The sequence below is a fragment of the Pseudomonas sp. IT-P260 genome (assembly GCF_949768395.1).
In the GTDB taxonomy this organism is placed as follows: Bacteria; Pseudomonadota; Gammaproteobacteria; order Pseudomonadales; family Pseudomonadaceae; genus Aquipseudomonas; species Aquipseudomonas parakoreensis.
This window is the reverse complement of record NZ_CATKPO010000010.1, coordinates 1-55,970: the sequence shown is the minus strand read 5'-3', so window position 1 is coordinate 55,970 and position 55,970 is coordinate 1. Positions and strand designations below refer to the sequence as shown.

51 protein-coding genes and 1 pseudogene (1 of these 52 running past the window's edge) are annotated in these 55,970 nt (G+C 59.9%); 24 read left to right on the top strand and 28 right to left on the bottom strand.

All coding sequences use genetic code 11. From position 1 onward, the window contains the following. Positions 1-578 carry the 3' portion of a biotin-dependent carboxyltransferase family protein gene (locus tag ACM6HV_RS06825; protein ID WP_414903821.1) on the top strand. The gene continues 346 nt to the left of window position 1, outside the view, so only the last 578 of its 924 coding nucleotides appear in the window; its start codon lies beyond the left edge, outside the window; it ends in the stop codon at positions 576-578. Between the two features lie 92 nt (positions 579-670). Here ACM6HV_RS06825 and ACM6HV_RS06820 read toward each other — a convergent pair whose 3' ends face one another. After that, positions 671-1,849, bottom strand: a complete 1,179-nt coding sequence (locus ACM6HV_RS06820; RefSeq protein ID WP_027614532.1) for a vWA domain-containing protein — start codon at positions 1,847-1,849, stop codon at positions 671-673. A gap of 12 nt (positions 1,850-1,861) precedes the next feature. Beyond that, a complete protein-coding gene (locus ACM6HV_RS06815) occupies positions 1,862-2,707 on the bottom strand; it encodes an AAA family ATPase (protein ID WP_003222636.1) in 846 nt (281 codons plus the stop codon). 280 nt (positions 2,708-2,987) lie between these two features. Here ACM6HV_RS06815 and ACM6HV_RS06810 point away from each other — a divergent pair. Next, positions 2,988-3,254, top strand: a pseudogene (locus ACM6HV_RS06810) (DUF2442 domain-containing protein); the annotation flags it as partial. On the opposite strand, the gene ACM6HV_RS06805 reads toward ACM6HV_RS06810, so the two are convergent. Next, entirely contained in the window at positions 3,250-4,326 is a 1,077-nt protein-coding gene (locus tag ACM6HV_RS06805) for a DUF748 domain-containing protein (protein WP_145593322.1), read from the bottom strand. The pseudogene ACM6HV_RS06810 and the gene ACM6HV_RS06805 overlap by 5 nt on opposite strands. Before the next feature lie 127 nt (positions 4,327-4,453). Here ACM6HV_RS06805 and cysK point away from each other — a divergent pair, with 127 nt between their 5' ends. Then, complete coding sequence (gene cysK, locus ACM6HV_RS06800) at positions 4,454-5,428, top strand: cysteine synthase A (RefSeq protein WP_145593321.1); 975 nt, start codon at positions 4,454-4,456, stop codon at positions 5,426-5,428. A 184-nt stretch (positions 5,429-5,612) separates the two neighbouring features. Next, positions 5,613-6,551 (top strand): aspartyl/asparaginyl beta-hydroxylase domain-containing protein, encoded by a 939-nt coding sequence (locus tag ACM6HV_RS06795; protein WP_047292347.1) that lies wholly within the window; start codon positions 5,613-5,615, stop codon positions 6,549-6,551. Between the two features lie 57 nt (positions 6,552-6,608). On the opposite strand, the gene ACM6HV_RS06790 is transcribed toward ACM6HV_RS06795, so the two are convergent. Together ACM6HV_RS06790 and ACM6HV_RS06785 are read right to left on the bottom strand one after the other, a co-directional pair. Continuing rightward, positions 6,609-6,767, bottom strand: a complete 159-nt coding sequence (locus ACM6HV_RS06790) for a hypothetical protein (protein ID WP_329699363.1) — start codon at positions 6,765-6,767, stop codon at positions 6,609-6,611. A gap of 35 nt (positions 6,768-6,802) precedes the next feature. Then, a complete protein-coding gene (locus ACM6HV_RS06785; protein ID WP_371921067.1) occupies positions 6,803-7,225 on the bottom strand; it encodes a hypothetical protein in 423 nt (140 codons plus the stop codon). A 556-nt stretch (positions 7,226-7,781) separates the two neighbouring features. Between ACM6HV_RS06785 and ACM6HV_RS06780 the strand changes: the two genes are divergently transcribed. Next, a complete protein-coding gene (locus ACM6HV_RS06780) occupies positions 7,782-8,645 on the top strand; it encodes a DMT family transporter (protein WP_145593318.1) in 864 nt (287 codons plus the stop codon). Between the two features lie 130 nt (positions 8,646-8,775). Here ACM6HV_RS06780 and ACM6HV_RS06775 read toward each other — a convergent pair whose 3' ends face one another. Further along, the gene (locus ACM6HV_RS06775; RefSeq protein ID WP_414903820.1) at positions 8,776-9,684 is read right to left on the bottom strand and encodes a DMT family transporter; all 909 of its coding nucleotides are present in this window, start codon (positions 9,682-9,684) and stop codon (positions 8,776-8,778) included. Between the two features lie 219 nt (positions 9,685-9,903). Between ACM6HV_RS06775 and aceK the strand changes: the two genes are divergently transcribed. The 5 genes from aceK to ACM6HV_RS06750 all read left to right on the top strand — a co-directional run bounded on the left by aceK (position 9,904) and on the right by ACM6HV_RS06750 (position 18,201). Beyond that, the gene (aceK, locus tag ACM6HV_RS06770) at positions 9,904-11,625 is read left to right on the top strand and encodes a bifunctional isocitrate dehydrogenase kinase/phosphatase (protein WP_135295161.1); all 1,722 of its coding nucleotides are present in this window, start codon (positions 9,904-9,906) and stop codon (positions 11,623-11,625) included. A gap of 180 nt (positions 11,626-11,805) precedes the next feature. Continuing rightward, a complete protein-coding gene (gene hrpA, locus ACM6HV_RS06765) occupies positions 11,806-15,717 on the top strand; it encodes an ATP-dependent RNA helicase HrpA (RefSeq protein WP_414903819.1) in 3,912 nt (1,303 codons plus the stop codon). Positions 15,718-16,042: 325 nt separating this feature from the next. Next, positions 16,043-17,164, top strand: coding sequence for a beta-ketoacyl-ACP synthase III (locus ACM6HV_RS06760; RefSeq protein WP_095667230.1), 1,122 nt, complete (start codon positions 16,043-16,045; stop codon positions 17,162-17,164). A gap of 189 nt (positions 17,165-17,353) precedes the next feature. After that, complete coding sequence (locus ACM6HV_RS06755; RefSeq protein WP_414903818.1) at positions 17,354-17,968, top strand: RNA polymerase sigma factor; 615 nt, start codon at positions 17,354-17,356, stop codon at positions 17,966-17,968. Continuing rightward, positions 17,962-18,201 carry an anti-sigma factor family protein gene (locus tag ACM6HV_RS06750; RefSeq protein ID WP_414903817.1) on the top strand — a complete coding sequence of 80 codons (240 nt, stop codon included), beginning with the start codon at positions 17,962-17,964 and terminating at the stop codon, positions 18,199-18,201. Before ACM6HV_RS06755 ends, ACM6HV_RS06750 begins: the two co-directional genes overlap by 7 nt. A gap of 168 nt (positions 18,202-18,369) precedes the next feature. On the opposite strand, the gene ACM6HV_RS06745 is transcribed toward ACM6HV_RS06750, so the two are convergent. Beyond that, positions 18,370-19,692: a putative porin gene (locus ACM6HV_RS06745; protein ID WP_007966005.1), complete on the bottom strand. Its 1,323-nt coding sequence runs from the start codon at positions 19,690-19,692 to the stop codon at positions 18,370-18,372. Between the two features lie 278 nt (positions 19,693-19,970). Here ACM6HV_RS06745 and ACM6HV_RS06740 point away from each other — a divergent pair, with 278 nt between their 5' ends. Continuing rightward, positions 19,971-21,095: a GNAT family N-acetyltransferase gene (locus tag ACM6HV_RS06740; protein WP_414903816.1), complete on the top strand. Its 1,125-nt coding sequence runs from the start codon at positions 19,971-19,973 to the stop codon at positions 21,093-21,095. 94 nt (positions 21,096-21,189) lie between these two features. On the opposite strand, the gene aqpZ is transcribed toward ACM6HV_RS06740, so the two are convergent. The 5 genes from aqpZ to ACM6HV_RS06715 all read right to left on the bottom strand — a co-directional run bounded on the left by aqpZ (position 21,190) and on the right by ACM6HV_RS06715 (position 26,460). After that, complete coding sequence (aqpZ, locus tag ACM6HV_RS06735; RefSeq protein ID WP_047292367.1) at positions 21,190-21,885, bottom strand: aquaporin Z; 696 nt, start codon at positions 21,883-21,885, stop codon at positions 21,190-21,192. 351 nt (positions 21,886-22,236) lie between these two features. Beyond that, the gene (locus ACM6HV_RS06730) at positions 22,237-24,069 is read right to left on the bottom strand and encodes an ABC transporter ATP-binding protein (RefSeq protein ID WP_145593311.1); all 1,833 of its coding nucleotides are present in this window, start codon (positions 24,067-24,069) and stop codon (positions 22,237-22,239) included. An 88-nt stretch (positions 24,070-24,157) separates the two neighbouring features. Further along, entirely contained in the window at positions 24,158-24,715 is a 558-nt protein-coding gene (locus tag ACM6HV_RS06725; RefSeq protein ID WP_041070262.1) for a peptidylprolyl isomerase, read from the bottom strand. Between the two features lie 3 nt (positions 24,716-24,718). Beyond that, positions 24,719-25,522 (bottom strand): alpha/beta fold hydrolase, encoded by an 804-nt coding sequence (locus ACM6HV_RS06720; protein ID WP_414903815.1) that lies wholly within the window; start codon positions 25,520-25,522, stop codon positions 24,719-24,721. Between the two features lie 14 nt (positions 25,523-25,536). Next, complete coding sequence (locus ACM6HV_RS06715) at positions 25,537-26,460, bottom strand: LysR family transcriptional regulator (protein WP_011332960.1); 924 nt, start codon at positions 26,458-26,460, stop codon at positions 25,537-25,539. 49 nt (positions 26,461-26,509) lie between these two features. Here ACM6HV_RS06715 and ACM6HV_RS06710 point away from each other — a divergent pair, with 49 nt between their 5' ends. The 3 genes from ACM6HV_RS06710 to ACM6HV_RS06700 all read left to right on the top strand — a co-directional run bounded on the left by ACM6HV_RS06710 (position 26,510) and on the right by ACM6HV_RS06700 (position 28,855). Further along, a complete protein-coding gene (locus ACM6HV_RS06710; protein WP_086791968.1) occupies positions 26,510-26,824 on the top strand; it encodes a 3-phosphoglycerate kinase in 315 nt (104 codons plus the stop codon). A 228-nt stretch (positions 26,825-27,052) separates the two neighbouring features. Further along, positions 27,053-27,652 (top strand): FMN-dependent NADH-azoreductase, encoded by a 600-nt coding sequence (locus tag ACM6HV_RS06705; RefSeq protein ID WP_414903814.1) that lies wholly within the window; start codon positions 27,053-27,055, stop codon positions 27,650-27,652. 345 nt (positions 27,653-27,997) lie between these two features. After that, positions 27,998-28,855, top strand: a complete 858-nt coding sequence (locus tag ACM6HV_RS06700) for a carboxylate/amino acid/amine transporter (protein ID WP_145593308.1) — start codon at positions 27,998-28,000, stop codon at positions 28,853-28,855. A gap of 96 nt (positions 28,856-28,951) precedes the next feature. Here ACM6HV_RS06700 and ACM6HV_RS06695 read toward each other — a convergent pair whose 3' ends face one another. Next, positions 28,952-30,250: a mechanosensitive ion channel family protein gene (locus ACM6HV_RS06695; protein ID WP_095667225.1), complete on the bottom strand. Its 1,299-nt coding sequence runs from the start codon at positions 30,248-30,250 to the stop codon at positions 28,952-28,954. A gap of 191 nt (positions 30,251-30,441) precedes the next feature. Between ACM6HV_RS06695 and ACM6HV_RS06690 the strand changes: the two genes are divergently transcribed. Further along, positions 30,442-31,782, top strand: coding sequence for a DEAD/DEAH box helicase (locus tag ACM6HV_RS06690; RefSeq protein ID WP_041070247.1), 1,341 nt, complete (start codon positions 30,442-30,444; stop codon positions 31,780-31,782). Between the two features lie 63 nt (positions 31,783-31,845). On the opposite strand, the gene ACM6HV_RS06685 is transcribed toward ACM6HV_RS06690, so the two are convergent. From ACM6HV_RS06685 to ACM6HV_RS06675, 3 genes are all read right to left on the bottom strand, one after another. After that, complete coding sequence (locus ACM6HV_RS06685) at positions 31,846-32,445, bottom strand: hypothetical protein (RefSeq protein ID WP_414903813.1); 600 nt, start codon at positions 32,443-32,445, stop codon at positions 31,846-31,848. A 12-nt stretch (positions 32,446-32,457) separates the two neighbouring features. Continuing rightward, entirely contained in the window at positions 32,458-33,042 is a 585-nt protein-coding gene (locus ACM6HV_RS06680) for a papain-like cysteine protease family protein (protein ID WP_414903812.1), read from the bottom strand. Between the two features lie 262 nt (positions 33,043-33,304). Beyond that, positions 33,305-33,580 (bottom strand): hypothetical protein, encoded by a 276-nt coding sequence (locus tag ACM6HV_RS06675; RefSeq protein WP_097086740.1) that lies wholly within the window; start codon positions 33,578-33,580, stop codon positions 33,305-33,307. Positions 33,581-33,768: 188 nt separating this feature from the next. Here ACM6HV_RS06675 and ACM6HV_RS06670 point away from each other — a divergent pair, with 188 nt between their 5' ends. Next, positions 33,769-34,161, top strand: a complete 393-nt coding sequence (locus ACM6HV_RS06670) for a transcriptional regulator (protein ID WP_414903811.1) — start codon at positions 33,769-33,771, stop codon at positions 34,159-34,161. Positions 34,162-34,239: 78 nt separating this feature from the next. On the opposite strand, the gene ACM6HV_RS06665 is transcribed toward ACM6HV_RS06670, so the two are convergent. The 3 genes from ACM6HV_RS06665 to ACM6HV_RS06655 all read right to left on the bottom strand — a co-directional run bounded on the left by ACM6HV_RS06665 (position 34,240) and on the right by ACM6HV_RS06655 (position 36,295). After that, positions 34,240-35,109, bottom strand: coding sequence for a DUF6279 family lipoprotein (locus ACM6HV_RS06665; RefSeq protein ID WP_414903810.1), 870 nt, complete (start codon positions 35,107-35,109; stop codon positions 34,240-34,242). A 71-nt stretch (positions 35,110-35,180) separates the two neighbouring features. After that, entirely contained in the window at positions 35,181-35,900 is a 720-nt protein-coding gene (locus tag ACM6HV_RS06660) for a TorF family putative porin (RefSeq protein ID WP_414903809.1), read from the bottom strand. Positions 35,901-36,106: 206 nt separating this feature from the next. Further along, positions 36,107-36,295, bottom strand: coding sequence for a hypothetical protein (locus ACM6HV_RS06655; RefSeq protein WP_016985943.1), 189 nt, complete (start codon positions 36,293-36,295; stop codon positions 36,107-36,109). Between the two features lie 350 nt (positions 36,296-36,645). Here ACM6HV_RS06655 and ACM6HV_RS06650 point away from each other — a divergent pair, with 350 nt between their 5' ends. The 3 genes from ACM6HV_RS06650 (at position 36,646) to ACM6HV_RS06640 (ending at position 39,189) form a co-directional block, all read left to right on the top strand. After that, a complete protein-coding gene (locus tag ACM6HV_RS06650) occupies positions 36,646-37,482 on the top strand; it encodes a S1 RNA-binding domain-containing protein (protein WP_414903808.1) in 837 nt (278 codons plus the stop codon). 102 nt (positions 37,483-37,584) lie between these two features. Further along, positions 37,585-37,989: a DUF2177 family protein gene (locus ACM6HV_RS06645; RefSeq protein ID WP_414903807.1), complete on the top strand. Its 405-nt coding sequence runs from the start codon at positions 37,585-37,587 to the stop codon at positions 37,987-37,989. 267 nt (positions 37,990-38,256) lie between these two features. Beyond that, complete coding sequence (locus ACM6HV_RS06640; RefSeq protein WP_414903806.1) at positions 38,257-39,189, top strand: DMT family transporter; 933 nt, start codon at positions 38,257-38,259, stop codon at positions 39,187-39,189. Here ACM6HV_RS06640 and ACM6HV_RS06635 read toward each other — a convergent pair. After that, positions 39,134-40,315, bottom strand: a complete 1,182-nt coding sequence (locus ACM6HV_RS06635; protein ID WP_414903805.1) for an MFS transporter — start codon at positions 40,313-40,315, stop codon at positions 39,134-39,136. The genes ACM6HV_RS06640 and ACM6HV_RS06635 overlap by 56 nt on opposite strands. 104 nt (positions 40,316-40,419) lie before the next feature. On the opposite strand from ACM6HV_RS06635, the gene ptrR reads away from it, so the two are divergent. Together ptrR and ACM6HV_RS06625 are read left to right on the top strand one after the other, a co-directional pair. After that, positions 40,420-41,313, top strand: coding sequence for a putrescine utilization regulator PtrR (ptrR, locus tag ACM6HV_RS06630; protein WP_414903804.1), 894 nt, complete (start codon positions 40,420-40,422; stop codon positions 41,311-41,313). Between the two features lie 142 nt (positions 41,314-41,455). Beyond that, the gene (locus ACM6HV_RS06625) at positions 41,456-41,584 is read left to right on the top strand and encodes a PA1414 family protein (protein ID WP_003184145.1); all 129 of its coding nucleotides are present in this window, start codon (positions 41,456-41,458) and stop codon (positions 41,582-41,584) included. Between the two features lie 122 nt (positions 41,585-41,706). On the opposite strand, the gene ACM6HV_RS06620 is transcribed toward ACM6HV_RS06625, so the two are convergent. The 5 genes from ACM6HV_RS06620 to speB all read right to left on the bottom strand — a co-directional run bounded on the left by ACM6HV_RS06620 (position 41,707) and on the right by speB (position 47,002). Continuing rightward, positions 41,707-42,432 carry an MBL fold metallo-hydrolase gene (locus tag ACM6HV_RS06620; RefSeq protein ID WP_145593296.1) on the bottom strand — a complete coding sequence of 242 codons (726 nt, stop codon included), beginning with the start codon at positions 42,430-42,432 and terminating at the stop codon, positions 41,707-41,709. A gap of 86 nt (positions 42,433-42,518) precedes the next feature. Then, positions 42,519-43,898: a sodium:solute symporter gene (locus ACM6HV_RS06615; protein ID WP_041070225.1), complete on the bottom strand. Its 1,380-nt coding sequence runs from the start codon at positions 43,896-43,898 to the stop codon at positions 42,519-42,521. A 161-nt stretch (positions 43,899-44,059) separates the two neighbouring features. After that, the gene (locus ACM6HV_RS06610; protein ID WP_414903803.1) at positions 44,060-45,562 is read right to left on the bottom strand and encodes a purine-cytosine permease family protein; all 1,503 of its coding nucleotides are present in this window, start codon (positions 45,560-45,562) and stop codon (positions 44,060-44,062) included. Between the two features lie 56 nt (positions 45,563-45,618). Next, positions 45,619-46,041: a YybH family protein gene (locus ACM6HV_RS06605; protein ID WP_027614575.1), complete on the bottom strand. Its 423-nt coding sequence runs from the start codon at positions 46,039-46,041 to the stop codon at positions 45,619-45,621. A gap of 10 nt (positions 46,042-46,051) precedes the next feature. Next, a complete protein-coding gene (gene speB / locus ACM6HV_RS06600) occupies positions 46,052-47,002 on the bottom strand; it encodes an agmatinase (RefSeq protein WP_003222717.1) in 951 nt (316 codons plus the stop codon). A 323-nt stretch (positions 47,003-47,325) separates the two neighbouring features. On the opposite strand from speB, the gene ACM6HV_RS06595 reads away from it, so the two are divergent. Together ACM6HV_RS06595 and ACM6HV_RS06590 are read left to right on the top strand one after the other, a co-directional pair. Beyond that, positions 47,326-48,219, top strand: coding sequence for a LysR family transcriptional regulator (locus ACM6HV_RS06595; protein ID WP_007956593.1), 894 nt, complete (start codon positions 47,326-47,328; stop codon positions 48,217-48,219). A gap of 5 nt (positions 48,220-48,224) precedes the next feature. Beyond that, complete coding sequence (locus ACM6HV_RS06590; protein WP_414903802.1) at positions 48,225-48,818, top strand: tRNA-uridine aminocarboxypropyltransferase; 594 nt, start codon at positions 48,225-48,227, stop codon at positions 48,816-48,818. Positions 48,819-48,966: 148 nt separating this feature from the next. Here the strand turns inward: ACM6HV_RS06590 and ACM6HV_RS06585 are convergent, their stop codons facing one another. The 3 genes from ACM6HV_RS06585 to ACM6HV_RS06575 all read right to left on the bottom strand — a co-directional run bounded on the left by ACM6HV_RS06585 (position 48,967) and on the right by ACM6HV_RS06575 (position 54,157). Next, positions 48,967-50,325, bottom strand: coding sequence for an HlyD family type I secretion periplasmic adaptor subunit (locus tag ACM6HV_RS06585; protein ID WP_414903801.1), 1,359 nt, complete (start codon positions 50,323-50,325; stop codon positions 48,967-48,969). Between the two features lie 173 nt (positions 50,326-50,498). Next, positions 50,499-52,658, bottom strand: a complete 2,160-nt coding sequence (locus tag ACM6HV_RS06580) for a type I secretion system permease/ATPase (RefSeq protein ID WP_414903800.1) — start codon at positions 52,656-52,658, stop codon at positions 50,499-50,501. Between the two features lie 140 nt (positions 52,659-52,798). Further along, positions 52,799-54,157: a TolC family outer membrane protein gene (locus tag ACM6HV_RS06575; protein ID WP_145593291.1), complete on the bottom strand. Its 1,359-nt coding sequence runs from the start codon at positions 54,155-54,157 to the stop codon at positions 52,799-52,801. A 532-nt stretch (positions 54,158-54,689) separates the two neighbouring features. Between ACM6HV_RS06575 and ACM6HV_RS06570 the strand changes: the two genes are divergently transcribed. Continuing rightward, on the top strand, positions 54,690-55,970 hold a 1,281-nt coding region (locus ACM6HV_RS06570; RefSeq protein ID WP_414903799.1), incomplete at its 3' end, for a retention module-containing protein.

The following is a 55,970-nucleotide window of genomic DNA, read 5'->3' as shown; positions in this document are numbered from 1 at the left end:
CGGCGCCCGGTGGTTTCGATGCGCCGCAGGTGCTGGGCAGCAGTGCTACGGTGGTGCGCGAAGAACTCGGTGGATTGGATGGTATGGGGTTACCGCTGACCAAGGGCGCGACGTTGAGTTATCGCGGTGCGGTTCTGCAGGTGCGTGAAGTGCCGCTGGCGCATCGACCTGATTTACGGCTGCATACGCCGCTGGATCTGGTACTCGGCGCACAGATCGGCCAGTTCAGCGGGCAGAGTCTGTTTGATGTGTTCAACAGTCCGTGGGCACTGGACAGTCGCGCCGACCGCATGGGCATTCGGCTGTTGGGCACGGCGTTGCAGTATCAGGGCCGGCCGATGATTTCCGAAGGCATTCCGCTGGGTGCGGTGCAGGTGCCGCCGGATGGACAGCCGATTGTCTTGCTCAATGATCGGCAGACGATTGGCGGGTATCCCCGGTTGGGAGCGTTGACGCCGTTGGCGCTGGCGCGACTGGCGCAATGTCTGCCGGGGGCGCAGGTGCGATTGAGGCCGGTGGTGCAGGACGTCGCGCACCGCGAGCATGTCGAGTATTTGCAGCGTTTCAGAATTAGCTAAGGGCTTCGCGAGCAGGCTCGCTCCCACATTGGAATGCATTTCACCTGTGGGAGCGAGCCTGCTCGCGAAGAGGGCATCACTGACAACAAAGATTACTTGGACAAAAACCGCATCCCTTCTTCCAACCCACGCAACGTCAACGGATACATCTGATCCTCGATCAAATCGCGCACGATATTGGTCGACGAGGTATAGCCCCACGTGTCCTTCGGATACGGATTGATCCAGATGAGCTTCTTGTACTTTTCCATGAAACGCTGCATCCACAGGTAGCCCGGCTCTTCGTTCCAGTGCTCGACGCTGCCGCCGGCCTGGGTGATTTCGTAGGGCGCCATGGCGGCGTCACCGATGAAGATCACTTTGTAGTCGGCGCCGTACTTGTGCAGCAGATCCTGCGTCGAGAAGCGCTCGGACGTGCGGCGCATGTTGTTCTTCCACACCGATTCATAAATGAAGTTGTGGAAGTAGAAGTACTCCAGATGCTTGAACTCGGTCTTGCACGCCGAGAACAATTCCTCGCAGATCTTCACGTGGGCGTCCATCGAGCCGCCGATGTCGAACAGCAGCAACAGCTTCACCGTGTTGCGCCGTTCCGGGCGCATCTGGATATTCAGCAGGCCGGCGTCTTTGGCGGTGTGGTCGATGGTGCCGTCGATGTCCAGCTCTTCCGCCGCACCTTGCCGGGCGAATTTGCGCAGACGCCGCAGAGCAACCTTGATGTTGCGCGTGCCCAGTTCCACCGAATCGTCGAGGTTCTTGTACTCGCGCTGATCCCAGACCTTGACCGCTTTGCCCTGACGCTTGCCGGCATCGCCGACCCGAATGCCTTCCGGGTTGAAGCCGCCGGAGCCAAACGGGCTGGTGCCGCCGGTGCCAATCCATTTGTTGCCGCCGGCGTGGCGTTCCTTTTGTTCTTCGAGGCGCTTCTTGAACTCTTCGATCAGCTTGTCCAGGCCGCCGAGGGACTGGATCTGCGCGCGTTCCTCATCGGTCAACGAACGCTCGAATTCCTTGCGCAACCAATCTTCGGGAATCAGCGCCTGCAAGTGATCGTCGAGTTTTTCCAGACCATTGAAGTAGGCGCCGAACGCACGGTCGAACTTGTCGAAATGCCGTTCGTCCTTGACCAGAATCGCCCGCGACAAGTAGTAGAACTCGTCCATGTCGGCGAAGGTTACGCGCTGCTTCAGCGCGTTGATCAGGTCGAGCAACTCGCGCACCGACACCGGCACCTTGGCGGCACGCATTTCATTGAACAGGTTGAGCAACATGGCATCAGCCTCTTAGCGAGAACCGCGACGGCTCATGAACGCCAGGCGCTCAAGCAACTGCACGTCCTGCTCGTTCTTCACCAGCGCACCGGCCAGTGGCGGAATGGCTTTGGTCGGATCGCGCTCGCGCAGCACCGCTTCGCCGATGTTGTCAGCCATCAGCAGCTTCAGCCAATCGACCAGTTCCGAGGTCGACGGCTTCTTCTTCAGGCCCGGCACCTTGCGCACGTCGAAGAACACGTCCAGCGCCTCGCTGACCAGGTCCTTCTTGATGTCCGGGTAGTGCACGTCGACGATTTTCTGCAGGGTGCTGCGGTCGGGGAAGGCGATGTAGTGGAAGAAGCAGCGGCGCAGGAAGGCGTCCGGCAGCTCTTTCTCGTTGTTCGAGGTAATGATGATGATCGGGCGCTTCTTGGCCTTGATGGTCTCGTCGATCTCGTAAACGTAGAACTCCATCTTGTCGAGTTCTTGCAGCAGGTCATTCGGGAACTCGATGTCGGCCTTGTCGATTTCGTCGATCAGCAGGATCACCCGCTCTTCGGACTCGAACGCCTCCCAGAGCTTGCCTTTTTTCAGGTAGTTGCGCACGTCGTGGACTTTTTCGTTGCCCAGTTGCGAGTCGCGCAGACGGCTGACCGCATCGTACTCGTACAGGCCCTGATGGGCCTTGGTGGTGGACTTGATGTGCCAGGTGATCAGCTTGGCGCCGAACGATTCGGCCAGTTGCTCGGCGAGCATGGTCTTGCCGGTGCCCGGTTCGCCCTTGACCAGCAGCGGCCGCTCCAGAGTGATGGCGGCGTTGACCGCCAGCTTCAGGTCATCGGTGGCGACGTAGGCCTGGGTGCCTTCGAACTTCATCTGCTAATCCTCGAACGGTAACGCCGACCTGCACGGGCAGGGCGGGGGCGAAAAAATCGGATGCCCCGACTATAACGCGCAGCCCGGTCGACTGTGAACGCAGACGGCTTATTCAGTCTCTGAATGGGGCGTCACATGTTGACTCGGTTTCGGCTGATAGCCAGCATTCAGGGCTTGCTGATTTAGCGATAGCCTCCAGGATGCCCACTAAATCTGTGGCGAGGCAGCTCGCTCCCGCTGGGCTGCGAAGCAGCCCATCATCTGATGAAGGACTTGCATGATGTTACCGATGAAACGCCCCCGCCTGTCGGCGGTTCGTGTCTGGTCTGATTTTTGTCTGGAACTGACCTTTATCGATGATCAGCGATGGGTGGTCGATTTGAGTCAAGATCTTCAAGACGGTCCAAGACTCCAGCCATTGCTGGACCCTGAGATATTCGCCTCTGTAATCCTGGGCGATCACGGCTGGAGTGTGGAATGGCCGGAACCGGATATTCAGATCGGCGCAGATACACTCTATTTGGAAATGCTGGCGCAGCGCTCTAGCCCGCATCCGGCTTCGGCCGCTCATACCGCGCATTGAAAGCCTGAATGAAGCCATTACGCAAAATCTGCAAGAACGCTTCGAACGCGCTGATGTTTTGCTGATGCACGTTGCCACTGAGTTCGACCTTGGTGGCGAACTGGTTTTTGGCCTGGTTCTTCAGCACGGTTTCCGTGCCGCCGACGATGGCCTCCCAGACGGAGCGGAAGATGCTCTTGTCCTTGTTTTCCACGTCCTGCTGCCAGTTGAACACCTCGACGTCACGCAGCAAGGGTTTGATGTAGCCGCTGACCTGGGCTTTTTTCGCCTGAGCTTCGATGACGACATCGCCATGGCCGGCGTTGAAATCGAACTTGCCGTAGGCCGAGGCAAAGTCGTTCATGCTTTTGAGTTCGATGTCGCGGGCGCGCAGGCGGAACTGGAAGTCTTCGAAATTGCTCAGCGGATCGAAGGTGGCGCTGGTCTCCAGCGGTGCATGGCCGAGCAGCTTGGCCTTGCCTTCGAAGCGGGCATCGCGCTTGCCCTGTTTGTCGACCACGTTGGTCAGGTTGTAGATGCTCGCCTCGACGTTGCTGGCGTTCATGTTGACCGGCGGTTTGGAGTTGAAATTGCGGAAAGTGATCTTGCCGTCGTGGATCTGCACCTCGTCGAGAGTGATCGGTAGCAACTTGCCCAGTTGCGCCCGCCAGTCGGTGCCTTTACCAGTCTGCGAGTTCTGCTTGTTGGGGCCGCCATCGACGAAGTTGATCTCGGGATTGAAGAACTGCACCTGCGCCACCACGGCATGGTCGTACCACAGCGAATGCCAGCTGACTGCCAGATCAATCGCGGGCGCGTTGACGAACGGCACCGGTACTTTGCCGTCGACCTTGACGATTTTCAGGCCGTTGATCTTATAAGCGCCGCGCCAGAGGGCCAGATCGACATCGGTGATCTGACCGCGGTAATCGCCCATGTCGGCGAGCTTGCCGTTCAAGTAATCGCGTACCACGTAGGGCAGGGCGATGTGCAGGGCGATCAGCAGCACGACGATGATGGCGAAAATTCCGATGGGCCAGCTGTAGCGACGCTTCATGGCGGTAGTTCCCTAACGATGTAAGCGATTGACTATTGCGCGTCGCAGACGTTCGACCCGACTGGACTGCATCAGGCAACAGGCATACCTTGAAAGGCTGAATTCAACGCTGCATAAGGACCCAGCCATGAGCCGCATTTTCGCTGACAACGCCCATTCCATCGGCAATACGCCGCTGGTGCAGATCAACCGCATCGCGCCGCGTGGCGTGACCATTCTGGCCAAGATCGAGGGACGCAACCCCGGTTATTCGGTCAAATGCCGAATCGGCGCGAACATGATCTGGGACGCCGAGAGCAGCGGCAAACTCAAGCCGGGCATGACCATCGTCGAGCCGACGTCGGGCAATACCGGCATCGGTCTGGCCTTCGTTGCCGCCGCCCGTGGTTACAAATTGATGCTGACCATGCCGGCCTCGATGAGCATCGAGCGGCGCAAGGTGCTCAAGGCCCTCGGCGCAGAACTGGTCCTGACCGAACCGGCCAAAGGCATGAAAGGCGCAATCGAGAAGGCTGCCGAGATCGTTGCCAGTGATACCGGCAAATACTTCATGCCGTCGCAGTTCGATAATCCGGCCAACCCCGCGATCCACGAAAAAACCACCGGCCCGGAAATCTGGAACGACACTGACGGCGCTGTCGATGTACTGGTCGCAGGTGTCGGGACCGGCGGAACCATCACCGGCGTTTCGCGGTATATCAAGAATACCCAGGGCAAACCGATACTGTCGGTCGCGGTAGAACCCGTCTCTTCGCCGGTGATCAGCCAGGCCCTGGCAGGAGAAGAGATCAAGCCAAGCCCGCACAAGATTCAGGGGATTGGCGCCGGTTTCGTGCCGAAAAACCTCGATTTGTCGATGGTCGACCGGGTGGAGCTGGTCACCGATGACGAGTCCAAGGCCATGGCGCTGCGACTGATGCAGGAAGAAGGGATCCTGTGCGGGATCTCATGCGGCGCGGCCATGGCCGTGGCCGTGCGTCTTGCCGAGAAGCCGGAGATGCAGGGCAAGACCATCGTGGTGATTTTGCCGGACTCGGGTGAGCGGTATCTGTCGAGCATGTTGTTCAGCGATCTGTTCACCGAGCAGGAGAATCAGCAATAGTCGAATTGACTCAGATCAGCCGGGGTTCAGGATCGTTATGCTAATAAATGCTTTGTTGCGCAATTCTTAACACTGAATCTTGGGTTCAGCGGGTTTTTCCCGAGGCCGGTAGTGTTTATCATGGCCGGCTGCCATGCCGGCTAAAGGGCATTGCGCAGCGTTGTCTTTATTCAAGGAGTCGTTGATGACCTTTTCGTTAGCCGCCAAGGTGTTGGTGTTGCTGCTGTTTGTGGGCAGCATCCTCTATGTGCATTTGCGCGGCAAGGCGCGTCTGCCGGTCCTGCGTCAGTTCGTCAACCACTCGGCGCTGTTCGCTCCGTACAACGCGCTGATGTACCTGTTCTCCGGCGTTCCGTCCAAACCGTATCTGGATCGCAGCAAGTTTCCGGAACTGGATGTGCTGCGCGATAACTGGGAAACCATTCGCGACGAAGCCATGCACCTGTTCGACGAGGGCTATATCCGCGCCGCGGAGAAGAACAACGACGCTGGTTTCGGCTCGTTCTTCAAGAAGGGCTGGAAGCGTTTCTACCTCAAGTGGTACGACAAACCGCTGCCGTCGGCCGAAACCCTGTGCCCGAAAACCGTGGCGCTGGTCAGTGCGATCCCTAACGTCAAAGGCGCGATGTTCGCGCTGTTGCCCGGTGGCAGCCACCTGAACCCGCACCGTGATCCGTTTGCCGGCTCGCTGCGTTATCACCTGGGCCTGTCGACGCCTAACTCCGACGACTGCCGGATCTTCGTCGATGGTCAGGTCTACGCCTGGCGCGACGGTGAAGATGTGATGTTCGACGAGACCTACGTGCACTGGGTCAAGAACGAAACCGAACAGACCCGCGTCATCCTGTTCTGCGATGTCGAACGCCCGCTGAGCAACCGTCTGATGACCCGCATCAACCGCGCTATCAGCGCCTGGCTGGGACGCGCCACCGCGCCGCAGAACCTTGATGACGAGCGTGTCGGCGGCATTAACCAGGCTTATGCCTGGAGCAAGAGCTTCAGCGACAAGTTCAGTGGCGTGGTCAAACAGTGGAAACGCCGCAATCCCAAGGCATACCGCATCCTGCGTCCGGTATTGGCGGTGCTGGTGTTGACGTTGCTGGGGTATTGGCTGTTTGGTTGAGGCTGGGTGTTGAAATAAAAAACCGCTCCTTGTGAGCGGTTTTTTATTGTCTGTGAGTCAGCGGCGCCCGGCGAGAACGTTGGGTTCGTCTTCTATGCCTGTAATCAGTAGTTGCAGAAAACGCTGCTGATTGGCAGATAGCTTGGAGGAGACAATCGTTCCTTCCGTTTTGGTTGATCTTTTCCTGGTGGGGGATTTCTTGACTGATTTGCGCATGTTCCCTCCCTCATTGATCATTACTTGAGCTGTTTTCACCATACGTTACTCTCCACTGCGAGGACAAGACGACCTTCCAAATCAAATTTGAAGCCGAGCTTTGTATAAACAGGAATTGCTCCCTGCATCGGCTCCTGGACTTCTATGAAGTTGCTACCGATTATTTGGGCGAACTCATCAATGACCATCATCGCCAAGGTCCCGATACGATTTTTCAGCGGGTGAGAATCCCCGGGTCGCCCTTCCAATCGGACGATTCGAATACGTTGGCGGCTTTTGTTCGGATTGACGAAACACAGTCCGCAAAGCTGCTCTTCAAACCAGATCGCGATATCCAGGGACAGGGGTTCTCGTGACTTCCATGCGGCAACCTCTCGCCAGCAAAAAAGTGGATTCTCCCAAAGCTCGAACGCGCTCAGTGCTATGGCATCGATGGGTTCGAAGCGTACTTTCGACAAGTCTTGTCCTGCTGGAAGCTGTGATAGAGCTTTAGCGATGCTTGCCTGTTTTCTGGCCTGCGACTTGTACAACTGATACCGCAAATTCGTCCGTTCCCTTGGCATGTGATCCCGAGCATTCCCTGTCTCCCCATCAATGGGCCTATCCGTTGCTCATCAGCCTATTCACCTCGCCGCCAACTGTCCCTGCTGGCCCTTTGTCCAAATCGTTGCAATCCATGTCCCACGCTGGTTATAGTCGGCGCTCGTGAATCAGCTGATTCACTCTCCAAACCCTTCAAAAAAGATCAGCCCAATGCCTGCATCCCTCATCAACGCGGTAGTCGATTCAGCGGTCAACGCTGGCGTCGTGCCGTGCGGGAATCAGCAGCCTGGGCAGATCAGTCATTACCCTCCACCTGTCAGTAACACGCCGGTGTGCGTCGTCGTATCACCGCCGGGCGTTGGCGTTTCGGGCTGATCGGCATTCTCTGCTGACCCCCTGCGCCCGCCAGAAAAACCTACTGAATTTCAGCCTCGGCTGAGTTGGCTATTTGCCTGACTACAGGTGGTATTCATGTTTGTCCTTTCGAAAAAAACCGCGCTCGCGGCGATGTCCACGAGCCTGTTCGTTCTGCTGTGGAGCAGTGGTGCGATCTTCTCCAAATGGGGGCTGGCCCATGCCTCGCCCTTTGCCTTTCTGCTGATTCGCTTTGTGATCGCCCTGTGCGGGCTGCTGCTGTTGACGCCGCTGCTCAAGTTGAAGCTGCCCAAGGGCGGTCGGCCGATGCTGTTCGCGATTGCAACGGGCCTGGTGTTGTTGGGCGCGTATCAGATTTTTTATCTGTTGGCGCTCAACACTCAAGTCACGCCGGGGGTGATGGCGACCATCATGGGTGTACAGCCGATCCTCACCGTGGTGTTGATGGAGCGGCAGCGCTCGGCCAGCCGGATGTTCGGTCTGGCGCTGGGCCTGGTCGGGCTGATCATGGTGGTTTACCAGGGCATCGGTCTGGCGGGGATGTCCTGGGCCGGCATGCTGTTTGGCCTGCTTGCACTGGCGAGCATGACTCTGGGTTCGATCATGCAGAAACGCATCACCGACAATCCCCTCGGCACGCTGCCGGTGCAATACCTGGCCGGACTGTTGTTGTGCGGGATATTTGTGCCGTTTCAACCGTTCCACTTTGAGCACAGCACCGGTTTCATCGTGCCGGTGTTGTGGATGGGACTGGTGGTGTCGGTGCTGGCGACGCTGTTGCTGTACCGCCTGATCGCTCGGGGCAATCTGGTGAACGTCACCAGTCTGTTCTATCTGGTGCCAGCGGTGACGGCGCTGATGGACTATCTGATTTTCGGCAATCGTCTGGCGGCGCTGAGTGTGCTGGGGATGCTGTTGATCATTGTCGGTCTGGCGTTTGTGTTCCGTAAATCCAGCTGACCTGTAAACCGATGGCGGCTGTTCGGCCGCCATCGCGAGCAGGCTCGCTCCCACAGGAATTTATACTGTTGCCCAGATCCAGTGTGGGAGCGAGCCTGCTCGCGAATACGGCCTTATTAATGCAACAAAATCATCGGGCTGTAACGGCAGAAGGCTTCACCACCGCCGGCTTCAACACCAACCACAACGCCAGCGCAATCAACACCCCGCCATACAAGTGAGCCATCGACAGCGGCTCATCCAGCAGCAACGCACCCCACAACACGCCGAACGCCGGGATCATGAAGGTGACGGTCATCGATTTGACCGGGCCGATGGAACTGAGCAAGCGGAAATAGATGATGTAGGCGAACGCGGTGCAACCCAGCCCCAGGCCCAGCAGCGACAGCCAGACATTCCACCCACCCCAGCTTGCCGGAGGGGCGGTGATCACGCTGTAGCCGAACAGCGGCAACAGAAACAGCGAAGCGCCGAGCATGCTGCCCACCGCCGAGAGACGACTGTCGAGCCCGCCGCTGTGATCCAGCCAGCGTCGCGTGAGAAATCCGGCGAAACCGTAGCAGGTGGTGGCAAGCAGGCAGGCGAGGGCGCCCATGAGCAATGGCAGATCGAAAGCCACCGGCCCTGCACGCGTCAGCACACCGACACCGAACAAGCCGAGAAACACCCCGGTCAGCTTCGCGACAGTGAGTTTTTCACTGAAAAACAGCCCGCCGATCAATACGCCCATCAGCGGCGTGGTGGCGTTGAAGATTGCCGAGTAGCCGGCCGGCAACACTTGCGCCGCGACCGAATACAGCGTTGCCGGAATCCCCGAATTGATCACGCCCAGCAACATCACGGTTTTCAGCTTGCCTTTGAAGTCCCAACTGATGCGCATCAACCCGAGAATCACCAGCAGACCGACGGCCGCTATCGACACCCGAAAGAACGCAGTCGGAATGGTGCCGATGACCGGCGCAATAATGCGCATGAACAGGAAACTCGCGCCCCAGATGGCTGCCAGCGACAGCATGCGGAAAATATCGACAGCGCTCACGATGGCACTCCTTCCTTGATCGGGACGAGAGTGTTGCCGAGCGCCCCGGCGATGGCAACCGCTAATCGGGCATTTAATTCTCAGCAGTGGGTTGCCTGGTGAAAAATGCCAGCGATGTGCGCTGGCGTTCCGGTTTTGGCAGAAATTGCACTTCACCTGCACCCGGTTCCGTGGCTAAGCTCAGGCACAGATTTCCACTTGCACGCCGAGGTCTCATCTATGCCGCAGCAATGGCCAGCCACCGACATCGCCCGCATGATCCTCGATGGCTTTGACGATTACCGCGAGCATTTCCGGCGGATTACCGATGGCGCGCGCGAGCGCTTCGAGCAGGCGCGCTGGCAGGAAACGCAGACCGCCTCGGCAGCGCGGATCAATCTTTACGAGGAAAAGGTCGGCGAAACCATCGCCCGCCTGCGCGAGCATTTCGACGACGAGACGTTGATGAATGTCGGCAGCTGGCCGTTGGTGAAAAGCGCCTACATCAGCGTGATCGACCTGCGCTTCGATGATGAGCTGTCCGAGACCTGGTACAACTCGATCTTCTGCGGGCTGTTCAGCCACGACCTGATCAGCGACGGCTGCATGTTCATCCACACCACCCGGCCGAGCCTGCGCCGCGCCCGGGCTGCGCAAACCCGCACCTACAAGCCGCAAGGGCAGTTGTCGTCGATGCTCGCCAGCATCTTTGCCGACTACCGCTTCAGCGAGGATTACGCCGATCTGCCCGGCGATCTGCAGCGCCTCGAAGCGCAACTGCGCGAGAATTTGCCGGACTGGGTGTGCAAGGATCCGGAGCTGAGTGTCGAGCTGTTTTCCTCGGTGCTGTACCGCAACAAAGGCGCGTATCTGGTCGGGCGCATCTACACCCGCGACGAGCAGTGGCCGCTGGTGATTCCGCTGCTGCACCGTGAAGGCCGCGGGATTCAGATTGACGCGCTGATCACCGACGAAGCCGATGTGTCGATCATCTTCTCCTTCACCCGTTCGTATTTCATGGTCGATGTGCCGGTGCCGGCCGAGTTCATCGGTTTCCTGCGGCGCATTCTGCCGGGCAAGCACATCGCCGAGCTGTACACCTCGATCGGCTTCTACAAACACGGCAAGTCCGAGTTCTACCGCGCGCTGATCAATCACCTGGCCAACACCGACGATCAGTTCATCATGGCGCCGGGCGTGCGTGGCATGGTCATGAGCGTGTTCACCCTGCCGGGCTTCAACACCGTGTTCAAGATCATCAAGGACCGTTTCTCACCGTCGAAAAACGTCGACCGGGCGACGGTGATCGAAAAATATCGTCTGGTGAAAAGCGTCGACCGCGTCGGGCGCATGGCCGATACCCAGGAATTCGCCGACTTCCGTTTTCCACTGAGCAAGTTCGATCCGGCGTGTCTGGAAGAACTGCTGGAAGTCGCGCCGTCGACGGTCTCGGTCGAAGGCGACACGGTGCTGATCCGTCACTGCTGGACCGAGCGCCGCATGACCCCGCTCAACCTCTATCTGGACAATGCCAACGAAGCGCAGGTGCGCGAGGCGCTGGAGGATTACGGACTGGCGATCAAGCAACTGGCGGCGGCCAACATCTTCCCCGGCGACATGTTGCTGAAGAACTTCGGCGTCACCCGTCACGGGCGGGTGGTGTTTTACGATTACGACGAGATTTGTTTCCTGACCGAAGCCAACTTTCGCCACATCCCCGCGCCGCGCACCCCCGAGGACGAAATGGCTTCCGAGCCGTGGTATTCGATCGGGCCGCTGGACGTGTTCCCGGAAGAGTTTCCGCCGTTCCTGTTCGCTGATGCCGGGCAGCGCAAACTGTTCGATCAACTGCACGGCGAGTTGTACAACGCCGATTACTGGAAGGGTTTGCAGGAGGCGATTCGCGCCGGGAAAGTCATCGACGTGTTCCCATACCGTCGCAAAGGCCTCGACAACGAATAACCCGTTGTCACCTCAACCCTGTAGGAGCTGCCGCAGGCTGCGATCTTTTGACTTTGATTTTAAAAAACAAGATCAAAAGATCGCAGCCTGCGACAGCTCCTACAGGGGAAGCAGGTCAATCGAGAGCAAATCTGCGACAATCCGCCCCCTGCACATATAGACGACCGAATTGCGTACCCGATGACCGACGAATCGCCCTCCATCGACAAACTGCTGAAAAACCTTGATCACGCCATGCTCGCCGACCGTCATCGGCTGCGGCGGCAGTTGCTCGAGCTGCGCAAGAAACCCGACGAGGCCAAACTGGCCCAGTGGGTGACGCGCCTGCAGGCGTCCAGTGATCAGGTGCTGGCGCGCCGTGCCAGCCTGCCGGTGATTCGTTACGACGACAGCCTGCCAATCGCCGCCAAGCGCGATGAGATCAAGGCTGCGCTGGAGAAGCATCAGGTTCTGATCATCGCCGGCGAAACCGGTTCGGGTAAAACCACGCAGTTGCCGAAAATCTGTCTGGAAATCGGTCGCGGTCAGCATGGCTTGATCGGCCACACCCAGCCGCGTCGAATCGCGGCGCGCAGTGTGGCCAGCCGGGTCGCCGAAGAACTCGGTACGCCACTGGGCGCGCTGGTCGGTTATCAGGTGCGTTTCGAAGATCAGAGCGATGCCAACACCCTGATCAAACTGATGACCGACGGCATCCTGCTGGCGGAAACCCAGAATGACCGTTATCTGGAACGCTACGACACGATCATCGTCGACGAAGCCCACGAACGCAGCCTGAACATCGACTTCCTGCTCGGTTACCTGAAAACCCTGCTGCCGCGTCGTCCGGACCTGAAAGTCATCATCACCTCGGCGACCATCGATCTGGAGCGCTTCTCCAAGCATTTCGATGACGCGCCGATTGTCGAGGTGTCCGGCCGCACCTTCCCGGTTGAAACCTGGTATCGCCCGCTGACGCTTGAGCAGGATGAAGAAGGCAACCGCGTCGAAGACGACCTGACCGTCGATCAGGCGATCCTCGCCACCCTCGACGAGATCGCCGCCTACGAGCGCAGCGAACGCCGCAGTCCCGGCGATGTGCTGGTGTTCCTACCCGGCGAGCGCGAGATTCGCGACGCCGCCGACATGCTGCGCAAGGCCCAGCTCAAACACACGGAAATCCTGCCGCTGTACGCGCGTCTGTCGCCGGCTGAACAGCAGCGGATTTTCCAGTCGCATCCGGGACGCCGCGTGGTGCTGGCGACCAACGTCGCCGAGACCTCGTTGACCGTGCCGGGCATCCGGTACGTGATCGACAGCGGCACCGCGCGCATCAGTCGCTACAGCTATCGCGCCAAGGTGCAGCGCCTGCCGATCGAAGCGATTTCCCAGGCCAGCGCCAATCAGCGTAAGGGTCGTTGCGGCCGGGTTGAACCGGGGATTTGCGTGCGGCTTTACAGCGAGGAAGATTTCCTCGGTCGCCCGGAATTCACTGACCCGGAAATTCTGCGCACCAACCTTGCCGCCGTGATCTTGCAGATGCTGCACCTGCGCCTCGGTGAGATCACCGCGTTCCCGTTCATCGAGCCGCCGGACGGCAAGGCGATCAGCGACGGTTTCAACCTGCTGCAAGAACTCTCGGCGGTGGATCGCAACAGTCAGCTGACCCCGCTCGGGCGCCAGTTGGCGCGCCTGCCGGTGGACCCGCGCATGGGGCGTATGCTCTTGGAAGCGGCGAAACTCGGCAGCCTGCAGGAAGTGCTGATCGTCGCCAGTGCGATGTCGATTCAAGACCCGCGCGAGCGTCCGCCGGAGCGTCAGCAAGCGGCGGATCAGGCCCACGCGCAGTGGAAGGACAGCGATTCGGACTTCGCCGGCCTGGTCAATCTGTGGCGCGGTTTTGAAGAACAGCGCCAAGCGCTGACCGCCAGCCCGCTGCGTAACTGGTGCCGGAAGAATTTCCTCAATTATCTGCGTCTGCGCGAGTGGCGTGACTCTCATCGCCAGTTGAGCCTGATCTGCCGCGACATGCAGTTGAGCCTGAATAAAGAGCCGGCGGATTACCCGAAACTGCACAAAGCGGTGCTGGTCGGATTGCTCAGCCAGATCGGCCAGAAAACCGAAGACGGCGATTACCTCGGTGCCCGGCAACGGCGCTTCTGGATTCACCCGTCGTCGGGCATCGGCAAGAAGCGCCCGCAGTGGCTGATGACCGCCGAACTGGTGGAAACCACCAAGCTCTACGCGCGGATGGTCGCCAAGATCGACGCCGACTGGATCGAGCCGCTGGCCGGGCACCTGATCAAGAAAAACCATTTCGAACCGCACTGGGAGAAGAAGCGCGGCCAGGTCGTGGCCTACGAGCAGATCACCCTGTTCGGGCTGATCGTGGTCGGTCGCCGTCCTGTGCATTACGGCCCGGTGGATCCGGTGGTATCGCGTGAGCTGTTTATCCGCGAGGGCCTGGTGCGTGGCGAGATTCAGTCGAAAGCCAAATGCCTGAGCGCCAACAAACAGTTGCTCGAACAGCTCGACGAACTGGAAGCCAAGGCACGGCGCCGCGACATCCTCGCTGACGAAGAAACCCTGTACGCGTTCTACGATGCGCGCTTGCCGGCGGAGATTCACCAGACCGCGACCTTCGACAGTTGGTATCGGGTCAACAGCCAGAAGAACCCGCAGCTGCTGATCATGCGCGAAGAAGACGTGCTGGCCCGCGAGGCCAGCGAAGTCACCGCGCGCGACTACCCGGATACGCTGCACATCGGCGATCTGGAGCTGGCGCTCAGCTACCACTTCGAACCCAATCACCCGCGCGACGGCGTGACCCTGCGCGTGCCGGCACCGCTGCTGCCGATGCTGCCGCCGGAGCGTCTGGAATGGCTGGTGCCGGGGCTGATCGAGGCCAAGTGCATTGCGCTGGTGCGCAATCTGCCGAAAGCCCTGCGCAAAAACTTCGTGCCGGTGCCGGATTTCATCAAAGCGGCGTTGCAACGCATGAGCTTCGCAGAGGGCTCGTTGCCGCAATCGCTGGGTCGCGAACTGCTGCGCATGACCGGCGCCCGAGTCAGCGATGAGGCTTGGGCGGAAGCGGCGCAGCAGGTCGAAAGCCATCTGCGGATGAACCTGGAAATCGTCGACGGCCAAGGCAAGTTTCTTGGTGAGGGACGCGATCTGGCCGAGCTCACCGCGCGCTTCGCCGAAGCCAGTCAAGCGGCTTTGGCCGTGCCGCAAAGTGCGAAAAGTCAGCAACCGGTGGAGGCCAAAGTGTTTGCCCCGGTGGCGGAAAAGACTCAGCAGAAGATTGCCGGCCTGTCGATGACGGTCTATCCGGCGCTGGTGGAAGAGGGCGGCACGGTCAAGGAAGGGCGGTTTTCGACCCCGGCCGAAGCCGAATTCCAGCATCGCCGCGCCTTGCAGCGGCTGCTGATGCAGCAACTGGTGGAACCGGCGAAGTTCCTGCGCAGCAAACTGCCGGGCATCACCGAGTTGGGCCTGCTATATCGCGAGTTGGGCCGAGTGGATGCACTGGTCGAAGACATTCTGCTGGCCAGTCTCGACAGTTGCATCCTTGAAGGCGAAGACCCGTTGCCGCGTGACGGTGCCGGGCTGGCGGCATTGGCCGAACGCAAACGCGGCAGCTGGACCGAACACGCCGAGCGCGTGGCGCGGCTGACGCTGGAGATTCTCAAACTGTGGCACGGCCTGCAAAAACGCTTCAAGGGCAAGATCGATCTGGCGCAGGCTGTGGCGCTGAATGACATCAAGCAGCAAATCAGCCATCTGGTGTATCCGGGGTTTGTCCGGGAAACACCGATGCAATGGCTCAAGGAGCTGCCGCGCTATCTGAAGGCGGTCGAGCAGCGTTTCGAGAAACTCGGTGCGCAAGTACAGAAGGATCGCGTCTGGAGCGGTGAACTGGCCGGCCTCTGGGCGCAATACCAGACCCGCGCGGCGAAACATGCCCAGGAAGGCAAGCGCGATCCGCAGCTGGAGTTGTACCGCTGGTGGCTGGAGGAATACCGGGTGTCGCTGTTCGCCCAGCAGTTGGGAACGAAAGTGCCGATCTCGGACAAGCGGCTGAGCAAGCAGTGGAGTCAGGTCGAGGCCTGATCTTGAGTCGTACACGATCCCGTGTGGGAGCGAGCCTGCTCGCGAAAGCGGTATATCAGACACCATCCTCGTGACTGACACACTGCCTTCGCGAGCAGGCTCGCTCCCACATTGGATCTGGGTGGTGCTTGAGAAAGGCGCCAAAACCTTGGGTTTATGGCAAACTTCGCGACCATAAACGCCGTTTTCGCGACCCAGAGCCTTCAGTGAGGCCGCGATCGGAATAAAGCGATGCCAGGTCAGCGTCCCCGGACGGGAACAGACCCTTTGTGTGTTGGTACGTCGGTGCCAGCGCTTTCTGCCTGAACAGATTAGAGAAACGACCATGCATAACGTCGTCATCAGCGGCACCGGCCTGTACACCCCGGCCAACAGCATTTCCAACGAAGAGCTGGTGCAGTCTTTCAATACCTACGTCGCGCAGTTCAACGCCGACAACGCCGATGCCATCGCCCGCGGTGAAGTCCAGGCGCTGACCGAATCCAGCGCCGCGTTCATCGAAAAGGCCTCCGGTATCAAGAGCCGCTTTGTCATGGACAAGGATGGCATTCTCGATCCGCAACGCATGGCCCCGCGTCTGCCGGAACGCTCCAACGACGAATGGTCGGTCCTCTGCCAGATGGCCATCGGCGCCGCCGAACAGGCGTTGCAACGTGCCGGCAAGACCGCCGCCGACATCGACGGCGTGATCGTCGCCTGCTCCAATCTGCAGCGCGCCTACCCGGCCATCGCCATCGAAGTCCAGGAAGCACTGGGCATTCAGGGCTTCGGTTTCGACATGAACGTGGCCTGCTCCTCGGCGACTTTCGGCATTCAGGCTGCGGCCAACAGCGTGCAACTGGGTCAGGCCCGGGCGATCCTGATGGTCAACCCGGAAGTCTGCACCGGTCACCTGAACTTCCGCGACCGCGACAGCCACTTCATCTTCGGCGACGCCGCGACGGCAGTCATCATCGAACGCGCTGACCTGGCGACCTCCAAGTACCAGTTCGATGTGGTCAGCACCAAATTGCTGACCAAATTCTCCAACAACATCCGTAACAACTTCGGCTTCCTCAACCGTGCGGCGGAGGAGGGCATCGGTGCCCGCGACAAACTGTTCGTGCAGGAAGGCCGCAAGGTGTTCAAGGATGTCTGCCCGATGGTTGCCGAGCTGATCGGTGAGCACCTGGAAGAGAACAAACTCAACGTCGGCGACGTCAAGCGCTTCTGGCTGCACCAGGCCAACCTGAGCATGAACCACCTGATCGTGCGCAAGCTGCTGGGTCGTGAAGCCACCGAAGAAGAAGCCCCGGTGATTCTCGACACCTACGCCAACACCAGCTCTGCGGGCTCGGTGATTGCATTCCACAAGTATCAGGACGATCTGGCCAGCGGTTCGCTGGCCGTGCTGAGCTCGTTCGGCGCCGGTTACTCGATCGGCAGCGTGATTCTGCGCAAGCGCTGAGTTACCCCCCCTTGTGGCGAGGGAGCTTGCTCCCGCTGGAGTGCGTAGCGCTCCCAAAACCGGCGGTTGCGGTCTTGCTGAAGAACCGCAATCGCCGGTTTTGCGACTGCTGCGCAGCCGAGCGCGAGCAAGCTCGCTCGCCACAGGTTCGAGTGGTTAACGTTAATCGGTATTGCAAACGAGGCGCGCATGGCCGCAACGGACGACACCCATTTGCTCGAACGCCTGCTGGCCGGTGAGCAAAAAGCTTTCAAGGAACTGGTCAGCACCTACCAGAGCGCCATGCGCGCCGTGGCTTACGCGATTGTCGGCCAGCGCCATGTCGAAGAAGTGGTGCAGGACGCCTGGCTTTCGGTGGTGCGCCATATCGGTAGCTTCGAGGGCCGTTCCAGTCTCAAGACCTGGCTGCTGACCATCACTGCCAACTCGGCCAAGAGCCGCTACAAACAGAATCGTCGCGAAGTCTTGATGGATGACCTGCCGTCACCCCACGGCACCATCGACGATGATCGCTTTTCTCCCGGTGACGGTCATTGGCTGGTGGCGCCATTTGCCTGGCATCAGGACACGCCGGAAGCCTTGCTGACGGAAAGCGAATTGCGCGACTGCCTGGAGCACACCTTGCTCAGCCTGTCGGGACTGCAAAGCAGTGTTTTGCTGCTGCGCGAGCGTCAGGGCCTGGAGCTGGAGGAGATCTGTAATCTTCTGGAGATCTCGCTCTCCAATGTCCGTGTGCTGCTGCATCGTGCGCGGCTGAAAGTCTTCGCCACGGTGGAGCATTTTGAGGAGACCGGCGAATGCTGACCTGCAAGGAACAAGTAGCGCGCTCCAGCGATTATCTCGATGGCCAGTTGAGCTTTCGCGAGAGACTGTTGGTGCGCCATCACCTGATGTTCTGCCCCAACTGCCGGCGTTTCATTCGCCAGATGCGTTTGATGCAGGCCACGTTGAAGGCGATGCCTGAGAAGCCGCAAGAGGGTATGGATGTGCTGGCTGAGCGTCTGGCCGAGCAACGCCGCAAAGATAATCTCCTGTAGGCGCTGCCGGAGGCTGCGATCTTTTGATCTTGTTTTCAAGGATCATAAGATCGCAGCCTTCGGCAGCTCCTACATGTTTTTTGCATCCTGCAAAAAATAGCCCGACGCGGATGAAACGAGCGGATGATGGGGATCGTCCCGCCCGCGTCAGGCTACAGGTGACGCGTTTTAGAACTTCGCTTCCGCATCCAGCTGCAGGGTGTTGGTGTCTGCGTCACGCTGGGTACGGCTGGAGAAGTCGGCCTTGGTCAGGAAGTAGGTCGCGCCGATGGCGAAGTTCTTGTCGATGTCGTAACCGACTTTGAACTTGTGGCCGCGCGAACCGGTGGTGCCGTTGGCGAAGTCGGAGTCGGTGAATGCGCCGACCACGGCGTCACGCTGTACGTCACGATAGTTGTAGTCCAGGTTCAGGCCGAAGACTTTCGACTTGGCGCCGACCAGCCACGCAGTGTCGGCATCGGTCACCGCATCGTTGTTCTTCACGTACTGGCCGTAGAACGACAGCGGCATTGGCAAACCACCGATATCGATCTGGCTGAAACCCTCGTACAGACGGAATTCGTTGTTGGCCGAGTTGCCGTTGACCGACAGTGCGCACGGTGTGGACGTCCCGGTGCAACGGCTGTCCTCGTCGTTCTGGTAGGCGTAGACGCTGCCGCCCAGGGTCAGTTTCAGGTTGTCGGTGATCGCGAAGCGGCTACCCAACTGGCCAGCGGTCAGGCGCAGGTCGTGGCGAAATTGCACGCCTTCGCCGTCGACGTTGTCCTTGAGGGTGTAGTTACCCAGGCTGCCGAACAGTTCGGCGCTGCTGCCCAGCGGGTATTTGTAGGTCACGGCCAGACCTTCCGGGTTGATGTCGCTGTCCCAGATCACGTCGCCCATGCTGACCCACGGTTGCAGCATCTTGCCGCCGATCACGTGCAGGTTCTTGATGGCATCGGGGTGGTAGTCGATGTAACCCAGGTCGAGCCAGATCTGCTTCTTGTCGAAGTAGTTGTCCATGTCCTGGTTGGTCGAACGGGCATCGTCGCCGCCGCCGGTGGCAATACGGATACCGGTGTCGACTTGCGGGTTGATCTCGGTGTAGGCCCCGAGGCGGGCACGGATACGCTGGCGATCCTTGTCGCGACCACCGTTGTTGGATTCACCGTCGATCTTGACGGTCTCCTGACGGATACGCACATCACCCTTGAACTGGGTCTTCGCGGCCCAGGCAAGCTTCTGGTCGAAGGAACTCAGCTCATTGGTTTTCTTCGCGGTTGCCGCGATTTGCTCGTTGGTCTCTTGCTGCGCCTGCTGCGCGATTTGCTGAGCCTTCTGATCCTTGGCCAGTTCGGTTTGCAGTTCAATGTACTGCGCCTGGGAAATGGAACCGTTAGCCTTGAGCATGTCGAGCAGTTTGGCGTCGACTGCAGCACTGGCCGGAACGCTCATGGCCAACAACAGGCCACCGCACAGGGCCGCCGCAGTTTTCGTGGAAGCAAGACGCATAGCAATCTCCGAAGATGAGAGGGATGGCTGAACCATCCTGGGCACACCGACGCGCACGTCGGAAAACAGTGTCCGGGTAGAACCCGGCGCTCTAAAAACAGGAGCGAGTATCGCGATGGTTTATGACAGAGCAGTGGCTAAGTGATGTCATGTCGATGACGATGCAAAGTCTTCGTGAACTATTGAGCCAGAGCACTGTCGCCCGAATGAGCGTGTGCAATGGAAGCTGATCAGCGATACTCGCGGGGCTTTGACGCCAAGATGTGGAGAGCCAGTTGATGCCGTTGCAACGTGTGCAAAACCTGTCAGAAATCGCCCCCGCGACCTGGGATGCGCTGGTGCCCGAGAACCAGCCGTTTCTGCGCCATGCGTTCCTCGGCGCACTGGAAGACAGTGGCAGCGTCGGCCCGCACACCGGCTGGCAACCCGAGCATCTGCTGCATGTTGAAGACAATCGGTTGCTCGCCGCGCTGCCCAGTTATCGCAAATGGCATTCCTACGGCGAGTACGTCTTTGATCACGGTTGGGCCGATGCCTGCGCCCGCGCCGGGATCGATTACTACCCCAAGCTGCTGACAGCGGTGCCGTTCAGTCCGGTCAGTGGCCCACGCTTGCTGGCGGCAAATGTCGAGGACGGATTCGAACTGCTCAAGAGCCTGCCGGGTTATCTGGAAATCGAAGAACTTTCCAGCGCCCACATCAATTTCACCGACCCGTTCACCGACGCCGCCATGGCCGAGCAACCGGGCTGGTTGCAACGCATCGGCTGTCAGTACCACTGGCAGAATCGCGGTTACCGGGACTTTCAGGATTTTCTCGACGTGCTCAGCTCGCGCAAGCGCAAGCAGATGCGCAAGGAGCGTGAGCAAGTGGCGGGGCAGGGCTTCGAGTTCGAATGGCTGCAGGGGCGCGAGCTGGACGAGGCACAATGGGATTTTGTCTATGCCTGCTATGCCAACACCTATGCCGTGCGCCGACAGGCGCCGTACCTGACGCGCGAGTTCTTCAGTCTGCTGGCTGCGCGGATGCCGGAGGCGATTCGGGTGGTCTTCGCCAGACAGCGGTCACGGCCGGTGGCGATGGCCTTCAGTCTGGTCGGGGGTGACAGCTTCTACGGACGCTATTGGGGCTGTCTGGCCGAGTTTGACCGGCTGCATTTCGAGACGTGTTTCTATCAGGGCATGGATTACGCGATCGCCCACGGCTACCAGCGCTTTGATGCGGGGGCCCAGGGTGAACATAAACTGATTCGCGGCTTTGAACCGGTGATCACGCATTCGTGGCACTACCTGCGCCATCCCGGTTTGAAAGCGGCGGTGAAGGATTTCCTGAAACAGGAACGCGCCGGCATCCTCGGCTATGCCGAAGAAGCAAAAACTGCCTTGCCCTACCGCCAAACCTAGATCCCTGTAGGAGCTGCCGGAGGCTGCGATCTTTTGCTCTTTAAAAGTCAAAAGATCGCAGCCTCCGGCAGCTCCTACAGGGGAGGTGGTGGTTTCAGGTTTCTTCTTTACCCAGCCAGCGATAGATTCCGCCGCCCACCACCGCGCCCAGCAGCGGCGCGACCCAGAACATCCACAACTGCGCGATCGCCCAGCCGCCGACCATCAGCGCCGGCCCGGTGCTGCGCGCCGGGTTGACCGAGGTGTTGGTGACCGGGATCGAGATCAGGTGAATCAACGTCAGACCCAGGCCGATGGCGATCGGTGCAAGGCCCGCCGGAGCGCGTTTGTCGGTAGCGCCGAGGATGATGATCACGAACATGGCGGTCATCACCAGTTCGGTGACAAAGCCTGCGGCCATCGAGTATTTGCCCGGTGAGTGCTCGCCATACCCGTTGGAGGCCAGACCTGCGGCAATATCGAAACCCTCCTTGCCGCTGGCAATGTGCGCAATCAGCGCCGCGGCGAGAATCGCGCCGAGCACCTGCGCGATGATATAGGCGGGCAACTCTTTGGCCGGAAATCGGCCGCCAACGAACAGACCGACCGAGACGGCCGGGTTGAGATGACATCCGCTGATGTGGCCAATGGCGAACGCCATGGTCAGCACCGTCAGACCAAACGCCAGGGCCACCCCCAGCACTCCAATGCCCAAGGGCGAAGACGCTGCGAGCACTGCACTGCCGCATCCACCCAGAACCAGCCAGAACGTACCCAACAACTCAGTGACTGAACGTTTGAACAGAGACATGAGAGAGTCCTTGATAGGCGTGCTATCGAGACTGAATCGAGTTGTGCTTCCTTGCAGATTTACGACAGGCTCCCTGCTGGAACCTTGGCTGAGTACAGCAGGCTTTGGATGGATTGCCAGCAGGCATGAAAAAACCGCCAGAGCCCGTGGTTGGCGGGCTGGGGCGGTTTTTTTGGCGGACAAACATTGTGTGGCAAGGGAGCTTGCTCCCGCTGGACAGCGAAGCTGTCCCAAAACTATCTGCACCGGTAGTGTCAGACTCGCACAATTGGCGGGCTTTGCGCCTGCTGCGCAGTCGAGCGGGAGCAAGCTCCCTCGCCACAAAAGTTCACAAAGTCAGATTTTTTGTGATCAATCGATCCCGACAAATCCTCCGGTCTGGTGCGCCCACAACCGCGCATACAAGCCGCGATGCGCGAGCAATTCGGCGTGGGTGCCGCTCTCGGCGATCTTGCCGTTTTCCAGCACAACCAGCCGATCCATGCGGGCGATGGTCGAGAGGCGGTGGGCGATGGCGATCACGGTTTTGCCTTGCATCAGGGTTTCGAGGCTTTCCTGGATCGCTGCTTCGACTTCCGAATCCAGTGCCGAGGTCGCTTCGTCCATGATCAGGATCGGCGCGTCCTTGAGCAGCACGCGAGCAATCGCGATGCGCTGACGCTGACCGCCGGACAGCTTCACCCCGCGCTCGCCGACGTGCGCATCGAAACCGGTGCGGCCCTCGGCGTCCGACAGCAACGGAATGAACTCGTCGGCGCGAGCCTTGTGCACCGCATCCCAGAGTTCGGCGTCGGTGGCGTCAGGCTTGCCGTACAGCAAGTTGTCGCGGATCGAGCGGTGCAGCAGGGAGGTGTCCTGCGTGATCATGCCGATCCGTGCGCGCAGGCTTTCCTGGCCGACTTCGGCGATGTTCTGCCCATCGATCAGGATCCGTCCGCCCTCGACGTCGTACAGGCGCAACAGCAGGTTGACCAACGTCGATTTGCCGGCGCCGGACGGCCCGATCAAACCGATTTTCTCGCCGGGTTTGATGGTCAGGTTGAGGTCGCCGATGATGCCTTTCTTCTTGCCATAGTGAAAATCCACATGCTCGAAACGCACTTCGCCACGGGCCACCGCCAGTGGTTTGGCCTGTTCGCGATCAGTGACGCTGACCGGTTGCGAAATGGTCTGCAGACCGTCCTGCACCATGCCGATGTTTTCGAAGATGCCGGTGACCACCCACATGATCCAGCCGGACATGTTGACGATGCGAATCACCAGACCCGTAGCCAGCGCGATAGCGCCGACCGTGATCAACGACTGCGTCCACAGCCACAGCGCCAGCGCGGTGGTGCCGACGATCAGCAGGCCGTTCATGGCGGTGATTGCCACGTCCATGCTGGTCACCACGCGGCCGGCCATCTGCGCCTTGACCGTCTGTTCCTCAATGGCTTCCTTGGCGTAATGCTGTTCAAAGTTGGTGTGGGCGAACAGCTTCAGTGTGGCGATGTTGGTGTAGCCGTCGACGATCCGCCCCATCAGTTTCGAGCGCGCATCGGAGGCCTCCACCGAGCGATCCTTGACCCGTGGCACGAAGTAATACAGGGCGCCGATGTAGGCGGCGATCCACGTCAGCAGCGGGATCATCAGGCGCCAGTCGGCTTCGGCGAACAGCACCAACGAACTGATCGCGTAGATCACCACATGCCACAACGCGTCGACCGCTTGCACGGCGGAGTCACGCAGTGAGTTGCCGGTCTGCATGATGCGTTGGGCGATGCGCCCGGCGAAGTCGTTCTGGAAGAAATTCAGGCTCTGTTTGAGCACATAGCTGTGATTCTGCCAGCGGATCATGCTGGTCATCCCCGGGCTCAGGGTCTGGTGCACCAGCAGGTCGTGCAGGCCGAAAAAGATCGGCCGCAGTACCAGCGCAACCACCACCATCCACGTCAGTTCGAGGGCGTGGTCGCTGAAGAAATTCGGGTTGGGCGTGCCCTGGGCCAGGTCGATGATGCGGCTCAGGTAACTGAACAGCGCCACTTCGATCAACGCAGCAAACAGGCCGACCACCAACAGAGCGGCAAAGCTCGGCCAGACTTGTTTCAGGTAATAGGTATAGAAGGGCAGCACGCGATTGGGCGGAGCCGCCGTCGGAGCGTCGCGGAATATGTCGATCAGTTGTTCGAAACGGCGATAGAGCATCAGATAACCGCCCGGAAGCCGGGCTCTCCTTTTATCGGTGTGAGCGGCGTGGCATCAGGCCTGCGCCGCTCGATACGCCCTGTACAGCTTAGTCGATGACTTTGGCCGACTTGATGATCACAGGGTCGGAAGGCACGTTCTGCATGCCCTGTTTGGTGGTGGTTGGCGAGTTGACGATGATGTCGACCACGTCCATGCCTTTGACCACTTTGCCGAATACGGCGTAGCCATCACCCTGGTCGAGGAAGTCGTTGTCCTTGACGTTGATGAAGAACTGGCTGGTCGCCGAATCGGGTACGGAGGTGCGCGCCATGGACAAGGTGCCGCGAACGTTGGCCAGGCCGTTTTTGTGTTCGTTCTTGATCGGCGCCTTGGTTTCTTTCTGCTGCATCTGTGGCGTGAAACCGCCGCCCTGAGCCATGAAGCCCGGGATCACGCGGTGGAAAATGGTGTTGGTGTAAAAGCCGCTGTTGACGTAATCCAGAAAGTTTTTGGTACTGATCGGCGCCTTGACCGGATCCAGTTCGATTTCGATCTGGCCGTTGGTGGTGTCCAGCAGCACGTGCGGCGCTTTGGCCGGGGTGGCAGCCATCAGGTTGGCAGCGAACAGCACGGTGCCGGCGGCGAGGGCGAGTTTTTTCAGCATGGGTCAGTGATCCTGAGATTGAATGTCGGCTGCGGCGAGAAACTCCAGCAGCGTTTGATTGAAGCGTTCGGGTTGATCGAGCGGGGTGGCGTGGCGCGAATCGGCGATGACCACCAGCCGCGCATCGGGCAGCAGTTTTACATAGGTTTCTTTCAGCGCCACCGGTGTGTAGTCACGGTCGGCAGTGACGATGAGGGTTGGACAGGTCACCCGGGAAAGTCGTTCCTGAACGCCCCAGCCAACAATCGCATCGAAGCTGGCGAGATAAGCACGTTTGTCGTTTTTTGCCCAGCGTTCGGACATTTTCTGCCGCAAATCAGCCTGTTCCGGTTTCGGAAAAAGTTTGCCGCCCAGCGCCTTGCCGATGGTTGCCAGGCTTAGCACACGCATCAGGCTCCAGCGTTTGAACCACTGCCAGTAATCGTCGCGGCTGCGGAGTTTGACTTCGGGGGCGCTGTTGACGATGGTCAGGCTTTTGAGCCTGTGCGGCTGATCGACGCCGAACTGAAAGCCGATCATTCCGCCCATCGACAGCCCGACGTAATGCACCGGACCGAGGTGCAAGTGCTCGATCAACGCCAGCAGGTCAGCGCTGAAACCGGCGATGCTGTAGCGCTCGCGGGGTTTGTCCGAGCGACCGTGACCGCGTATGTCCGGGACGATTACCCGGTAATGCGCCGACAGCGCCGGAATCTGCATTTCCCAGTCCAGGGTGCTCGAGCCGAGCCCGTGAACCAGCAGCAACGGCGTACCGTGGCCATATTCCTCGTAGTGCAGGTTGCAACCTTCGTGCTCGAAATACGCCATCGGTGAACTCCATGTCAGGCTTGTTCGGGGGCGGCGAACGGTGCGTCCAGCGGCAAGGTGTCGAAGGTACGCAGCAGTTCGATGAGGATTTGTGTCGCCGGGCCCAGCGGTTTGTCCTTGTTCGAATACAGGTAGAAGCTGGAGTTGCGGTTGCCTCCCCTGTCCAACGGTAGCAGTTTGAGCGAGCCGTCTTTCAATTCCCGTTCGATCATGTGTCGGGGTAACCAGGCGAAGCCCAGGCCGCTGCTGACGAATGTTGCGGCAGTGGCAAGGCTGCCGACCGTCCAGCGCTGTTCGGCACCCAGCCAGCCGACGTCGCGTGGCTGCTGGCGCCCGGAGTCGCGAATCACCACCTGCATCTGGGTTTCCAGATCCTGGAAGCTCAGTTCGCGGTTGAGCCGATGCAAGGCGTGATCCGGGTGGGCGACGGCAACAAACTCGACATCGCTCAATTCCGCACCAAGGTAGCCGGGAATGCTCAGACCGGTGATCGCCAGATCGGCGACGCCTTCCAGCAGCACTTCTTCGACCCCCGACAACACCTCCTCGCGCAGCCGCACGCGGCAGCCACGACTTTGCGGCATGAACGCGGTCAGCGCCCGGACGATACGTGCGCTCGGGTAGGCCGCATCGACCACCAGCCGCACCTCGGCCTCCCAACCTTGCTCCATGTGGTGGGCAAGGTCTTCCAGTTGGCTGGCCTGTTTCACCAGTTGCCGCGAGCGGCGCAACAATACGCCACCGGCTTCGGTGAGCACCGCCTTACGCCCGTCAATGCGCAGCAAGGGCACGCCGAGCTGATCCTGCATGCGGGCGACGGTGTAGCTCACCGACGATTGCGAACGGTGCAGTGCCTCGGCGGCTTGGGCGAAGCCGCCGTGATCGACCACGGCCTGCAATGTTCGCCATTGATCAAGGGTCACGCGGGGCGCTTTCATCAATAGCTCCTCTTGTCCTAAGCTGGCCGTCCCTCATGGAGACTGGCGAATGAAAAAATTCTGTTGTGTGGTGCTCGCGTTGCTGCCGCTGACTGCGTTTGCTTACCCGATCGATGTGCAGAAAAATCTCAATGGCTTGAAGATCGACTACGAAACCTATGACACCGACAAGGACATCGGCTCCATAAAAGTGGTCAACTTCGGTGATGTCGATGCCGTCTGCAAAGCCGTTTTCAACAATGGCCCGGAAGCGCCACGTACGCGCAACATCGAAGTCCCGGCCCGCAAGCATACGAACGCCACGGCCAAGTTCTCTCGCGAGATCATCAGGCTGCGCATTGAACTGAGTTGCAGCCCGAAATAACGGCGATCCCTGTGGGAGCGAGCCTGCTCGCGAAGGCGTAGTGTCAGTCGACACCTTCTCAGGCTGACCCGCCGCCTTCGCGAGCAGGCTCGCTCCCACAGGGTACAACCTGCATCTAAACGAATTATTCGATGCTTTGCAGCAATTATTTGCGCTTTTTCATCGATACAATCCTGTTTAACCTTCACTCCATCGACCTACAACATTCTCGGATGGAGACTACACACCATGTCCCGCGTTCTGATCATCGAAAGCAGCGCCCGCCAGCAAGACTCGGTTTCCCGTCAACTGACCCAGACCTTCATCGGTCAGTGGAAAGCGGCGCACCCCAACGATCAGATCACCGTGCGTGACCTCGCCGTGAACCCGGTACCCCACCTGGACGCCAACCTGCTGGGTGGCTGGATGAAGTCTGCCGAACAGCGCAACGCCGACGAACAATCGTCGCTGGACCGCTCCAACGAATTGACCGACGAGTTGCTGGCCGCCGATGTTCTGGTAATGGCAGCGCCGATGTACAACTTCGCGATCCCGAGCACTCTGAAAGCCTGGCTCGACCACGTGCTGCGTGCCGGTGTGACTTTCAAGTACACCGAAACCGGCCCGCAAGGCCTGCTCAGCGGCAAACGTGCCTATGTGCTCACCGCTCGCGGCGGTATCTACGCCGGCGGCCCGGCCGACCATCAGGAACCGTACCTGCGCCAGGTCATGGGCTTCATCGGCATCCACGACGTGACCTTCATTCACGCCGAAGGCATGAACCTGGGCGGCGACTTCCAGGAGAAGGGCTTGAATCAGGCCAACGCCAAACTGTCCCAAGTCGCTTGATGGGTTAATCGCCAGATAATCGCCGCTTGTTTAAGTGACCTGGCGCAACCCCTTCAAGGCTCTACGCGCATCGAACCTCCCTTTGCACTTGTTGCTCCTGAGTGCTGTAGCCCGATTGAACGCTTTAGCGAGATCGGGCTTTTTTTTGCCTGTGTTTTTGAACAACACAAGACTCCTTATGGGAGCGAGCCTGCTCGCGAAAGCGGTGCATCAGACAAGTAGCTGCCGTCTGACACTCTGCCTTCGCGAGCAGGCTCGCTCCCACAGGGGAATTTTGTGTTTCGGGCTATTCGCAGTGAGACCAGAAAACCGCTATCGTCGCCGCCATTAGAAACAGAGGCGACCATGGGCTATCTACTTTTTGTCACGCTGATCCAGGCGTTTTCCTTCAGTCTGATCGGCGAATACCTGGCCGGTCATGTCGACAGCTACTTCGCAGTGCTGGTGCGCGTGGTGCTGGCCGGGCTGGTGTTCATTCCGTTGACCCGCTGGCGTTCGGTGGAACCGGCGTTCATGCGCGGCATGCTGTTGATCGGCGCGTTGCAGTTCGGCATCACCTACGTCTGCCTGTACCTTAGCTTCCGTGTGCTGACGGTGCCGGAGGTGTTGCTGTTCACCATCCTCACGCCGCTGCACGTGACGCTGATCGAAGATGCGCTGAACCGCCGCTTCAATCCGTGGGCGCTGATTGCGGCGCTGGTCGCGGTGGGCGGCGCGGCGGTGATTCGCTTCGACCGGATCAACCCGGATTTCTTCATGGGCTTTTTGCTGCTGCAACTGGCCAACTTCACCTACGCGGCAGGGCAGGTGATGTACAAGCATCTGGTGGCGAAACACCCGAGCGATCTGCCGCATTACCGGCGTTTCGGCTTCTTCTATCTCGGCGCGCTGGCGGTGGTGCTGCCGGCATTCCTGATGTTCGGCAAAGCCAACTTCCTGCCCGAAGCGCCGCTGCAGTGGGGCGTGTTGCTGTTCCTCGGCCTGGTTTCGACCGCGCTGGGCATGTACTGGTGGAACAAGGGCGCGTGCATGGTCAACGGCGGCACGCTGGCGGTGATGAACAACCTGCATGTGCCGGTGGGCTTGCTGCTGAACTTGCTGATCTGGAATCAGCATGAGGAACTGGGAAGGTTGTTGCTTGGCGGCAGTGTCATCCTGGCGGCCGTATGGATCAGCCGGTTAGGCATCAAGCGCACCGCATAACCCTTGTAGGAGCTGCCGCAGGCTGCGATCTTTTGCCTTTGATGTTTTGAAGATCAAAAGATCGCAGCCTTCGGCAGCTCCTACACTGATCGTGGGTTACATGAGGTGTTTCTGTGGTTCCGCAATGTGCGCCGAACCCAGCACCGCCGGCAACAACCCCGAACGCAGATCTCCGCCACTCGGCTGTTGATACAGACTCAAGCCAAACTCCGGCAGCACCGCTAGCAGATAATCGAAAATATCCCCCTGAATTCGCTCGTAATCGGCCCACACCGTGGTGGTCGTAAAGCAGTAGATTTCCAGTGGAATGCCCTGCGCCGTGGTCTGCATCTGGCGCACCATGCAGGTCATGTTCGGCTGGATCTCGGGATGGCTTTTCAGATACGCCAACGCATAAGCGCGGAAGGTGCCGATGTTGGTCATGCGCCGACGGTTGGCCGCCATTGCCGCTACATTACCCTGCGCCTCGTTCCACGCTTTGAGTTCGGCTTTCTTGCGGCCCATGTAGGCGGTCAGCAGGTGCACCTGAGAGAGCTTTTCTTCTTCATCGTCGCGGATGAAGCGCACGCCGCTGGCGTCGATGAACAGGCTGCGCTTGATCCGTCGTCCACCGGACTGTTGCATGCCGCGCCAGTTGCGGAACGATTCGGACATCAGGCGCCAGGTCGGGATCGAGACGATGGTCTTGTCGAAGTTCTGCACCTTGACCGTGTGCAGGGTGATGTCGACCACGTCGCCATCGGCCCCGACTTGCGGCATCTCGATCCAGTCGCCGACCCGCAGCATGTCGTTGCTGGTCAGCTGTACGCTGGCAACGAACGACAGCAATGTGTCCTTGTAGACCAACAGAATCACCGCCGACATCGCACCCAGACCGGACAGCAGCAACAACGGCGAACGGTCGATCAGGGTGGCGACGATGATGATCGCACCAAACACGTACAAGACCATTTTCGCCAGTTGCACATAGCCCTTGATCGAGCGGGTGCGCGCGTGTTCAGTGCGCGCGTAGATGTCCAGCAACGCATTGAGCAGGGCGCTGACCGACAGCAGCAGGAACAGGATGGTGAAGGACAGCGCCACGTTGCCGAGGAAGGTCATCGCGGTTTTGCTCAGTTCCGGCACCAGGTGCAGACCGAACTGGATTACCAGCGATGGCGTCATCTGCGCCAGGCGCTGAAACACCTTGTTGTGTCGAAAGTCGTTGATCCAGTGCAGCGCCGGCTGGCGCCCGAGCATGCGGCTGGCATGCAGGATCAGATAGCGCGCCACTCGTCCGAGGATCAGCGCGATCACCAATAGCAGCATCAGCGCCAGGCCGGATTGCAGGAACGGGTGCTTTTCGAGGGCACCCCAGAGGTCTTGGGCGTTGAGCCAGAGCTGTTTGAAATCCATGTGAGCAACGATTCTTCTGTAAGACGCGATGGGCGATTAGAGCATTTAAGACGCTGTGTATTACCGTTGGAGACAAATCGAGCAACAAAAAAGCCACTGATTACGCCCGTTTGTATAAAGAAACTCGGCCTGAGCGCTCGAAACCGGTAACCTATGCAGCTGTTTTTTTGCATATCTTCGAGGTAGCACCCGTGTTTTCCCAATTCGCCCTGCACGAACGCCTGCTCAAAGCCGTGGCCGAGCTGAAATTTGTCGAGCCAACGCCTGTGCAAGCAGCGGCCATTCCGCTGGCGCTCCAGGGGCGTGACCTGCGGGTGACGGCGCAAACCGGTAGCGGCAAGACCGCCGCTTTTGTCCTGCCGATCCTCAATCGCCTGATCGGTCCGGCGAAGATTCGCGTCAGCATCAAGACCCTGATCCTGCTGCCGACCCGCGAGCTGGCCCAGCAGACCCTGAAAGAAGTTGAACGCTTCTCGCAGTTCACCTTCATCAAGTCCGGCCTGATCACCGGCGGTGAAGACTTCAAGGTGCAAGCGGCGATGCTGCGCAAGGTGCCGGACATCCTGATCGGTACCCCGGGCCGGATGATCGAGCAACTCAACGCCGGCAACCTCGATTTGAAAGAAGTCGAAGTGCTGGTGCTCGACGAAGCCGACCGCATGCTCGACATGGGTTTTGCCGAAGACGTGCAGCGTCTGGTCGACGAATGCCCGAACCGTCAGCAGACCATGCTGTTCTCCGCCACCACCGGCGGTTCCGGGCTGCGCGAGATGATCGCCAAGGTGCTGAACAATCCTGAGCATTTGCAGCTCAACGCGGTCAGCCAGCTGAACTCGACGACTCGTCAGCAGATCATCACCGCCGACCACAACCAGCACAAAGAGCAGATTGTGAACTGGCTGCTGGCCAACGAGACCTATCAGAAGGCCATCGTCTTCACCAACACCCGCGCCATGGCCGACCGCATCTACGGCCGCCTCGTGGCTCAGGAATACAAGGCGTTCGTGCTGCACGGCGAGAAAGACCAGAAGGATCGCAAACTGGCGATCGATCGTCTGAAGCAAGGTGGCGTGAAGATTCTGGTTGCCACCGACGTCGCAGCCCGTGGTCTGGACGTGGATGGCCTGGATCTGGTGATCAACTTCGACATGCCACGCAGCGGCGACGAATACGTGCACCGCATCGGTCGTACCGGCCGCGCCGGCAACGACGGTCTGGCGATCTCGCTGATCTGCCACGGCGACTGGAACCTGATGTCGAGCATCGAACGCTACCTGAAGCAGAGCTTCGAGCGCCGCACCATCAAGGAAGTCAAAGGCACCTATGGCGGGCCGAAAAAGGTCAAGGCCTCCGGCAAAGCCGTCGGCGTGAAGAAGAAAAAGACCGACGCCAAGGGCGACAAGAAGAAAACCGCCGCCAAGACCCCGACCAAGCGCAAGAGCGCCAATCGGCCGAAGCCGGATTCGCTGGTGAGCAGCGACGGCATGGCCCCGCTCAAGCGCCGCAAGCCGGCCGAGCCTGCGGCTGAATAAGTCGCCACAAATGGCCAATAAAAAACCCGGACAGTGTCCGGGTTTTTTTATGCGCAGGGTCTGTCAGTTCCCCAACTGTCCGCTGGTGTCCGCGTCAAAGCGCTGTTTGGCGCGATCTGCCGCCGGTTTGAGCAGCGTGAGCAGCGCGGCTTCGCTGTACAGCCGCGAGTCCCCAAGCTCCTTCGGCGTCGGCTCAATCGGGATCAGCACATCCTCACCGTCCGCATGCAGCCAGATCGCCACGACGTGCAGTGCCGAGACAAACAGCACGCGCAGTTCAACGGTTCTGCCCTGCAATTGCGGCGCCTGTTCCGCCAGTTTCAACGCGCCCACGGTGTCGGCGGCCCGGGTGCCGTGGTTCAGCGAAGCGAACTCGACATGGCCACGCACCTCGGCCAGTTGCGCATCGGCAATGCTGACGCCGTCGGCAAACACCAGGTAATGCCAGTCACCGATGCGTGCGTCTTTCAAACCCTTGCCCTGGCTCAGATCGTCGAGTGTCAGCGAGTAGCCGCGATAGGCTTCGCTGAGGCTGACTTTGGCCGGTGTCGCGGCGGCGAACTGGCGATTAATGCCGAAACCCTGTGTTTGCAGTGCGGCTTGCAGCGCGGGACGCAAAGTCTGAACACCGTTGGAAGGCGCCTTTGGATAAGTCAGTTGCATGATGTCGCCCTCCTAGTTTTTTGCGGTGAAGTAAGTGTGAGTCCAGTTGCCGCCGCCGTTGTACGAACCCGGGAATGAGTTCAGCGCGCGGGTCGAGTAACCGTAGATCGAGTCGGCGACCTGCACGTAGTTGCCGTTGGTGCCGTAGATCGCCAGGAAGTGCGCACCGCCACCGTACCAGGCACAGCGCAGGCCGACCGGGCGGCCCATGTTGATCTGGTTCTGAATGGCCGACATCTGCAGCGAACCCTGATTCATCCCGTTATAGCTGCGGGTGGTTTGCAGGGCCGAATCCAGATAGCCGTAGACGTTGCACGGTCCTGGCTGGCTGCAGCAATTGCGATCCAGTTGGGTGCTGGCGACGCCGCACTGGGTCCAGTTTCCAGTGCCGTAATAGTTGCCGACCGAAGCGGAAACAGCGGCCCAGCACCAGTTGGTCTGAGTCTGTTTCTGCATGCTGAAGTTGAGGCTGGCAGCGGCCAGTGCGGCGGTTTGCGCAGTGGCTTGAACCTCGACCAGTTGCGGGTCGAGCAGGTGGCCGACAAGGCACCTTGGCAGGCTCTCGCCGGTGAATGATGTGGCTTGAGTGGTTAACATTTTTTCAGTCCTCCATGAATGAAAACAAGCGTCCAGCTTGTGGTGGTGTTGCGGTATTGCCGAGCGATCGGTGGTTAACGGTTTTCATCTGCGATGAACGGTGCCGATCTCCTTGCTCGATGTAACCTTAGTCAGAATATGCGTTTGTGCAAGAAAATAAATGCATCAGTGCATTTTTAGAGGCAAAAGATCGCAGCCTTCGGCAGCTCCTACAGGGTCTGGTGTAGGAGCTGCCGCAGGCTGCGATCTTTTGATCTTGCTTTTAGCTGTCGGCTTTTTTCTCAGCCGAGTCTAGTTCCTTCAAGCGCTGATCAATCAGCTGGCACTTGTCCGGTAAATCTGCACTGGCCGTGCCCAAGTCCATTTTCTGCAACTCGGCGTTGATCTCCTTTGCCTTGGCCGGATTCTGTTCGGTGAGCTTGGCCACTTCCTTGGCCAGTTGTTCGCGTTTGGCGGTGGCCTCTTCTGGAGTGCAGGCCCAGACCGGCAGGGCGCAGGCGAGGGTGGCGGCGAGAGTGAGTTTGAGCAGGGTTTTCATGGGGGCGGGCCTCCGTTCCGGATAAGGCGGGTTATTGGGTGGAGGCCTGGATGCGACGAAAAGTTCAGAGTTGTGGCAAACAGCATGTCGGTCGCTCGCTGCGGAAAATGCAGCTGAACGGCTGCGGCACGCTCGGGTCACAACCTATGACAGCGCCCCCAATCACGCGCACCGGAGGTTGAATCAGGATGACGACTTATAACTGGGATTTGATTGAACGCTTGCTGCATGAAGTGCAGAACAGTGCAGGCGAAAGTTTCGCGCCGCGAAAATATGCCGAGGACTACGCAGCAGAGAAAGCCAGTGCGGGCGAGCCGATCGAGAATCTGGATCACCTGAAAACGGTGGCCTGCGAGTACGAGAAGTTACTGCTGGACCGTGGGTTCATCGAACCGCGTCCGGATCATGAGGGCAGCACCGGTAACAATTTCATACTGACCCCGCGGGGTTCCGGCTTGTTGAGCCTGATCGACAGCAGCATTCCCGGCAATGATCATCCTCGGCAAGTACTGGATGAGCAGGAGGATGCGCTGGATGAAGCGACATTCGATGAAGTGGCTTCAAAGGCGCAGATTGCCTGAAAGCAAAAGATCGCAGCCTTCGGCAGCTCCTACACATAACCCTGTAGGAGCTGCCGAAGGCTGCGATCTTTTGATCTTCTATTCCTGCTTTACTGCCTTCAGACACTTCAAATCATTGAAGTCCTTACGCACACCCTCGATTTTCTTCAGCAACCGCTGACGCTGCTGCGGCGTACTTTCGGCCATCATATCCACCGCCAGCGAGCGCGCTTGCGCTTCGGTGTTGGCGTAGGCCTTCTGGTAATCCGTTGTCCATAAACGCTCGCGGTTGACCAGAAGTGTCTCGATTCGTTGTGGGAATTCGGCACTTTTACGCTGGGCAACGGCGTTACTGAATTGCTGCTGCCAGTGGGCGCGGTTGGCGATCCATTGAGTGTTCTGATCGCCCAGTGCGGTCGACCAGGCCATTACCCGTTGTTCCTGAGTGACGCTCAATGGACCCAGCCAATCAGTCAGGCGTTTGTCCATGCGCGCGCCGCGTTCGGCAATCTGTTGCGCCAGCGGCGGTTTGACGTATTCCTTCTCACGTTTGCGCAGATCCTTGGCAAACGCATCGTTCATCTCGGCGACTTGCTTGTCGTCCAGCCCTTGCAGCAATTCGATGGCCGACGGTGTGATCTGGCGTGCGGTTTCGGCAATGGCTTTTTTTGCTTCCTCGGTTCGCGCCTGCAGTGCCGCGTCGGTCACCTGATTGGTTTCAACCATGTTCTGCAAACGGTCCAGCCAATCGAGGTAGCCCGGCAATTGCGTGGTGCAGTGCCAGTTCAGGTGTTCCTTGAGCCGTTCGTTGAACCAGTCCTTCTGCTCGCCGTTCATGTCCAGGTAGTCGCCAAGCGTCCATGGAATGATCACGTCGAGATTGCGGTAGGCCAGGCCGACACGGCTGCAGGCGCCGAGGGCGAGGGTGAAGATCAGCAGGGTGGCGAGGTGTTTGAACCAGCGAGACATGAGCGAATCCTTGCGAGAGCCTGACGTCTGATTCTCATGTGAACGCAGGATGCTCCCGGCAGTTCAGCCGATCAATAGAATGCGCGCTCGGCCTTGAGCGTCACCAGCCCGTCGCACTGGCTGTTGTGCCCGGAATACGCCGAGCAATCGCTGCCACTGAGGTTGGAATTGCTGTAGATCAGGTCGAGATCGACGCCCATGAACGGTCGGGAAAATTTCACCGACCAGTCGGTAAAGCTGCTGACATAACCACCGTCCACTGACACCGGCGTGTTCAGTTGATGGGTGGTGTATTTCATGCTGATCCCGATGCCGAACGGCTGATTGCCACCCAGATCGGCGAACAGCGTGTTGTTCTGTTTGTCCGGGTCGTTGCTGACGGCTATACCGAAACGGCTGCCGAGCAGGGTCAGGCCGCCGAACAGCTCCTGGCTGTCGAGGGTATCGACCTTGGGATAGCTGTAGTGGATCATCCCGACTTCGTAGCCGAGGGTCTGATCGAAAGGTTGTTTGAAGCCGACGTAGGAGTCGATTTCCAGATTCTTGCCCGGGGTCAGGCCCATGCTCGGTGCATACTGGCCGACATACAGGCCGCTGTCGTGGCTCAGATCGAGGCCGCCGTGGAACGAGCCGACGGCTGCCGGTTTGACCAGACCTTGGGCCATGCTGCGGCTGGGCGTGGTGCCGAGTTTGAGGTCGAAGTCGCCGAGCTCGCGCTGGAAAATCTGCGCGTGCACCGTTGAGCAGGCCAGTAGGCCCACAAGCAATAAACAGGAATTTGATTTGAGCATGCGTCACTCCATGAACAGCGAGCGCAGGGCTTGAGCCTGCTGAAACGCTTGATCCAGACGCGTGCAAGGATACCGGCGAATGCTCGGCAATGATGGCCGTTCGTCGATTTTCAAAAGATTGATTAAACAGAAGTGAGGGTGTTGCGCGGGTGCCTGTCCAGACGCTTCGAAGCTCAAAGCGTCTCAGGACGGGTGTTTACCGGGTGTTACTTCTTGCCCAGGCTGATCTGCTTGGACGGGCCGAACGTCTGGCCGCTGACGCCTTTGGCAATTTGCTGGATTTCGCCGCCGGACTTGAGGAACGCTGCGATTTGATCGTTGATCGATTCGCTGGTTTCAACGGCTGGAGCTGGCTTTGCTTTGCTGGTGGATGCTTTTACACGCATGGCGGCCATTAACCTGTAGAAAAGTAACTCGGCCAGGCATCGTACAGGAATAACTTGACAATTGCTTGATAAATATCCCCGGGAATAACTGAGTGTGCGGGTGGATTATTCTCGCTTAATTATTCGAAATATCCGCCTAAGCCACTGTTTTAAATAACAACATTTATTGCCCATTACGCAAAAGGTAAGCCGTGAAACGCTGCGTGAGGTGCCGCACTGGCCTGACGAATGGCGAGTCGCTTGCGCCAAACCCAGGAAAATCAAGGTACCCCGCGGATTTTCTTCGCCAGGCTGCTCGCTCGGCGAACGAGACCGGCAAAACCGGGTAGAATGCCGCCACGCAATGAGGGTTTTGGAAAATGGCTTTAGTCGGGCGTTACAACAGTTTGCAAGTGGTTAAACACACTAACTTCGGTTTATATCTGGACGGCGGTGCTGACGGCGAAATTCTTTTGCCCAACCGTTATATCCCTAAAGATATTCCCAGCGAAGATGAAGACTGGCTCAACGTATTTATTTATCTGGACAGCGAAGACAAACTTCTCGCTACCACTGAAAAACCAAAAGTTCAGGTCGGTGAATTTGCCAGCCTGAAAGTGGTTGAAGTCAACAGCATTGGCGTGTTTCTCGATTGGGGCCTGCCAAAAGATCTGTTGCTGCCGTATTCCGAAGAAAAGCGGCAGATGACCGCTGGCGAGTACTGCGTGGTGCACGTCTATCTCGATAAACACACGCGCCGCATCACCGCGACCGCGCGTCTGGATCGCTACCTCGACAAGACACCGGCCAACTACAGCGCCGGTCAGGAAGTTGATCTGCTGGTGGCTGAAGCCACCGACATGGGCTTCAAGGCGATCATCAACAACAAGCATTGGGGCTTGATCCACAAGAATGAAATCTTCAAGTTCATGCGCTCCGGCATGCGCGAGAAGGGTTTCATCAAGGAAGTGCGCGCCGACGGCAAGATCAGCCTCAGCCTGCAACCGGTAGGCCAGGAAGCAGCGAGCAGCCTCAGCTCGAAAATCCTCGCCAAGTTGCGCGAAAACAACGGCATGCTGGCCGTCAGCGACAAGAGCGATCCGGCGTTGATCAGCAGTCTGTTCGGCGTCAGCAAGGGTAACTTCAAGAAGGCCATCGGTTCGCTGTACAAGGAAGGCAAGATCGTCATTCATGCTGATCGCATTGAACTAACCTGAGCCACCGCCGGCCCCATGTAGTAGCCGCCGCAGGCTGCGATCTTTTGATCTTCAAAGGCAAAAGATCGCAGCCTGCGGCAGCTCCTACATGAGGGTTTGCAGATGAAGAAAGCGTTGATTGCCTATGGCGCCACACTACTGGCGTTTCTGTTGCTCGACGGTATCTGGCTCGGCGTATTGATGGCGCCCACCTACCGCGAGCTGCTCGGTTCGCTGATGCTCGAAAAACCGCTGCTGGTTCCGGCAGCGGTTTTTTATTGCCTGTATGTTTTTGGTTGCGTGCAATTTGTGGTGTTGCCGGCGCTGAGCTGGCAACGGGCGGCAAAGATGGGCGCGCTGCTGGGGCTGGTGGCGTATGGCACGTATGACCTGACCAACTGGGCAACGTTGCGTGGGTGGTCGGTGCAGGTGAGTTTGATGGATTGGGCGTGGGGGACGTTTGCCACGGCTGTTGCCTGCTCGGTCGGTTTTTTGGTGATGAAACGACTACTGAGTTCAGCTCCCTGATCTGCGTTGATCAAACTGACGTCATCGCTGGCAAGCCAGACTCCCACAGCGTTTTGTGTCGAACAAAGAATCAGTGAGCAAACCAGTCATTGTGGGAGCTGGCTTGCCAGCGAAGGGCGGCGCAGCCGACAGCCATTCACCGCTGACGTTACTGACTCAGACAAAGTCTTTTTCAGACGGCTTTTTCTGCCCGAGTGATTGATAATCCCCGACACAGATTTTCGACCAGTGGATGGCTGCCATGTTGTGTGTGTTCGAGGTGTTGCGGTGAGTGTCGATCGGCGCAATGCCGATGGGTTTGCCTTGCAAGTGATGATCGGCCTGTGCCTGATCTGGGGCGTGCAGCAAGTGATGATCAAGTGGGCCGCGCCGGACATCGCGCCAGTGATGCAGGCGGCTGGGCGTTCGGGGATTTCCGCGTTGCTGGTGGGTTTGCTGCTGTGCTGGAAGGGCGGCTGGGATCAGGTCGGCAACACCTGGCGTGGGGGGCTGCTGGCCGGTGCGCTGTTCGGTCTGGAGTTCTTCTTCATCGCCGAAGGTCTGCAGCTGACCACCGCCGCGCACATGTCGGTGTTCCTCTACACCGCGCCGATTTTCACTGCGCTCGGCGTGCATTTCCTGTTGGCCAGCGAGCGCTTGCGACCGCTGCAGTGGCTGGGGATTCTGCTCGCGTTTGTTGGTATCGCCATTGCCTTCGCCGGCGGCGTGTCGTGGGACAACCTCGACCGGCGCATGCTGCTGGGCGATGCGTTCGGTGTCATTGCCGGCGCCTGCTGGGGCGCGACCACCGTGGTGGTGCGCGCCTCGCGTCTGTCAGATGCGCCAGTGACGTTGACCCTGTTCTATCAGTTGATCGTCGGCTTCGCTGGCCTGCTGTTGATCGCGTTGTTCAGCGGCCAGATCAGCCACGTCAGCCTGACCCCGGTGGCGGTGGCCAGCGTGTTGTTTCAGGGTCTGGTGGTGTCGTTTTTCAGTTACCTGACCTGGTTCTGGCTGCTGCGCCGCTATCTGGCGGCCAATCTGGCGGTGTTTTCGTTCATGACGCCGCTGTTTGGCGTCACCTTCGGCGTGCTGCTGCTCGGTGAAGAATTGAGCGTGAACTTCGTCATCGGCGCGGTACTGGTGTTGCTTGGCATCACTTTTGTCAGCGCTGAGCAGTGGGTGCGTCGGCGTTTGCGCCAAGCCCTCGGCCAGCGCTGACTGACTGCAAGGCCAGCCCACCGGCAATCAGCAGACCGCTGCCGGCGATCACCAGCGCCGGTTGCAAGCCGCCGCTGAAATGGCTGCTCAGCGCCGCCAGCAACGGCCCGCTGAGCTGGCCGACGGCAAAGCACGCCGTCAGCAGCCCGGCGTTGCGCTGGGTGCTGTGCGGCGCCAGTTCCCGCGAGCGTTGCATCACCAGTTGCATGCAAGCGAGGAACGGCATGCCGCACAACACCACACCCAGCGCCAGGCCATAACCGCTGCCCAACAGACAGGCAAAGACCCCGAGCGCTTGCAACCACAGGGTGGCGGTCAGCCAGTGCCGTGTGGTGTTCGGGTCGTGGCGTCGCAGGCTCACCAGCAACACGCCGATGGCCGCGCCGAGGCCGAAGCACGGCCAGAACAGATCGGCCTGCCATTGCCCGTGAAACTGCGCGTTGGCTATTTGCGAAAGGAATGTGGCCGGAATGATGTAACCCACGCCATACAGCGCATACACCACTGCCAGTCGCGGGATGCCGCGATTCGAGTGACTGGCATTGAAGGTGGCGACCGGCGTGTGGGTGCCCGGTTGCGGCAGGAACCGCACGATCGCCAGCAGCATCAGCAACGCCACGCCGGCATAGATCAGCCACAAGGTGGCAGATGTCTGGTTCAGCAGATGTGAGAACAGTGCCAGCAACCCGGTCAGAAAAATTCCCAGTCCGGGGCCGGCAAATACCAGCGCACCCAGCCGTGGCCGACCTGCCGCCGCTGCCAAGGGCTGACTCAGCGCCGTAATCATCACCAGCACCCAGGCACTCGCCACTCCGGTGCCGAAGCGCAGCAGCAAATGCGCCCAGAAACCGTTGGCCCAGAACGATGCCAGCGTCAGCAGCACACACAGCCACAAACCGCCATGCAACCGCCGCTGCACTTGCGGCGGACGATGGGCGAACATCGCATCCACCGCGCCCAACAGATAGCCGAGGTAGTTGGCCGCGGCAATCAGACCGGCGGCCGTCAGATCGATCTGGCCTTCGCTGAGCAGGTGCGGCAGTTGCGGGGTGAGGGCGAAACGCCCGATGCCCATGGCCATCATCAGGGCGACGAAACAGGCGGATAAGCGAATCAGTGGCGACATGATCAGGATTCCTTTGAAGGAGCAATGACCGTCAGGCTAGAAGCGATTGACTTTCTTTAAAATTGAATAATAGTGAGAAACTTGTTCTGTTATGGAGAAGGCTTGTGGAGTTCAGCCAATTGCGGATCTTTCAGGCGGTGGCCGAGGAAGGTTCGATCACCCGCGCCGCCGAGCGTCTGCACCGGGTGCCGTCCAACCTGTCGACCCGGCTCAAACAGCTGGAAGAGCAATTGGGTGTCGAACTTTTCGTTCGTGAGCGTCAGCGTTTGCAGTTGTCCCCTGCGGGAAAAGTCCTGCTGGACTACACCGGCAAGCTGTTTGCCCTGCGCGATCAGGCCAGTGCGGCAGTGATGGGCGGGCAACCGGCCGGGGATTTTGTCCTCGGCACGCTCTACAGCACCGCGGCGATCCACTTGCCGGCGTTGTTGGCGCGTTATCACAAGCAATACCCGGCGGTGAACCTGCAAGTGCAATCCGGGCCCAGCGGCGAGTTACTCGAAGGTCTGGTCTCCGGGCGCCTCGACGCGGCGCTGGTGGATGGCCCGCCGCAACTGGCCGGGATCGACGGTGTTCCGCTGTGTGAGGAGCGTCTGGTGCTGATCAGTGAGGCCGATCATCCGCCGATCCGCAGCGCCAAGGACGTCGAGGGCAGGGCGGTGTTCACCTTCCGCCATGGCTGCGCCTACCGCGCCCGGCTGGAAGCGTGGTTTGTCCACTATCAGGCGGCGATGGGCCGGGCGATGGAGATCGAGTCCTACCAAGGCATGCTTGCCTGCGTGATTGCCGGCAGCGGGGTGGCATTGATGTCGGAGTCGATGCTGGCCAGTCTGCCGGGGCGCGAAAGCGTCGCGGTGCACCCGTTGGCCGAGCCGTTCGCCAGTGCGACAACGTGGCTCATGTGGCGCAAGGGCATGGTCGGGGCCAACCTCAATGCCTGGATTGAACAGCAGCAAGCGCTCTATCCCGTGGCTGCGAATGAAACCCTGCAGACGGCGTGAACCAACTGATCCCAATTCTGTTCAATTCAGTAACAGATCATTGCGGATTTGGCCGAGCATTGCGTAGGACTTCGGACTATTATCAGTGCGAAGCGGCCTCAGAATTCCGGCCGCTCAGCACTACCCTGAAGGGGGCATGACGATGAAAGAGAAAATTCAGAACTGGCTGCACGATTTGGGTGTTGCCCTCGGCTTGATCGAACCGCCTCTGCAACCCGTACCGATCCGCACCGATGACGAACAGCGCCGGCGTCAGCCTCGCCGGCGGTAGTGCTCAAATAAAAGATCAAAAGATCGCAGCCTTCGGCAGCTCCTACAAGGGAATGTGTTTCCTGTAGGAGCTGCCGAAGGCTGCGATCTTTTGCTTTTGTGGTGGAGCTCAAACATCAGGCCTCAAGCGTGCCCGCGCAACCATGCGTCAATCATCGAACGCAAATGACCGCCGGAAAAGCTGCCGAAATGTCCGCCATGCACGGTGCGGATCGGCAGCGCCTGCAAGCGCCGCAGACTGGCGGCGTAATCCTGCAGATCGGAGTGGTAGGCGTCTTCGATCAGCGGCCCGTCGTAGATGATGTCGCCGCTGAACAAGGTTTCGGTCGCCGCTTCATACAGGCTGATGCCGCCCGGCGAATGCCCCGGCGTGTGCAGCACTTGCAGCGTGCGGTTGCCCAGATCCAGTACATCGCCATCCTCGACAAACCCGGTGGCCGGCGCAGCCTTGACCCGGTATTCGGCGTAGCACAGCGGACAGTCCGGATGCGCTTCGAACATGTCGTCGCCGACAAAGGCCCGGCTCAAATCATTGTCGCCATCCGGCGCTGCAAGAATGTCGGCCTCGGCGCGATGCACCAGGCGTTCGGCGAATTCGTGATGCCCGGCGATGTGATCAAAGTGGCAGTGACTGGCGACGGCCACCAGCGGTCGCTCGGTAATCCACGGCAACTGCTCGCGCAGGCTGACCAGCCCTGAGCCACTGTCGAGCAGCAGATCCTTGTCGCGGCCCTGAATGTGCCAGAGGTTGCAGCGGTAGAACGGGCGGATATACGGCTCATGGATCAGCCGAATGCCATCGCTCAAGTGCTGCACTTCAAACCACTGATCACGAGAAACGATCTTCATCGGTACTTTTCTCCAAGCGTAAAAAAACGGGTGTGGCAACCGACGCCACACCCGTCGAAGAAAGCATCAAGTCGTTACATCAAAGCTTAGATCGCGCTCGCCACCGTCGCCGGGCGAGGGGAGACCAGGCTGACCACCACAAAACTCACCAGGCCCACAGCCAGGCTGTAGTAGATCGGCGTGTTCGCATCCAGACCGTCCTTGAACATGAACAGCAGCGCGGTGGCGAAACCCAGGCCCATGCTGGCAATGGCGCCGGCGGTGGTCGCGCGTTTCCAGAAGATCGCGCCGATCAGCGGAATCAGCATGCCGCCGACCAACAGGTTATAGGCCAGGGTCAGGGCGCTGATCACGTCATTCACCACCAGCGCGATACCCAGCACCACCACACCGGTGAGCAACGTGAACAGGCGGTTGACGCCTAAGCTCGACTGTTTGCCGCCGCGCAGTTTCGGCAGCAGGTCTTCGGTCAGGGTGGTGGCCGCGGCGAGCAGGCCGGCGCTGGCGGTGGACATCATCGCCGCCAGTGCAGCAGCGATCACCAGACCACGGATGCCGTCCGGCAGCGACAGTTTGACGATGGCGGCGAAGGCGTTGTTGACGTTGTCCAGATCCGGGATCAGCACGTGCGCAGCCATGCCGATCAGCGCGCAGGCCAGCCCGTAGAGGATGCAGTAGATACCGGCGATGCTGCCAGCGTACTGCGCGACTTTGGCGGTCTTGACGGTGAACACCCGTTGCCAGATGTCCTGACCGATCAGGATGCCGAAGAAGTAGATCATGAAGTAGGTGATGATCGTGTCCCAGCCGATGGTGGTGAAGTTGAACGCCGCTGCCGGCAGCTTCAGCACCAGTTCGTCCCAGCCGCCGACGCGGTACAGGCAGATCGGCAACAGGATGAACATCAGGCCGACGGTCTTGATGATGAACTGGACGATGTCGGTCAGAGTCAGCGACCACATGCCGCCGATCGCCGAGTAGATCACCACCACGCCACCGCCGAGCAGTACCGAGATCCAGAACGGCAGACCGAACAGCACTTGCAGCACGGTGCCGATCGCCAGGATCGAGGTCACGCCGATCATCAGTGCGTAGGCCAGCATGATCGCCGCGCTCGCCGAGCGGGCCATCGGGTTGTAGCGTTTTTCCAGCACCTGGGTAACGGTGTAGATCTTCAGTTTCAGCAGTGGTTTGGCGAGGAACAGGTTCAGCGCGACGATGCCGCAACCCAGTGCCGCGCACAGCCAGAAACCGGAGATCCCGTGCACGTAACCCAAGCGCACGGTGCCGACGGTGGACGCGCCACCGAGCACGGTCGCGGCCATGGTGCCCATGTACAGGCTCGGGCCCAGGTTACGCCCGGCAACGAGAAAGTCCTCGTTGGTCTTGGCCTTGCGCATGCCGTAGTAGCCGAGCAACAGCATGCCGGCGGCGTAGATGAGGACGACGAATAAATCCAAAGCCATGATGGCGTGTCTCCGATTGTCTTTTTTATGGTGAAACAAATTTGGTTCGGGTTGCTGCTCACTGTGGGAGCGAGCCTGCTCGCGAAGGCGTCGGCACATTCAACAAAGAAGTGACTGACAGATTGCTTTCGCGAGCAGGCTCGCTCCCACAGGGATTTGCGTCAGGCGGCCTGACTCAGTTGAGGTTTTGCGACCACTTGACTGCGCGCATCCTGCGGCCCGAACACCTCGCGCGGTTCCGGGAACAGGCTCAGTAGCGTCAGGTACACCACCGACGCCAGACCCAGCGTCACCGGCAGGCTGATGTCGATGCCGCCGGCCATCTCGCCCAGCGGGCCGACGAACTGCCCCGGCAGGTTGACGAAGCACAGGCCGACCGCCGCGCTCGGGATCCATGCACCCAGACCACGCCAGTTCCAGCCGTGGTTGAACCAGTAGCGTCCGCCTTGTTCGCCGCGAGTGAACACTTGCAGGTCATCCGGGCAGTAGAAGCCGCGACGCACCAGCAGGCCGATAATCATGATCACCATCCACGGGGTGGTGCAGGTGATGATCAGCACGGCGAAGGTCGACACGCTCTGCACCAGGTTCGCCGCAAAGCGCCCGATGAAGATGAAGGCAATCGACAGCACGCCGATCAGCAGCGTCGCCTTGACCCGCGACAGCACCCGCGGGAACACGCTGGACATGTCCAGCCCGGTGCCATACAGCGAGGTGGTGCCGGTGGACATACCGCCGATCACCGCAATCAGGCACACCGGCAGGAAGAACCAGCTCGGCGATACCGCCAGCAGACCACCCACATAATTGTTCGCCGCGATGTAGTCCGGTGCCTTGATCGCGACGATGGTCGCGGTGCTCAGGCCGAACAGGAACGGGATGAACGTGGCGATCTGCGACAGCACCACGGCGGCCATGATTCGCTGCTTGGAGGTGTCACGCGGGATGTAGCGCGACCAGTCGCCGAGGAACGCACCGAACGAGATCGGGTTGCTCATCGCCACCAGCGCCGCGCCGATGAACGCCGCCCAGAAGCCCGGTTGCCCGAGGTTCGCCGTACCGGCGTAGTTGACGTCGAAAGGACCGGCGAAGGCGAAGATGCCCAGCAGGAACAACAGGCTGGCGCTCCACACCGCGATCTTGTTCACCCACAGCAGAAAGCGGAAGCCGTAGATGCACACGGTCAGCACCAGAATCGCGAACAGACCGTAGGCCAGGCCCAGGGTCAGGTCGGTTTCCGGCAGACCGATCAGGCGTTTCGCCCCACCGATCAACGCATCGCCCGAACTCCACACCGAGAGCGAGAAAAACGCGATGGCGGTCAACAGCGACAGGAACGAACCGACGATTCGCCCGTGTACGCCGAAATGCGCCCCGGAGGACACGGCATTGTTGGTGCCGTTGATCGGGCCGAACAGGCCCATCGGGGCGAGGATCAGCGAGCCGAGCAGCACGCCCGACACAATCGCCCAGACACCGGCCTGAAACGACAGACCGAACAGCACCGGGAAACTGCCGAGCACGGCGGTGGCAAAGGTATTGGAACCACCGAAGATCATCCGGAACAAGTCCGTCGGGCCTGCGGTGCGTTCGTGATCCGGGATCTGTTCGACCCCGTGGGTTTCAATTTGCGTAAGGCTTTGGTCGTTGTTGTTGTTATTCATGATCTGCTCCGATCATAAAGGCGCGCCTCATCGTGTGTGAGGCGTCACCTGTTTGGCTAAGGGGATGGCAGCCCTTCCGGCATTGCGGACAAATGTTCGTGGCAGGCCAGCCAATGGCCTTGTTGTTCTAGGCTCGACGCTTGTTTCTTGAAAACAATCGTCTCGCGCTCCTGGCTGAAATGTTGCTCCCCTTGCATGCGCAGCTCGGTGGCCACGTCATGGATAAACACCGCCACGTCACCTTGCAGGCTGACGAAGGCGTTGCTCGAAGTGCACGACAACACTTCGAAGCCATCCTCGGCGCGCCAGCTGTCCCACAACGCCTGATAGGCATCGCGCGACAGCAGCGGCTGTTCGAGGGTGTAAAACACGAAGCTTGCGTCGGCGCTGAACGCGCCGAAGTAAGCTTCGCGATCGTTACGCGCGAAGGCGGACACCAGATCGGCAGCCGCTTTCAACACCTGATCACGTTCGTTCATGGCCGAACCCTCAGCGGTGGACCACGCCAGGCAGTACGCAGAGCATTTCGTACAGCAGGTTGGCGGCCAGCAGCGAGGTGTTGCCGGTGGTGTCGTAAGCGGGCGAGACTTCTACCAGATCGCAGCCGATCAGGTCGAGGCCCTGACAGCCGCGAACGATTTCAATCGCCTGAATGGTCGTCAGACCCCCGATTTCCGGGGTGCCGGTGCCGGGCGCCCAGGCCGGGTCGATGCCGTCGATGTCGAAGCTCAGATACACCGGGCCGCCGCCGACTTTCTCGCGCACTTCGGCCATCAGCGGCGCCAGCGACTTGTGCCAGCACTCTTCGGCTTGTACGACGCGGAAGCCCTGATCGCGGCTCCAGTTGAAGTCGTCAGCGGTGTAACCCTGCGCGCGCAGACCAATCTGCACCACGCGGTCGCAGTCCAGAAGACCTTCTTCGACGGCGCGACGGAAGGTCGTGCCGTGGGCGATCTTCTCGCCGAACATGTGATCGTTGACGTCAGCGTGGGCATCGATGTGCACCAGACCGACCTTGCCGTGCTTCTTGTGAATCGCCCGCAGGATCGGCAGGGTGATGGTGTGGTCGCCACCCAGGGTCATCGGGATCACGTTGTGCTCGAGGATGTTGTCGTAGGCCTCTTCGATGATGCGCACGGCGTCGAGCAGGTTGAAGGTGTTGATCGCCACGTCACCGATGTCGGCGACCGACAGCGAGTCGAACGGCGCGGCGCCGGTGGCCATGTTGTACGGGCGGATCATCACCGATTCGGTGCGGATGTCGCGCGGCCCGAAGCGGGTGCCGGGGCGCAGCGAAGTACCGATGTCCAGGGGCACGCCAACGAAGGCAGCGTCCAGGCCGGCTGCGGTCGGTACATGGGGGAGTCGGAGCATGGTGGCGATGCCGCCGAAGCGCGGCATTTCGTTGCCGCCCAGTGGTTGGTGAAGAATCTTGTCCACGGGTAGGGCCTCATCGTCTTTGTTTTATTTATGTCGGCGCACCGTTGAGCACAGGTTCGGACGCCGCTGTGGGGCCGATTCTGCGAAATGTAGTGCGGGGGAAGAATCGCTACGGGCAAAAACTTAGTTCAGATTTTTCTAAACTAATGGCGATGCCCGAGCTAGACTTCTCCCGCCGCCGAATCACTCTGTAGGAGCTGCCGCAGGCTGCGATCTTTTGATTTTCGGCGCCTTCAAAGCTGCCAGAAATCAAGATCAAAAGATCGCAGCCTGCGGCAGCTCCTACAGGGATCGGCGAGTTCAAATGGTTTGTGGAGTACCTGATGGCCAACGCTTTACCCGACCTGAAACTATTGCGCATCTTCGTCAGCGTGGTCCGGCATCAGGGTTTCGCCAACGCGCAACAGGAGCTCAACCTGTCGACCTCGGCGATCAGCACCTACATGAGCCAGCTCGAAGCCGCGCTTGGTCTGGTGTTGTGTCATCGCGGGCGGGGCGGGTTCAGCCTGACCAGCAAGGGCGAGCTGTTCCATCAGGAAACCCTGCGCCTGCTGGCCGAACTTGAAGGTTTCGAGCAATACGCTGCTGCACTCAAGGGCGAACTGCGCGGTACGCTCAATCTCGGAGTGATCGACTCCACCGTCAGCGACAAGGCCTTGCCGTTCGCCGAAGCCATCGGCGCTTATAGCCAGGAGCACCCGGCGGTGCATTTGCACTTGTCGGTGATGAGCCCCTACGAACTGCAACTCGGTGTGCAGGACAACCGCCTCGATCTGGCCATCGGCGCGTTTTCCACGCGCATGAGCGGCCTGGTGTACATGCCGCTGTACCGCGAGCAGCACTGGCTGTATTGCAGCAGCCGCCACCCGCTGTTCAACGAACGGCGGATTCCCGAGCAGGTCATCACTCAGCAACGCATGGTCGGCCGTGGTTATTGGAGTCAGGCGGAACTGGCGCGCCACGGTTTCAAACACAGCGCGGCGACCGTGGAAAGTATGGAGGCACAGCTGATTCTGGTGCTGTCCGGCGCCTACATCGGCTACCTGCCGGAGCACTACGCTCAGGCCTGGGCCGACAAAGGAGACTTGCGCGTGTTGCTGCCGGCGACCTTCGGTTATCAGGCGCCGTTTTCGATGATCATGCGCCGGGGCCGCAGCCGCGAACCGCTGATCCAGACCTTCCGTGATTTGCTTAAAGCTCAGCTCAATCAGGCCTGAAGAACATGTCCAGACCCCAATGCCTGCGCTGCCTGCGCCCACAATCTCACTGCCTGTGCTCGCTGATCCCGCGCCTCGACAGCCGCACCCGCGTTCTGCTGTTGCAGCACCCGAGCGAGGTCAATCATGCGCTCAACACGGCGCGACTGGCGGCGCTGGGTTTGTCCAATGCCGAGCTGGTTGTCGGCGAGGTGTTCGAGGACTTGCCCGCGCTGTTGAACCGGCCGGGGTATCAAGCACGATTGCTGTTTCCCGCCGACGATGCGCAACCGCTGCAGGCTTACCGCGAATCCGCGGAACCGTTGTTGCTGGTAGTGCCCGACGGCACCTGGCGCAAGGCGCGCAAGATGCTCCATCTCAATCCGCTGCTGGCGGCGTTGCCACGGGTGACGCTGGCGGCGGGCGGGGTGTCGCGCTACCGGTTGCGCAAAGCGCCGGGGCCGGGGGCGCTGTCAACGATCGAGGCGATTGTGCAGGCGCTGGAAACTCTGGAAGCGCCGATGACGTTTGCGCCGTTACTGAAGCCGTTCGAGGCGTTGATCGAGGGGCAGATTGCGGCGATGGGGGAGGAGGTTTATCAGCGCAATCATGCGAAATAATGGTTGTAGAGACGGGCCTCTTCGCGAGCAGGCTCGCTCCCACATTTGATCGCAGGTGTGCACAAATTATGTGCTCAGCTCAAATCCCCTGTGGGAGCGAGCCTGCTCGCGAAGGCGCCAGATCAATCACTGAAATTCTCAACAAACACTACCGCTCACGCATCGCCTCGGTCCGCGCTTTCAGCACGGGTTTCAGCAGGTAATCCAGCACACTTTTCTCCCCGGTAATAATGTCCACCGTCGCCACCATCCCCGGGATGATCAGCAGCGGTTTCACATCGCCGCCCAAGTGGTTTTTATCGGTGCGCACCTGAATCAGGTAGAAGCTGTTGCCCTTGTCATCGGTAATCGTGTCGGCACCGATCAGTTCCAGTTTTGCACTCAGCCCGCCGTAGATCGTGTAGTCGTAGGCGCTGAACTTGACCATGGCTTTCTGGCCCGGATGCAGGAACGCGACGTCTTGCGGACGCACCTTGGCTTCGATCAGCAGGTTGTCCTCCAGCGGCACGATTTCGACCATGTCGCTGCCCGGCTGCACCACGCCACCGATGGTGTTGACCTTGAGCTGCTTGATCACCCCGTGCACCGGCGAGGTCACGGTGGTGCGGCTGACGCGGTCGTCAATGGCGATGCTCGAGGCGGTAATTTTCGACAGGTCGGTGCGTTTCTGATTGAGGTCTTTGGCCGCGTCGGAGCGGAAGGTCTGTTCCGATTCGTCGATCTTGCTCTTGATCTCGTTGATTGCCGATTCCGCCCGTGGGATCGCCAACGTTGTCGCGTTCAACGAGCCGCGTATCTCCACCGCACTGCGCTTGAGTCGCAGGATTTCCACTGGCGATACGGCGCCGGTGCCAACCAGGGGCGACGACATGTTCATCTCTTGTTGCAACAGCGCCAGGCTGGAACTGTACTGACCTTGCTTGGAACGAAACTCCGCCAGTTCCTGGGTTTTCTGCCGCAGCTGTTCAGTGAGGGTGCGTTGTTCGCTGGCCAGTCGGCGCTGGCGCTGGTCGTACAGCGCGCGTTCGTCTTCGGCCACTTGCGGCGCCTTGCTGACGACTTCGTCCGAGAGCTTCATCGGCCGCCCTTCAGCTTCAGCCGACAAACGTTCGACCTGCGCCATCAACGCATAACGGTCGGCCTCACTCTCGCCCTTGTTCGACAGAAACCGCGTGTCATCCAGGCGCAGCAACTTGTCGCCCTTGTTCACCATTTGTCCTTCACGGACAAAGATCTCGGTGACGATCCCGCCCTCAAGGTTCTGGATCACCTGAACCTTGCTCGACGGAATCGCCTTGCCTTCGCCCATGGTCACTTCTTCAAGCACCGCGAACTTGGCCCAGACCAGCGCGCTGACCAGCAGCGCTGCCGCCAGCCACACGGTGATCCGCGACCAGCGCGGCGAATCCTGCAGTGCAGCGCCGGCGGTTTCCGGCATGAACTCGGCTTCGGCGCTTTTGCCGAAACTGTCGAAGTAGCCGCGCTCTTTCGAAGATGAAGCTGACATGCGGCGATACCCCTCACTCAAGAGAAACAGGTCAACACAATCCTTGTGGCGAGGGAGCTTGCTCCCGCTTGGGTGCGCAGCGCCCACAAGATCTTTGGGGCTGCTTCGCAACCCAGCGGGAGCAAGCTCCCTCGCCACAGACAGTAGGTGGCCGCAGGTTTATGTTGCATCGACTAAACCGCCGCCGAGCCGACGCGGCCCTTGCGCAGTGCGTCGATGACCGCCTCTTTCGGGCCGTCGGCGACGACCCGGCCGTTGTCCAGGACCAGCAACCGGTCCACCAGGCTCAGCATCGAGGTGCGGTGGGTGACCAGCAGCAGCGTCTTGCCTTGCACCCAGCCGTGCAACTTCTGGCGCAGCAGGTCTTCGCTGCTGTTGTCCATGGCGCTGGTGGGTTCGTCGAGCAGCATGATCGGTGGGTCGAGCAGCAACGCCCGGGCCAGCAACACCGCTTGGCGCTGGCCGCCGGAAAGTAGCTGGCCGCGCTCGCCCACCGGCCGGTCGAAACCTTGCGGATGCTGCCGCGCCAGTTCGGTAACGCCGGTCAGTTCAGCGACTTCGAGCATGCGTGAATCGCTGATGTAGCGGGCGCCGAGGGTCAGGTTGTCGCGCAGGCTGCCGGCCAGCAGCGGCAGGTCGTGGGCGACGTAACCGATCTGCTGGCGCAGGTCGGCGACATCCAGTTGCCGCAGGTCGAGGCCGTCGAGCAGCAACTGGCCTTCCTCGGGTTCATAGAAGCCCATCAACAGCCGCGCCAGGGTGCTTTTGCCCGAGCCGCTGCGACCGATGATGCCGATCCGCTCGCCGGGTTTCATGCTGAAGCTGACGTTGCTCAGCGCCGGTGCATTCTGACCGTTGTAGTGAAAAGTCACGCCACTGACGTCCAGCGCACCTTGTAGCTGTGTACGTTCCAGTGGCCGCTGCTTGCCGTCACGCTCCTGCGGCAGGCCCATCAGCGCGTCGGTGCTTTTCATGGTCAGTTGCGCTTGCTGATAGCGGGTGATCAGCCCGGCGATCTGTCCCAGCGGCGCGAGCACACGGCTGCCGAGCATGTAGCTGGCGACCAGCGCACCGACGCTGAGGTTGCCGGCGATGATGCTGTAGACCCCGGCAACGATCGTCGCCATCCCCGAGAACTGTTGGATGAACAGTGTGCCGTTGGTCGCCAGCGCCGAGAGGTTGCGCGCATGGCTGTCGAGGCGGGTGAGGGCGCCGTGAGTGCTTTCCCATTTGTGCTGGCGCTCGCTTTCGGCGCTGCAGGCCTTGAGGGTTTCCAGGCCGCCGAGGGTTTCGATCAGCAGCGCCTGCCGCTCGGCGCCGAGGCTCAGGCTTTTCTGCACGGTGTCGCGCAGGCGCACCTGAATCGCCAGAGCAAAAATGATCGTGATTGGAAACGCCAGCAGTGGGATCACCACCAGCCAGCCGCCGAGCAGGCCGATCACCACCAGCATCAACACCACAAAGGGCAGGTCGATCAGGCTGGTCAGGGTCACGGCGGTGAGGAATTCGCGCAGGCCCTGAAAGTCATGAATGCTCTGGGCGAAACCGCCGATGGTCGCTGGCCTGGCCTTCATCGCCATGCCGGTAATGCGTTCGAACAACGTGGCAGAAAGGATCACATCGGTTTTCTTGCCGGCGGTGTCCAGCAGGTGTGCGCGCACCACCCGCAACACCAGCTCGAAACCGGTGCCGATCAACAGGCCGATCGCCAACACCCACAGGGTCGAGGTGGCCTGATTCGGTACCACGCGGTCGTAGGTCTGCATGACGAACAGCGGCACCATCAGGCCCAGCAGGTTGATCAGAAAACTGGCGAGGATCGCATCGCTGTACAGCCATTTCGACAGCTTCAGCGTGTCGCGAAACCAGGCGTGGACCCGCGGCACCAGCGGTGAACGCAAGTCTTCAAGTTCGTGGCGCGGACGCGCGAACAAGGCTTGACCGCTGTAGTGCTCGGCCAGTTCTTCGCGCTCGACCCATTGCTCGCCACCATCGGCTTCGCTGGGCAGGATCAGCGCCTTGCCGTCATCGCCAAAACGCCGCAGGACGGCGGTGCGCCCATCCTTGAGCAGCAACAGGATCGGCAGATTCAGCGCAGAAACATCCTTCAGTTCACGCCGTAACAGGCGCGCCTGCAAACCGGCCCGGGCCGCTGCACGGGGCAGCAGGTCCAGGCTCAGGCGTTGCTTGTTCAGGGGCAGCCCGGCACTCAGGCTGGCGCGGCTGACCGTCGCGCCGTGGAGCTTGCAGAGGATCAACAGACCGTCGAGTAACGGGTCATCGAAGCTCAGCCGCGGATCGATCCCGATGTTCCCGGGTTCCATGCTGGTCATATTGATCGCCCCTGTTGAACGGACTCGGCTATCGACACATCTCCCCTGCAGGAGCTGCCGAAGGCTGCGATCTTTTGATTTTGCTGTTGCAGATCAAGATCAAAAGATCGCAGCCTTCGGCAGCTCCTACAGGACTTACCTCATTTCAGCTCAGGCAGGCGCGCTTCGTTTTTGACTTCGGTCGCCGCGATCGCATCCGCCGGCAGCACCACCCGTTGCTTGCTCAGCAACTGGCCCATGTTCGCCAGCACGCGGTACATCGAATATTCCTCGGTGTAGCGGATTTCGGTGTAGCGGCGGTTGGCGTTGTAGAGCTCGTTTTCACTGTCGAGCAAGTCGAGCAGGGTGCGTTGGCCGAGACCGAACTGATCCTGATACGCCGCGCGCACGCGTTTGGTGGTCTCGGCGTATTCACGGGCGGTCGGGGTCTGTTTGTTCGCGTTGACCATGGCGTTCCACGCCAGGTGGATGTTCTCGTTCAACTGGCGCAGGGCGTTGTTACGAATGTCCATCGCCTGGTTGATCTGGTGCGCATCGGACGCCAGACGGGCCTTGTCGCTGCCGCCACGGAACAGGTTGTAGTTCATGATCACGCCCACGCGCCATTCGTTGTCGTGGCCCTCATCGCCTTGCACGTTGTTGTTCGCACCCACCGCCGCTTCGGCATCGAATCGAGGATAGAACGGCGACTTGGCAACTTCGTACTGGCTCTCGGCTGACTGCACGTCCGCCTGCGCGGATTTCAGGTACGGGTTGTTCTCGACCATGCTCTGCTGGGCTTCCGGCAGGCTGGCAGGAACCTCGCCGCGGGTCGACGGTGGCGCTTCGAGTTCATCGGGCATGCGCCCGACCACGGCGTAGAAGTTCGATTCGGCGTCGGCCAGATCGACTTCGGCGGTGTCGAGGTTGTTTTGCGCCAGCGCCTTACGGGCGACCGATTGATCGGAGTCGGCGGTACTGCCGATGCCGCGTTGGGTGCGCAGGCCGATCTGATCATTCACGCGCAGGTGCGCTTGCAGGTTGTTCTTGGCCAGGGTCACCAATTCGCGCCGCTTGAGCACTTCGAGGTAGACCTCGATGGTGCGCAGCGCCAGATCCTGGGCGGTGCCTTGCGCGTAGTAGGCGCGCGAGTTGGACACGCCCTTGGTGCGCTCGACTTCGTTGGCCGTGTTGAAGCCGTCGAAGATCATTTGCCGCAGGCGCAGTTCCGACTGGGTGTAATTGAGAATTTCGGTGTGGTGATTACCGAAAGCCCGGGTATTGGTGTTGTCGCTGTAGCCGCGCCCGTAGGCGGCATTCAAGTCGACGGACGGATAGAAGCCGCCCTTGGCCACTTTCACTTGCTCATCGGCCGACAGTTTGGCGTCCACACGCGAGGCGAGATCCGGGTGGGTGGCAATGGTGCTCTGAATTGCTTCGGTCAGGTTCATGGCCTGGGCTTGAGAAGTGCAAGCCATGGCCAGCAAAACCGCGCTGCAAAGGGGGGTTAAAACGCGCATGGGGTGCATCTCCCTGGTCCTGATGGTGTATTACTGTCGCCAAATATTTGACGATAAATTAAGGTGTAAGCGTTTCACTCTTGTAACAACAGAGCTAAGAACATCCTGAAGCGTAGCTAAGAAAAAATTTTCATAAGGCTTATGCCGAAAAAAACTTATGCGCTTGGCCAAAATCGGCACATTGTTCAGAACGAAAGCCTTTGTTTATGCGCTTCAGGGAGCACGGAGAGGCTTGAGGAAAGTTCCATTCACTTTGCGACATACGGCGAAGTAATGCTGAAGGGGAGGGACGCGTAGCGGCAGATGGGTGACGGTTTTTTGTCACTCGGGTGATTCACCACCGTTACGTAGCGCTAGTGGGTTTGCGGCATCAATCAGGATTGCGCAGTGCTTCAAAGCACCGACCTTTCCTTGTTTGCGCTACCTGCGAAACGAACTGTCGAGGTGCGAGCGTCACCCCGGCAACCCGCTTGAGCCATGGGCGTGCTTCGCGAACCAGTGCCGACGGTGTTCGGCAGCGGAGGAGTTTCACATGGCAACGCTCATCGGGATCGTCACTAAAGTCATTGGTCAGGTTTTTGCTCAAGGCACCGACGGCACTCGCCGCGCTTTGGTCGAGGGCGACCGCTTGTTTGCCGGCGATCAAGTGATCACCGGCGCAGAAGGCGCTGTCGCCATTCATTTGCAAAATGGCCACGAACTGACGCTGGGTCGCGACAGCAGCATGACCCTTACCGGGCAACTGCTGGCCAATCAGGCGGTGCATATCGACTCCCCTGAAGCGCTGACTCCGAGCGAAGCACAGCTGACTGACGTCGAGCAGATTCAGAAAGCCATCGCTGCCGGCGAAGACCCGACCAAAGCCGCTGAAGCCACCGCTGCGGGCCCGAATGCGCCGACTGGCGTGCCGGGCGAGGCGGGCGGTGGTCACAGCTTTGTGTTGCTGACTGAAGTCGGTGGACGAGTGGATCCGGTCATCGGCTTCCCGACCGCCGGTTTCAATGGCATTCCCGAGTTTCCCGAAGAGCGGCATAACGCGGTGATCGACAATGGCAACAACACGCCGATCGTGCCGCCGCCGGTCAACAATCCGGTGACGCTCAGCGGTCTCGCGGTGCCGGGGGGCGAGCTGACCCTCAACGAAGCCAACCTGCCCGACGGCTCCTCGGCCAACCCCGGCGCGCTGACTCAGAGCGGCAGCTTCACGGTGTCGGCGCCGGACGGCTTGAGCAGTCTGAACATTGGCGGCATCAGCGTGATCAGTGGCGGCGTGGCGGCGGGTTTCCCGCAGTCGATCACCACGCCACTGGGCAACACCCTGACCATCACCGGTTACAACGCTGCGACCGGGGTCGTCAGTTACAGCTACACCCTCAACGGCAATGACGCCCATCCGGCCGGTGACGGCGCCAACAGCCTCAGCGAACAGTTCACCGTGACTGCCGGTGACAGCAATGGCGACAGCGCCACCGGCTCGCTCGACGTCAACATCATCGACGACGTGCCCAGAGCGGTGAACGACAGCAACGCCAATACCGCGTCTGAAGCCCTGCTGACCCTCACCGGCAACGTGCTGACCAACGACGTGCCAGGTGCCGATCGCGTGTCCACCGGGCCGGTGACTGCCGGCACCTTCACCGGAACTTTCGGTACGCTGGTGTTGAATGCCAATGGCACGTACACCTACACCCTGAACACCAGCGACGCAGATTTCAAAGCGCTGCACGGCGGCGGCAACGGCACAGAGACGTTCACCTACACCATCACCGATTCTGACGGTGACACCAGCACCGCGAATCTGGTGCTGCAGATC

What these genes read in the sequence shown, in the direction of transcription:
- ACM6HV_RS06820 (WP_027614532.1), bottom strand. Translation starts at nt 1,849, where the DNA reads ATGTTGCTCAACCTGTTCAATGAAATGCGTGCCGCCAAGGTGCCGGTG.
- ACM6HV_RS06815 (WP_003222636.1), bottom strand. Translation starts at nt 2,707, where the DNA reads ATGAAGTTCGAAGGCACCCAGGCCTACGTCGCCACCGATGACCTGAAG.
- ACM6HV_RS06805 (WP_145593322.1), bottom strand. Translation starts at nt 4,326, where the DNA reads ATGAAGCGTCGCTACAGCTGGCCCATCGGAATTTTCGCCATCATCGTC.
- cysK (WP_145593321.1), top strand. Translation starts at nt 4,454, where the DNA reads ATGAGCCGCATTTTCGCTGACAACGCCCATTCCATCGGCAATACGCCG.
- ACM6HV_RS06795 (WP_047292347.1), top strand. Translation starts at nt 5,613, where the DNA reads ATGACCTTTTCGTTAGCCGCCAAGGTGTTGGTGTTGCTGCTGTTTGTG.
- ACM6HV_RS06790 (WP_329699363.1), bottom strand. Translation starts at nt 6,767, where the DNA reads ATGCGCAAATCAGTCAAGAAATCCCCCACCAGGAAAAGATCAACCAAA.
- ACM6HV_RS06780 (WP_145593318.1), top strand. Translation starts at nt 7,782, where the DNA reads ATGTTTGTCCTTTCGAAAAAAACCGCGCTCGCGGCGATGTCCACGAGC.
- aceK (WP_135295161.1), top strand. Translation starts at nt 9,904, where the DNA reads ATGCCGCAGCAATGGCCAGCCACCGACATCGCCCGCATGATCCTCGAT.
- hrpA (WP_414903819.1), top strand. Translation starts at nt 11,806, where the DNA reads ATGACCGACGAATCGCCCTCCATCGACAAACTGCTGAAAAACCTTGAT.
- ACM6HV_RS06760 (WP_095667230.1), top strand. Translation starts at nt 16,043, where the DNA reads ATGCATAACGTCGTCATCAGCGGCACCGGCCTGTACACCCCGGCCAAC.
- ACM6HV_RS06755 (WP_414903818.1), top strand. Translation starts at nt 17,354, where the DNA reads ATGGCCGCAACGGACGACACCCATTTGCTCGAACGCCTGCTGGCCGGT.
- ACM6HV_RS06750 (WP_414903817.1), top strand. Translation starts at nt 17,962, where the DNA reads ATGCTGACCTGCAAGGAACAAGTAGCGCGCTCCAGCGATTATCTCGAT.
- ACM6HV_RS06745 (WP_007966005.1), bottom strand. Translation starts at nt 19,692, where the DNA reads ATGCGTCTTGCTTCCACGAAAACTGCGGCGGCCCTGTGCGGTGGCCTG.
- ACM6HV_RS06740 (WP_414903816.1), top strand. Translation starts at nt 19,971, where the DNA reads ATGCCGTTGCAACGTGTGCAAAACCTGTCAGAAATCGCCCCCGCGACC.
- aqpZ (WP_047292367.1), bottom strand. Translation starts at nt 21,885, where the DNA reads ATGTCTCTGTTCAAACGTTCAGTCACTGAGTTGTTGGGTACGTTCTGG.
- ACM6HV_RS06730 (WP_145593311.1), bottom strand. Translation starts at nt 24,069, where the DNA reads ATGCTCTATCGCCGTTTCGAACAACTGATCGACATATTCCGCGACGCT.
- ACM6HV_RS06725 (WP_041070262.1), bottom strand. Translation starts at nt 24,715, where the DNA reads ATGCTGAAAAAACTCGCCCTCGCCGCCGGCACCGTGCTGTTCGCTGCC.
- ACM6HV_RS06720 (WP_414903815.1), bottom strand. Translation starts at nt 25,522, where the DNA reads ATGGCGTATTTCGAGCACGAAGGTTGCAACCTGCACTACGAGGAATAT.
- ACM6HV_RS06715 (WP_011332960.1), bottom strand. Translation starts at nt 26,460, where the DNA reads ATGAAAGCGCCCCGCGTGACCCTTGATCAATGGCGAACATTGCAGGCC.
- ACM6HV_RS06710 (WP_086791968.1), top strand. Translation starts at nt 26,510, where the DNA reads ATGAAAAAATTCTGTTGTGTGGTGCTCGCGTTGCTGCCGCTGACTGCG.
- ACM6HV_RS06705 (WP_414903814.1), top strand. Translation starts at nt 27,053, where the DNA reads ATGTCCCGCGTTCTGATCATCGAAAGCAGCGCCCGCCAGCAAGACTCG.
- ACM6HV_RS06700 (WP_145593308.1), top strand. Translation starts at nt 27,998, where the DNA reads ATGGGCTATCTACTTTTTGTCACGCTGATCCAGGCGTTTTCCTTCAGT.
- ACM6HV_RS06695 (WP_095667225.1), bottom strand. Translation starts at nt 30,250, where the DNA reads ATGGATTTCAAACAGCTCTGGCTCAACGCCCAAGACCTCTGGGGTGCC.
- ACM6HV_RS06685 (WP_414903813.1), bottom strand. Translation starts at nt 32,445, where the DNA reads ATGCAACTGACTTATCCAAAGGCGCCTTCCAACGGTGTTCAGACTTTG.
- ACM6HV_RS06680 (WP_414903812.1), bottom strand. Translation starts at nt 33,042, where the DNA reads ATGTTAACCACTCAAGCCACATCATTCACCGGCGAGAGCCTGCCAAGG.
- ACM6HV_RS06675 (WP_097086740.1), bottom strand. Translation starts at nt 33,580, where the DNA reads ATGAAAACCCTGCTCAAACTCACTCTCGCCGCCACCCTCGCCTGCGCC.
- ACM6HV_RS06670 (WP_414903811.1), top strand. Translation starts at nt 33,769, where the DNA reads ATGACGACTTATAACTGGGATTTGATTGAACGCTTGCTGCATGAAGTG.
- ACM6HV_RS06665 (WP_414903810.1), bottom strand. Translation starts at nt 35,109, where the DNA reads ATGTCTCGCTGGTTCAAACACCTCGCCACCCTGCTGATCTTCACCCTC.
- ACM6HV_RS06660 (WP_414903809.1), bottom strand. Translation starts at nt 35,900, where the DNA reads ATGCTCAAATCAAATTCCTGTTTATTGCTTGTGGGCCTACTGGCCTGC.
- ACM6HV_RS06655 (WP_016985943.1), bottom strand. Translation starts at nt 36,295, where the DNA reads ATGGCCGCCATGCGTGTAAAAGCATCCACCAGCAAAGCAAAGCCAGCT.
- ACM6HV_RS06650 (WP_414903808.1), top strand. Translation starts at nt 36,646, where the DNA reads ATGGCTTTAGTCGGGCGTTACAACAGTTTGCAAGTGGTTAAACACACT.
- ACM6HV_RS06645 (WP_414903807.1), top strand. Translation starts at nt 37,585, where the DNA reads ATGAAGAAAGCGTTGATTGCCTATGGCGCCACACTACTGGCGTTTCTG.
- ACM6HV_RS06635 (WP_414903805.1), bottom strand. Translation starts at nt 40,315, where the DNA reads ATGTCGCCACTGATTCGCTTATCCGCCTGTTTCGTCGCCCTGATGATG.
- ACM6HV_RS06625 (WP_003184145.1), top strand. Translation starts at nt 41,456, where the DNA reads ATGAAAGAGAAAATTCAGAACTGGCTGCACGATTTGGGTGTTGCCCTC.
- ACM6HV_RS06620 (WP_145593296.1), bottom strand. Translation starts at nt 42,432, where the DNA reads ATGAAGATCGTTTCTCGTGATCAGTGGTTTGAAGTGCAGCACTTGAGC.
- ACM6HV_RS06615 (WP_041070225.1), bottom strand. Translation starts at nt 43,898, where the DNA reads ATGGCTTTGGATTTATTCGTCGTCCTCATCTACGCCGCCGGCATGCTG.
- ACM6HV_RS06610 (WP_414903803.1), bottom strand. Translation starts at nt 45,562, where the DNA reads ATGAATAACAACAACAACGACCAAAGCCTTACGCAAATTGAAACCCAC.
- ACM6HV_RS06605 (WP_027614575.1), bottom strand. Translation starts at nt 46,041, where the DNA reads ATGAACGAACGTGATCAGGTGTTGAAAGCGGCTGCCGATCTGGTGTCC.
- ACM6HV_RS06595 (WP_007956593.1), top strand. Translation starts at nt 47,326, where the DNA reads ATGGCCAACGCTTTACCCGACCTGAAACTATTGCGCATCTTCGTCAGC.
- ACM6HV_RS06590 (WP_414903802.1), top strand. Translation starts at nt 48,225, where the DNA reads ATGTCCAGACCCCAATGCCTGCGCTGCCTGCGCCCACAATCTCACTGC.
- ACM6HV_RS06585 (WP_414903801.1), bottom strand. Translation starts at nt 50,325, where the DNA reads ATGTCAGCTTCATCTTCGAAAGAGCGCGGCTACTTCGACAGTTTCGGC.
- ACM6HV_RS06580 (WP_414903800.1), bottom strand. Translation starts at nt 52,658, where the DNA reads ATGACCAGCATGGAACCCGGGAACATCGGGATCGATCCGCGGCTGAGC.
- ACM6HV_RS06575 (WP_145593291.1), bottom strand. Translation starts at nt 54,157, where the DNA reads ATGCGCGTTTTAACCCCCCTTTGCAGCGCGGTTTTGCTGGCCATGGCT.